This is a genomic window from Paenibacillus wynnii, from assembly GCF_000757885.1.
GTDB lineage: Bacteria > Bacillota > Bacilli > Paenibacillales > Paenibacillaceae > Paenibacillus_AQ > Paenibacillus_AQ wynnii.
Map to the genome: position 1 here is coordinate 459803 of NZ_JQCR01000002.1, position 57671 is coordinate 517473.

A 57671-nucleotide genomic window follows, 5' to 3' on the forward strand; every position below is an offset into this window, starting at 1 on the left:
AAATCCCAGCGTATTTCTTGGGGCACTAGTGTATCGTCAAATTCCCCCTCAGACTTGCCCACTTTTTCATAGTAATCCGGGATCAGATGCGTGGTAAGCTTTTGGTCGTTTTCAGTGTAGCCTGTTATAATGCCGTATCCGCTGTACGAAACCATGCTGTAATCAGCCTGCAGCTGCTGAGCACTTAGATACGCATAGGTTTTCGTGACATCTTCCGTAGCCGTAGAAAAAGAATGAAGCTCATACTCATCATCTACGCCATAGCCGCAAGTAATGGAGTCCCCGATGAATTCGATTTTATGTAAGCGGTCCGATGTTGGCTTAATTCCATCTGCAGCATTGACAGCGATCTCCTGAATCCCGACCGTTGACATCGCTGCCTCTGATAGTTTTGTGATCCTTACTGTGACCTCCTGCTCGGTATCGCTTTCAAATACAGTATACGATTTCAGTGGTTTATCTATTTGATCGTCTATAACCCGATTCCCGTTTACGCTGATACCGACTCGGGCCAAATTATTACGGGTTGAGACAATACCATCACCTTTTAATGTAATCTCCGCTTTTTTACCATAGAATGAAAATTCCACGCCGCCACCTGAGAGTGCCAGCCACAGAACATCGTTGTAATAGTGAGTCCGTCCAATGATTTTGACATGTTTCTCCGTTGCTTTAAATACTTGAGTTGGGGACATCGTTTAAACCTTCTTTCGCAAATTCTATATTTGTAACAGTAACAAAAGTGTTTTCTGTTTTCAATGAAAGACTATCAAATCCTGCTTGTATTCTTTTAGCCAATAGTAAAAATACTAGTGGGGTTGTATCATAGGAGTTATTACCGAAGACTATCACTACAAGGAGGCCATCCATGGGCATGTCCAAAGGCACCTACGGCTTTCGGTTCGCGGAAGATAAGGAGCTCCAGCTATGCGTTTTATTTGCGGCCGGGTGTGATTCAATCATTACTCCTTCATATCGCTGGGATGGGCTCGAGCGCAACGATGGGCCGCTCTTGCTGTTCCAGTACACCCTCTCGGGAGAAGGCGTATTTGAATCGGGGAATCGGACTCACCGTGTCACCGCCGGACAGGCTTTCCTTGCCGAAATTCCAGGACCCCACCGTTATTATTATCATCCGGAATCCAAAGCGCCTTGGGAATTCTTGTTCCTGTTGTTCCGGCCAAATCTGATCCTGCCCCATTGGCGCAAATTCCTCCGCGAAGCAGGTGAAGTACCTCATCTTCCCGCAGACTGTGCGCCAGTCCGACTGTTAAGGATGATTGTGAACGATGCGGCAGCAGGCAGAATCTCGGACCCTCTTATTGCCTCGTCGTGCATCTACCAGTTCATGACAGAGCTCTCCAGATTGCAGGTAACTACGCTGCGGAACAGGGACAACTGGTCAGTGAACGTAAAGCGTGCAGCCGAATTTATAGAGCATAACTATGGACAGATGATCAGCATCGATCAGCTGTCCGAGCATGTCTCTTTGTCCAAATATCACCTGATCCGCCGCTTTTCAGCCAGCATGGGTCTGACACCCGGCGTATATCTGACCCGCGTACGTACCGAGAAGGCCATGGAGCTGCTTCGAGGAACAAGCCTTAGCATTGAAGCCATTGCCGAGCAGATCGGCTACTCCAGCGGGAGTTATTTCATTAAAGCGTTCCGTAGCCTGACCGGACTCACACCGGGAGATTTCCGCAGCGGGGGCGAAAGCCTTGCCTACCGCAAATTGTTTTTTGATTAACTTAACCGCAATATAGTGCTATAACACTCGTAAGATTACTATAGATATTACTAATTACCTTTATTATGATGAATATGACAAGAGCAATAATTCATCAGTAAAGGAGATCTATAATGGATCATAAGCTTGCAGCACCTACTCCGCCGCTTGGCTGGAACAGTTGGGACTGCTACGGTGCGGCCGTAACAGAAGAAGAAATACGCGGGAATGCGCAGTATATGGCAGAACACCTCAAAGCCTTCGGCTGGAGCTATAATACCGTCGATATTCAGTGGTACGAGCCTTATGCAAATTCCTCTCAGTATCGGCCATTCGTTCCGCTGGTAATGGATGAATATTCCCGACTTATGCCTGCGGAGAACCGGTTCCCTTCCGCAGCGGGCGGTCTTGGATTTAAGCCCTTAGCCGATTATGTGCACAGTCTTGGACTGCAATTCGGCATTCATATTATGCGTGGCATACCACGACAGGCTGCCCACGCCGCCACCCCGATCTTAGGTACACCTGTGACGGCACGTGACATTGCACATACGAACTCCATCTGTCCGTGGAATACGGATATGTACGGTGTTGATGCCTCGAAAGAAGGGGCACAGGCGTACTATGATTCTCTCTTTGAACTATACGCACAATGGGGCGTCGATCTGGTGAAGGTGGACGACATCGCCGCTTCCAGACTATACGATACTCATCAGCCGGAGATCGCCTTGATCTCCAAGGCCATTAAGCGCTGCGGCCGCCCTATGGTGCTAAGCCTTTCTCCGGGGCCCGCTCCGGTGGAATACGCGGATTTCTTCACCGAGCATACCAACATGTGGCGCGTGACAGACGACTTCTGGGACCTGTGGTCGCTGCTGCTGGATATGTTTGACCGCTGTCGGAAATGGCAGGGTGTACCACAGGCCGGCTGCTGGCCGGACTGCGACATGCTGCCGCTCGGGCACATCGGCATCCGCTCTGTGGATGGCGGCGGAGCGGACCGCTGGACCCGGTTCACACGTGACGAGCAATTGACGATGATGTCGCTCTGGAGCATCTTCCGCTCTCCGCTAATCTTTGGCGGTGAATTGCGGGATAACGATGACTGGACGCTGTCACTGCTTACCAACCGGGAGGTTCTTCGCATGCACCGGGAGAGCCATGGAGCCAGAGAAGCGCTCTGCAGAGCTGATCTTATCGTCTGGACAGCCGGGCACTCCGATGGCACCCGTTATGCTGCCGTATTCAACGTCGGCGAGGATCCGCTGCAACTGGAGTTGGCCCTTGAAAAGATAGGCATGAGCGGAGTCTCCGCCGGCACCGAGATGTGGAGCGGAACGCCTGCCGATTTTGCCGCAGGTGTGCTACGGACCACAGTGCCGCCGCACGGCGTGCGGCTCTATAGCTTCATGTAAATAAAAGCCGGTTCTCCAGATTCATCTGGAAACCGGCTTTCTTTTTATGCAGATGATCAGGTACAAACAAATTCCCGCACCGGACTTAACCGGTACGGGACATTTTTTCAGCATTTCCGACTTCAAAGGCTATCGCTTCGTCGTACCCAAGACCTTTGGATTTCGTAATCATCTCTTCCTTGAGCTTGTTGTATTGAGCATCCTTTTTGGCGAAGACCATTTTCCAGGAGTATGGTTTCGAGACCTCAATCATGTTGTTCTTCACAAAATACTCTTTCGCCGTCATAACACCCATGGCTTCACGCCAACTTTTGGTAACCGGATCCGGATTATGGTTTAGTGTTGAAGTCCACAGGTTGTAGTCATACATTTCTCCGGTATCCGGGTTAATGTTCGTCAGCTTCAACGTTGTATTATTGATCTAATTCGTACCGTCCTTGAAAGTCCCACCGCCGTATTCCGCCGGTACTGGTTCGGCATTCGCCGGTATTGCCTTCCAGCCGAATTCAGTTACGAACGATTTACCGCTCTCGTCAATATCCCATGCCAATCCCTTAGGACCATCACCTTGCTTCCCCGGCTTTCCTATAGCGGTTATTTATTGACTTTGTCAAGCAATAGCGAGATGATTTGTGCACTTTCTGCACGGTTTACATGTTCATGCGGCATGAACAATTGGTTCCCTCGGCCGCTGACCAAGCCAAGCTCCTGTATGGCAGCGACCGCATTTGCAGCCCAGCCGCTAATCGTACCGGCATCCTTAAAATTACTTAAGCGATTGCCGGCAGTGTTCTGTCCTGTATGCATCAGATATGCTTTGTAAATCATGGTCGCCATTTCTTCACGGCTTATGGTTTCCTCCGGTGCAAAGGTATCTAAGCTTCTTCCAGTAACAATTCCCGCTTCGTATGCTGCGGCAATGGAAGAAGCGTACCCTTTCGTGGGTTCTACATCCTTGAATGCAGTTAAATTCGTCGCTGTTATTCCGAGTGCACGAGTAATCAAGGAAGCAAATTCAGCCCTGCTCACCTCTTGCTTCGGTGCAAATGCCGTTTCACTTACACCTAAGACAATTTGTTTCGCAGCCATCCTTTTTATTACGTCATGGGCCCAAAAAGAAGCATTAACATCTTCAAAGGATTTGTCATAAGTAAGGACGGCAAACTTACTGAAATGACTCACATTCGCCGTCCATTTATCGTCTGAAAAGGCTCCGCCCATATACTCCAGTCTGCCGTCATCTGCGATGTAATAAATGCCCGTCAGATCTTGGTTGGAATTCTCCTTTGCACTCAGCCTGATTGTGACGGGTTTGGAGAATTTCTCAAGCGTGAGCATCGTTCCATCGGGCCTCACAATAGACAATTTGAAGTCGTAGATTTCTCCGGTTGCAGAGATGACTGCCTGATTCTTATCTCCGACTAGCCCAAGCAGTTCTTTGCTTTGCTCTGAAGATAAAACTTCCATTTCAAAAGAGATCTTCGCTTGATCCAGTTCACTGCCCGTGACCTTCGATTGTAGTTCCTTTAGTACTTCTGCGGGAACTTCGACTTCCACATCTGCATTTTTTACTATCAGGGCATTCTTGCCGTCATTTGCAGCCATAGTCACAGGGAACAGCACCTGCCGCTCTCCCTTTTTCATCTCGAATGACAAGCTGTTCTTACTCGGAGGAGTGGTTGGATGAACTGGACCGTTCGGGTTAGACGGATTCGCCGGATTTTGCACCTTAACCGGTACATTGAAATCATCGACGTTGATATGTCCGAAACCACCTGTGGATTGGTCAACCACCTTGATATAAAGCTCCTGGCCGATATACAGCGAAGCATCCCAAATCTTTCTTTGATACTCCTCATAATTAGTAGCTGTCTCTTTAAATAGTTCTTTACCGTCCGATGCCCGGATCAGCGCAACATATAGCTTGTCAATATCACGCCCGCCACTAATCAGGAAGTTGATCTTACCATTCCCGCCAAGGACAAAATTCTGCGATTTCAGCATTCCAGTCAAGCTGTCACCGCCGGCCTCTTCGTTAAAGCCCCACAAATGATAACCGCCCGGAATTTTATGCGACGGATTGAAGTAGATCGTGTCCCAGAAAAACTGGGCACCGGTCACATGGACATCTTGGAAAGCGTCTCCTTCTGTAGTCCAGCCTGTTAAGTCGCCTGTGGCAAAATCATGGTTAGGCAGATCCGTAATATCGGTGTGGACGGAGTTATCCCAGTTGTTAGGCACATCGACCGGAGCAGCCTGTTCACCCGTCAAGGCATTCATATTCCATACTTCCATCGACTTGACCGTAATATCGTTGTCGGCCCAGACCTGCAATCCCAAGGAATCGTATCTTCCTACGTACACACGTGTGGTCAGTTTTTTCTTGTTATTGGCAAAAGCTTCAACAACCGAGCGATCCAGAAAAATATGGAGCTTTAGGTTCTCTCCGTCCAGATCCACGTATCCGCCTTGAATGCCATCCACGCGCACATCCGGATCTATGCTGCTCTTAGTCCGGTCCACATTGAAAGTTCCGTTCGTTTTGTCATAGTAAATCAGCGTTTCCTCCTGGCCGTTATCGGAGCGCCGTACTTTAAGACCAAATTTTTGGGATTCGCCCGGTTCGATCTCCATCACAATCTCCAGCATGTCGCCTTTGACTTTCTGGATCAATTGATTGGCAGCCTGCAATTTTTTGTCTGCAAAATCAACCAATTTAGCACCTCGTAGACTCTGCAATTCTTGAATCGGTTCTATGCGCAATTCATCATGCTCATCCAGACTTAACGAAACTGGCAGAGCTAAATTATGAGCCCATCCAGCTTGATATTCGGCCTGCGGTGTTCTTACATTCTGCACCATGGAATAAACGACCGTTCTTCCATCGGGAGTGACCATACCACTCTCTGCAGTTAAATATCCGTCGCCCACATCCATTTTGGAGGGGGTGTCTTGATCAGGTATAAACTTGAAGTTATCCCTGTCCCAGGTTCCAATCCAGTAAAAAACCTCAACATCTCTTTGCACATCGTTTGCTGGCGGTACATGCTCCGGCTTTTCATGTGGATTGATCATGAAGATATACTTTTCTTTGCCCTTGCTATCCTTACCTAACGGCAACAGTACCGGCAATTCCCATACCGTGCCTAGCTCCGGGTAAAGGCTTCTGTCACTGACATATAAGGGTCCCTTATACTCCCAGTTGTACATATCATCGGATACGTATACCAATGCTGTTCCGCTGCTGAAGTCTTTAAGACCGGATGTTACTAGCTGATACCACTTATCCGTCTCTTTGTCATACCATACAAACGGGTCCCTGAATTCGTTATGAATACCGTTTCCATTCTGCTCTGTAACCGGTTCAGGATGTTTCTCCCACTTCTCCAATTTAGGGTCCGATAAATCGGCCGGAGTTACCAGCCCTGTTCTTTGGTTCGGCGATAGAGCGTCATTGCCGGCGGTGTAGAACAGAACAGGTTTTCCGTCACGGTCATACGCTGCGCTGCCAGACCATGCACCATCCGGATCGAGGGTGCCCGCTTCAGGTGCAAGCGCTGGTCTCACATTTTCCCAATGTACCATATCGTCGCTCACCCAATGTCCCCAGTGGATTTGATGCCAGTATGGACCCTGCGGGTTATGCTGATAAAATAAATGATATTTGCCGTTATAATAAATCGGTGCATGCGCTTCATTCATCCAGTTTTGCGGAGGCATCGCATGGTACTGCGGACGATGCTGATCACCGTCGAGAACACTGGGGTCTTCATCGATATCACCATTTGCAATTTCCGGAATCGCGCCGCTGTGAAGCGACTTTACACTCTCATATTCAGCAAGGATCTCTTGACCCGTGAGCGCTTTATTCTGCAGTTTCACTTCATCGATAAGTCCACTGAACATGTTATACGAGAACAGGCCCGCCAGTTCTACGGGTTTATTATTTTTCCCGATAAGCAGGCTTGCTGTAGATGATGTGATTGGAACATTGAGGGGGGTTGCTTGGGAAGCCACTTCCTCACCGTTCAGGTACAGCTTAATCATTCCAGCTCCCTTGTCGAAGGTGGCCGTTATATAATTCCACTTGTATTTCTCAAGCGGGTGATCCTTAACCCATACCTGAATCCACTGGCCGCCAATCCCAACCTGCATGGACCATGATCCGTGCCGGTACATCCCTAGGGCGAATCCTTCAGCCTTTTCCTGATCGGATTGATTCACAATTGCAGACAGCTTATTGCCGTCTCCCCATTCATAGCTGCGCGGAGCAACCCACGCTTCGATCGTTAGCGCGTCGCTTACTTGAAGGGTATCCTTTGCATTGACCTCAATATAATTTGAGTATCCATCAAACAACAGGGCGCCGCCTTTTACTCCGCGCGGAGTCCATCTCGGATCCTTGGAGGCCATATATCTGGCGTTATTAAACACATAATTTACATTATGTTGAAGATTTTGCATTTCCTCAAGCGCCTTCTTTCCTGCGCCTTCATCAAATTTCATATGAAATATGATACCCGTTCCATTGGCTTGAAAAGCATCAACGGAGATACTAGCCTGATCGGATTGATCTACAACCTTGATATAAAGCCTCTTATTGAAATATTTTTGAATGTTCCAGGAAATATTCTCATTGGAACCGACAACCCCGGTTTTTGCAAGCTGATCGTTAGTGCCAGCATCATATAATGCGACATAGGCATCCTCCGGATGAACGATGTCTACAATGGTGAAGCTAATCGTCCCATTTCCATGAAGTGTGAAGGCACTGGAAGTAATTGAGCCCTTCCCTTCCTTGGTGGACTTAGCATAGAAGTTGCCTTCTTTTCCGGCACCACCTTCATCGGTCACTTGAAAAGCATCTCCCTCAACCACCCAGCCCTCAAAGTCTCCAGTCTCAAAGCCGCGATTCGCGATTTCGGTCGGGATAATGTTGTCGGCCATAATACCCTCTTCCGGTACAATTTCATTGAATGTATGGAAGGCATCCGCAAATATCACACCCCAATCCGAGAGTGCATGGTCGATGATCTCTATATATAGTCTCTTGCCGATATACTTGGACAGGTCAGCTTTATACTCTTGCATATTAGCGAGTCTCATGCCCTGTTCCGGGTCAGGGAACCCGGAATCGTTAAATTCGCTGTTGCCATATCTGGCAATTAAGTTTCCCGTATCCGCATCACTGATGCTGACATATGCCTGATCTGTATGCTTGCCTCCGCCCAGTCTGAAGGAAATCCAGCCTGTTCCTCCTAATTCAAAGGTGCTGGAACGAAGCACACCTGTCGCAGATTCGGCATACTTCCAACCATTTATATGATAGGCTCCTTCCTGATTGTAAGGAACATCTTCCGCCCACCAGGTAGTTTCATCCGATACGCTGTTTGAACCAAACGCTTCACCTTCCACAACGGTCCACCCGGTCAGATCCCCTGTTTCAAAGCTTGGATTATCTACCTGGTATCGCTTGAAATCCGGCTTGATATCCGTGGCAATGATACCTTCGGCAGGCTCGGATTCATGATACATAAAGAAAGCATCTGCAAAAATCAGTCCCCAGTCTGAGGTTGCATTATCTACGATCTCCACATATAGGTTCTTGCCCAAATAATCGGATAGATTCGCCTTGTATTGCTCCATATTGGCAAGCCGCAAGCCCTGGTCGGGATTTGGAAAGCCTACGTCTGCAAATGCGGTATTCCCATATCTAGCAATCACTTGACCCGTATCCGCTTCTACGATATTTACATATACCTTGTCAGGATTTTTTGCAGCCCCGAGTTTAAAGCTAATCCAACCGCTGCCTTCGAGTTCGAAAATGCTGGACCGTAGTACTCCTGTAGCAGCCTCGTCATACTTCCAGCCGTTTAGATGATAATCCCCCTCTTGGTTATACGGGATTTTTTCCGCCCACCAAGTGGTTTCGTCCGATACGCTGTTCTCACCGAAAGCTTGACCTCTGACAACTGTCCAACCAGACATATCCCCATTTTCAAAACCTGGGTTCTCAATTTGGTAGACCGTATCCGTGACGGATGAGCTCAAACCTTCAGTTGGATTCTGATAGACCGCATCTGTAACGGACAATCCTATATTTGCCTTTGGAAGGGTCGTTTCTCTAACATTAGAACCTGGCTTAGCTGCCACCGAGATTCCGGGAGCAACCAGCTGGAGAACTATAACCCCTATCACCATTTTGGATATCCAAGGTTTTCTACCTTTAGCTTTTCTCATTCAAGAGCCTCCTTCATACCTAATTTCGAGATGCTCTCCTAGTACAAGGATGAATAGTCATAAACTATGAAAGGAGAGAAATTAAATAAAGCGCTTCCAATTAATTTAATTCAAATCTTCTTTATCGTTCTTCTTTGAGCCCAATGGCAAGAAGCGCCAAAGCGCTTCAGCTACCAAATGGACTGTATATTCCAAATCTCCACAGATTTAACAAGTGGTTCTCCATCTCCCCAGAACTCTAACCCCACAGCATCCTTACGACTTGGATATACTCGGGTCGTAAGGCTTTTCAGACTGTTGGCATAGACTTCAACCATGGAGCGGTCCAAATAGATGTGAAGCTTCAGATTCTCTCCTAGCAGCTCCAGCTTCCCTCCTTGAACCCCTCTACCCTTTTCACCCGGATGCAGAGTCGTTTTCGTCCGGTCTGCCAAGAGCATATTTTCATTAAAATCATAATACAGCAATGTTTCTTCTTCTCCATCCGGTGAACACCGGACTTTGATTCCAAGTTGTGTTGCACTGCAGGGTTCCAGTTCCACTTGAATTTCAAGCATGTCACCTTGAACATCCCTTAGCGATAGATTAGCCTCAGCCAAAGACTTGTCCCGAAACGACAGCAGTTTAGTACCGCGCAGGGACTGAAGTTCCTGAATCGGCTCGATTCCCAGCCGTCCGTCCTCCCTCAGATATACACTAAGCGGCAAGCCGCCATTATGGGCCCAGCCCGATTGGTATTCAAGTTCAGATGTCCGGTCGCCTTGAGCTATTGTAAATATAATTTTTCTGCCCGTCTTTGGATCCACCATTCCGCTTGGGCCAGTAAAATGAAAATCACCAACGTCAATCAGTTCTGGCTCTGCTTGATCTGGAATAAATAAAAGATTGTGTCTATCAAGCTCCCCGATCCAATAGAATACCTCGACATCAGCTCCCTTTCCCACTGGACTGACCAATAGGAGATGTTTATGTTGGCCATCTTTGTCAGCACCAAGAGGGAGAAACACAGGAAGCTCCCAGATAGGTCCAAGATATGGGAACTTCAGAATATCCGCTTCAAAGAATGGCCCTTTGTACGTCCAGTTCAGCATGTCCTCTGACGCAAATGCCAGCGCTGCTCCGCCTCCGCCTTCCACTCCAGACCCAACCAAGGCATACCAGCCGTCCTCATCCTTCCATACGAACGGGTCCCGGAAATCCCCGAACACCCCCATTCCTTTCTTCTGTACGATGAGCGGCTCCGGATGTTTGACCCATTGAACCAAATCCGAGTCTTCATCCTGGGAATAAGTACTTCGGGCAAGTGCAACACTCTGATTCGGCGAAGCACTGTCATTTCCCGCCGTAAAGAATAAGACAGGCAAGCCGTCTGCATCATAAGTCGCGCTTCCCGACCAGATTCCGTCTGGTGCAAGCTGATCCTTTTCAGGTGCCAGGGCTACTGGAAGATCACGCCAATGTACCAGATCCTTACTTACCCAATGTCCCCAATGGATATGATAAAAGAACGGTCCAAGCGGGTTATGCTGATAGAACAAGTGATATTGCCCGTCAAAATAGATCGGTGCATGAGGTTCGTTCATCCAATGAGCAGGTGGGCTCACATGGTACTGTGGTCTGTGCCGATCCGTCAGCAGAGGTGTACGGTCCAGCTTGATCTGGTCATATTGAACTTGCGGATGGACACCCCCATATGCAGAATTTAGCACATGCTGATAAGAAGCGGCCACTTCCTCTGCACTTAAGGCCCGTTTATAGAACTTCAGCTCATCGATGATACCGCTGAACATCTGTAGGCTGAATACTTCTACCAACAGGCTGCTCTGATTATTCTTGCCAATAAGAAGATCCATGTCCACTGCCTCAAGTAATCGGGAACCGCGAGGCACGGCACTAGAAGCTATTTCACTGCCGTTCAAATATAGCTTGATTTCACCTTGATTCCCGTCGAACACGGCGTTCACGTATGACCATTCATTCTTGGGCAGTTCATAACCTTCCGGAGACCAAAGCTCCTTCCAGTTTCCTCCTTCCAGCCCAACCTGAAAGGACCAAGACCCGTGCCGAAACATGCCTAGAAGATAACCTTGCTTACGCTCCATATTGTGGCGGTTCACAATAGCAGTCAACTTTCCTTGATGACCTAAGTCATAGGAACGCGGTGCCAACCATACTCCTATACTTAGTGCTGATAGGAATTCCTGCTCGCCTTTCGTGTTTTCTTCATTCACCGAGTGGGCAATAGAAGTGGAGTAACCGTCGAACAGAAGTCCGCTTCCCGTTACGCCCTGTCTCCACTGCGGACCAGAGAGTTCGGTAAACTCCGCTTGATTATAGATGGACTGAATATCATCCTGGACTTGGGACACGCTTTCCAAAGCGCTTGCTCCGGTGCCTTCATTAAAGGCCCAGTGCATTATCAGTCCTTGATCGACGTTTATGTGACCCATTCATCATTCCTCCCTTATTTCTGTTCTAAGACACCGTCCGGAATATGGATAGATTTAAGAGTATGGATCTGCAGCGAATCTAATACAACTTGCCCGGATTGCGTGCTTACTTCAACTTTTTCAATTGGAGCATCAGGAAAAATTTGATCGGTCAGTGCAACCAGGCCATTGTTGGCATACACTTCAACCGCATTGCGGTCTAGCCATATCTGCAGCTTGATCTTTCCATTCTTTGCAACCATTTTGGCACCGTGCTTACATGCGAACGAAGGGTGGAAATCAGTCACACCCGATTTCGATCGGTCAATGAATAGCCATTGCTGAACAGGGTCATATCCGATAACAATCTCACTCAGCCCCGAGGATTTCAGCCCAATATGAACCTCTTCACCGGACCGGATATCGATATCTGCTTCGATTTCCAGCAGATCTTCGTTCATCTTCTTTATAAAGGGGGTCTCAGGTGTAACTGTGACTTCCTTCCAGTTAACTGATCCTTTGCGCAGCTGTTGTATTTCACGGACAGGCATTTGGGTCAGCACTACACTTTCGTCTTCGCTGGTCAGTGACAAGACGCGGGGCAGTGTCATGGCACCTCTCCAGGAACCGGTAGGCGTCTCGTTGGCATACTTCCAGTTACTCATCCACCCGATTATCACGCGCCGTCCATCCTGTTCAGGAATATCCGACCAGGTAACTCCCGCATAGTTGTCCCTGCCATAATCCTGCCATAGGATATGGTCAGCTGGATTATCATTAATGAACGTATTTCCATCGAATTCACCAATAAAATATTGTGTACGCGATCCTTCCGGGCAGTCCGGATGATCCCCGATACTTATGATAAGTACCCATTTGGAGTTTCCGGTGTCATCAACCGGCAGTTCAAACAGATCGGGGCACTCCCAAACGCCTTCGTGTGAGCCTTCTCCTTTGCCGAATTCTCCAGTCAGCGACCATTCACGCAAATTTGTAGAAGCATAAAACCTGGCGTGATCTCCCGCAACAATAACCATAACCCACCGCTCGCTTTGCGGATGCCAGAACACCTTTGGGTCCCGGAAGTCTATCAGATCATCCTCGGCGAGTACAGGATTCCCGTCATACTTATGCCAGATTTGACCTTTATCGCTGCTGTAAGCCAAGCTCTGCCGCTGACGCGGTTGTCTCGTCTCCGGATGAATATCCGCATGCGTAAAGATCGCGATGAGTCCATGGGAATCTTCAAATAATCCGCTGCTATTATTCCAATCAACTACACAGCAGCCGGAGAATATAGCCCCATGCTCATCCGGAAATAAAGCAATAGGCGCGTGCTCCCAGTGAACAAGGTCCTGACTTACAGCATGACCCCAGTGCATGGGTGCCCATTTACTACCAAAAGGATGGTGTTGATAGAAAAGATGATAGCTCCCCTCATAGTAGACTAATCCGTTCGGATCATTCGCCCAATTGGAGGGAGGTGAAAAGTGAAGCCCCGGTCTGAAACGATCGGCATTAAACTGTTTATTGCTCTCGAACTCTATCATCTGGTTAATCTCATCTGTCGTCGGCATAGACCCAAGAGCCCCTTTCCGTGTTGTTACTAACGCTGCACCGGCATTGGCAAAGGTCAGCATGCTGCTCATTTGCTGGCTAGTTAGATCGTGCAAAGAACTTTCGTTTTCCAGTACCTTATGTAACAGGCAGCCCAGAAAAGCATCGCCGGCACCTGTCGTATCGATGGCCTTGACCTTAAACCCCGGCACATAACCATCCTGACCTGCTACACGGTAATAGCAGCCTTTTTCCGCTAAAGTCACGACAATTAACGCGATTTCAAATTGTTGCTGGAGCTCAAGCGAGCCCTTTTCAACGTCGCTCGTACCTGTTATAAAAGAAAGTTCTTCTTCCGAAACTTTCAGAATATCGGCGTAATTCATGCACCAATAAATATTTTGCCTGGCTTCCTCTTTACTCTCCCATAACGCAAATCGGATATTCGGGTCAAACGAGAGCAACACCCCTGCTTCCTTGGCTTTTAGAACTGCCGTCCTTGTTGCGGTACGGGCCGGTTCATGGGTCATGGACAATGAACCAAAATGCAGAGCCTTGCAGGTTTCAATCCGACCCAGCGGAACATCCTTCGAGTGCAGGAAGGTATCTGCTCCCGGCTTTCGGAAGAAACTGAACGATCTGTCTCCCTGGTCATCCAGATGGACAAAAGCCAGCGTTGTATTCGCTTCATTTGTGAAAGATACATCAGATACATCAACACCGCTGCTTAGCAGTGTTCGGTGCAGTAAAGAACCGAATTGATCCTCCCCGACCTTGCTGATCATTGCTGTTCTGGATCCTAATCGGGATAGCGCAGCGGCTACGTTAGCAGGAGCTCCTCCCGGATTGCATTCAAACTGCTCGTTCCCCCCTGCTGAACGCCCTGCCGGAGTAAAGTCTATCAATACTTCTCCTATGGCGATAACATCAAGCACAGTTTCTCCCCACCTATCATCTATTTATTTATTTTTTCAAATTTGCGTTATAGCGATCCAGACCTGTTTGATAAATTTCCAGTAATTCGTTTAAACCCATCTTGTCGAGTGCCTTCAGATAGCTGTCCCAGCCTTCATCTGCATTGCCATCCACAATAAATCCAGCTCTTTGGGTATTTACATACTTAATCAGTTCAGGCTCAATTTTGTTAATTTTGTCTAATTCCTCCTGCTCAAAGAAGATGCTCGGATAGTTTTCCTTTTCCATATAAGGATCGTAATATTGCTTCAGATCTTTGGAGCGCTGCTGAGCCCGCGGTTCCATATCTACAATTTTTCCGAAATCATCGAAAGCAATGACACCAGGTGCGCCCGATCCCGGAGCAACCTTTTGACGGAATTCACCTGCAGAGACTCCATTAGGAAGCGGCAGATTTACCAGTTTTCCGTTTTCGTCTTTCTTATACACGATATCAAGCGGACCCCAGTGGATTTGAGCAGCCATGTTAGTTTCATACTGTTGGTCGATCCAACGCATGGTGACTTCCGGATTACTGTTGGCTTTGGTAATTACAAAAGATCCGCGTCCTGGACCACCGCCATTGGCACGTCCAATCGTTTGATCCCCATCCGGTCCTTTAAGCGGAGATAGCAGAACATAATCCTTGGCGCGCTCGGTTCCGACAACTTCTTCGACTTCCCACCAGACGTAAGATCCCAGCGTCTCATCGGTTGTTTTACCCTTAGCCAGATATTGTGCTGCTTCCTGGGTGAAGGATTCTGGATCAATCAGACCCTTCTTATACCATTTTTCATGGAAATAATTCAGAGCTTCTTTATATTCAGGCTGAGTTGCGGTAAAAATAACTTTCCCGTCGCGGACGACCCGGTGCTCCAGATTATCCGGAAGGCCAAAAGCCCCGAATAGTCCGGCAATGTCCATACACCACTGCATATGCATGAAACTTAGTGGAATCTCATCCTGCTTCCCATTGCCGTTCGGGTCCTGTGTTTTAAAGGCAACCAGGGCTTCAGTGTATTCATCCAGTGTTTGTGGTACCTTCAGCCCTAGCTTATCAAGCCAGCTTTTATTGATGACGTGAAAGAAGGGGTTGGTTCCCAAGTTATTCTCTTCAAAGGATGGCAGCCCATAGATGTGTCCATCCGGTGCTGTAATCGAGGATTTGATATCAGGCCGGCGGTCGAGAAGCGCTTTCAGGTTAGGCGCATACTGTTCAATTAAATCCTCCAGCGGAATAATGGTTCCATCTTTACCGTAATTGATTAACTCGAAATCAGTGAATCCGGCTGAATAAAAGGCATCCGGCAAATCACCGCTCGCGATCAGTAAGTTTTTCTTTTCTGTATAATCAGTGTCAGGAATGTTCTCCCAGTTAATTTTTACGTTGGTATCCTTTTCCAGACGTTTGAAAATTTCCATTTCCGAGAACTCCGGTGCCAATGAAGTTTTCGGGGATACCATTCTTAATGAAACTGCCTTGTTAACAATCGGAAGTCCGGTTTGATTGAAATTGGCTTCCTGATTTTTATTACCAGACTGATTCTGATTGCCAGCCTGATTATTAGCCCCATTACCATTTCCCTAACATCCGCTTACCGCAAACGCACCAGCCAACACTACAATTCCTGCACCTTTGAATAAAGATTTCATTCTACATAACCTCCCCTTATTTTGTTCCACAAGCTCAAATCATATATTGCTTATCCTGAGTCTTCATCTGATCCTGTACATCCCCCCTTTCAAAATCCAATCCATCTCATCCCTTGATCGAACCGATCATTACACCTTTAACAAAGTACTTCTGCAGGAAAGGATACAAGATGAGCAACGGCAGACTGGATACCATAATGACACCGTATTTGATTAGTTCTGTAACGCGCATCTTGGCTGCATAGGATTCCACATCGATCATCATGCCGGAGTTGACCTGATTCTGGATAAGGATGTTGCGAAGCACCAATTGTAGTGGATACTTGTTCTCATCGTTCAGATAGATCAAAGCGTCGAAGAAACCGTTCCAGAAGCCGACTACATGATACAGCACCATTACCGCCAGGATGGACTTGGATAAAGGCAGGACGATGCTCCAGAAGAACCTCGTATTGGAACATCCGTCAATCGAAGCCGCTTCCCACATCTCATCCGGGATGGACGACTGAAAAAAGGTTCTTACAATGATGACGTTGAATACACCGCCTGCCCCTGGAATGACAAGAGCCCACATCGTATTCAGCATGTGAAGATCCTTGATCAGCAGATAGGTTGGAATCAGCCCTCCGCTAAAAAACATAGTGACCAGCAGAAACCACATGATCACAGACTTTCCGGCCAGATCTCTGCGGGCTAACGGGTAGGCGGCAAACACAGTCACGGCTACTCCGATTAATGTACCGAGAGTCGCATATGTAATCGAATTGGCATACCCGATCCATATGGAGGAATCATTGAATATCCGCTCGTAACCATCCAGTGTGAAGCCTTTCGGAAACAACCAGACCTCACCAGAGTAGATATAATTGGGATCACTAAATGAGGCAATTAGTACAAAGTACAATGGAAATAATACGAGCAGCATAATTTTGGTCAGCAGAACGTAGTTGATGACGTCAAACCATACATCCCCTCTGCTTTTTCTTTTCAATAATTGATTCAAGATGAATTCCCCCTTACCACAGACTGGTTTCTGTCAGCTTTTTGGCGATACGGTTAACAGTGAAAATCAGAATAATATTGATCAGTGAGTTAAACAGGCCAACTGCCGTTGAAAAGCTGTATTGCGCTTTCTGAATCCCCATTTCATATACATAGGTAGGGATAATATTGGAGGTGGCATAGTTTAAATCACTCTGCATAAGGAATGCTTTTTCAAAGCCTATGCTCATAATGTTGCCGAGTGCGAGAATCAGCAGGATAACGATTGTCGGCAAAATACTTGGGATATCAACATTGAGTATCCGTTTCCATTTATTTGCTCCATCCATAGTCGCAGCTTCATGAAGTTCGGGATTGACCCCAGCAAGAGCAGCCAGGTATATTATCGTGGCGAAGCCTGTCTCCTGCCATATCCCGGATAATATATACAAAGGACGGAACCAGCCTGCATCGGCCATAAACAGAACGGGATTTCCTCCGAGCCAGGTAATTAGGTGATTCACAATTCCACTGTTTGGAGACAGAAAAACATTAAGCATTCCGACCAGTACTACGGTAGATATAAAGTGCGGTGCATAAATTACTGTCTGCAAAAATTTCTTATATGACTTGCCTAGCATCTGATTTAGCATAATAGCAATGATAATGGGAGCCGGGAAACCAAACAGCAACGAAAGTAAACTGAGTGAGAGCGTGTTCTTCATGATTGTCCAGAAGTTATAGGAATTGAAAAAGTCTATAAAGTGCTTAAATCCTACCCACTCACTTCCCCAGATACCCTGACTTGGTAAGAAATCCTTAAAAGCAATCTGCACCCCATACATCGGGTAATACTTAAATACGAGATACAGAATAATGATCGGCAGTAAAAACAGGTACAGTTCGTAGTCACGTTTGACCCGGCCCCATCTTTTCCGTTTTGGTTTGATCAGGGAAAGATCCACCTCGCTGGGTATTGAATTCACGTTTATTCTCCCTTTCATGTTAAAGATTTTCGTTTTTGAAACGTTTCCAATTTTAGTTTAGAAAAACCTCAGTCGGTAGATCTATACCAAGAATCAACCGGAAAGCCTGATGATTTTAAGATCTTTTTTAAGAACTGGACGTTCCTGAGCATTATTGAAACGTTTCCAATTCAGGAAGAAAAACAACAGTTTGTAGAGTACTTACACAGGATGCGCTGATGTTTTTCGATCCAAATGAAATCATGTAGTTTCACCTTGTTTGAATATAACAGGGATACGATACACTTGTTTATCTAAAGGTATGCCTTTGATCTTGTTATAGAGCAGTCTGATTGTCATGCGTGCCATCTCTTCCACCGGCTGCCTGATCGTTGATAGGATAGGATGAAAATAAGAATTATCCTGAATGCCGTCATAACCTACGACCTTCACATCTTCTGGAATACGAATGCCCTGCTTGCGTGCTTTGTCTATATAGTTGGCAGCCAACATATCGGTAATGGCAAAAATGCCATCAACATCGCCATGCTCGCTAAGGAACTCGTTAATATAGGCTTTGTCATCCACAATGGGATCCGGCTTCTCGTAGATTACATAGTCGATTCCCAAAGCTTCCGCTTCATGAATGAATCCTAGTCTCCGGTTCATGGTTTCACTAAATACAGAAGTGACGCTTCCCATAAAAGCCGGTCTCTTGGCTCCCGCTTTCACAAGCTCCCTTAAAGCAAGACGTCCTCCCTCATAATTATCTGAGGTCACACAGGTAATCTTCTTGTTAAAGTGTCTGTCGATACTCACAATCGGAATGTCGTTGCTTACATTATTCTCGATATCATTGTAAGTTATGCCAACAATACCCGCCACTTGGTTCTGCCGGAGCATATCCAAATAATACAGTTCCTTTTCGGGCTTGCCTCCGCTGTTACATAGCATCAGCTTATAGCCTTCCCGGTCCAATTCATCCTCAATGTAATAAGCCAATTCAGAAAAGAATGGATTCCAGATGCTAGGAAGTAGCAGAGCTACCATCTTGGATTTCTGCATCTTAAAATTTCGGGCCACTTCATTGGGGAAATAATTCAGTTCTTGTATGGCTTCCTCTACTTTTTTGCGGGTCTTGGGTTTTACAGCGCCAGAGTTATTAATGACTCTGGATACGGTTCCTACAGCAACACCGGCTACGATAGCTACATCTTTAATACTTGTCATTTAACACCCCCGAACTCTCTATGGAATTTATAATAGCACCAAATTGGAAACGTTTCAATATCTTTTTTGGAAACGTTTCAAATTCACTAAAATGTCTTTACTTAAGAATGATATCGATACGCTTACTCATGCCCCTTGGGTGCAAGTAACGGGCAAGAACTAAGGAAAACAGATGAACAACCTACAGTGGAGACATAGTAAAAACAAAAAGCGGCTCATCCGCAGACAAGTCGCTTTATTAACTCTAGATTATTAACGGGTACTAGTTTGAAGTAATTATTTCCCTCCTACCGCTTCACCTTATAAAACTCATGATACAACTTCCCCTTTTTGGCGCGGTAGCTTTCAATGGCAATTCTTCTACAAATGATATTGCAATGAATTGGCGATATCAACAAAAGATTTGTGGGTGTTACGCTGTTTCATTCGTCATATATAATATGAATGGAGGAGTTTGCATACTCCTTTGCATGGTAGGGTCCTCCTTCTTTTAATACCGTCCATAATGGATCGATATCACAGTCCATGGAGCCCATCATACTATCATGCCATTCGTTCAACAGATACACAGCTTCCTTACAAATCTCTTTACATTCTTCGGCGAGATTATGTTGTTCATAAGGGTCATGCTTCAAATCAAACAACATCTCTTTCGGAAATCCATGATAGCCATCGTGATAGGTTCGGATATACAGCCATTCCCTGAAGCGGACACTGCGTTGGCACACATGAGCGCATTGTGAAATTACAAGATACTCCCGGCCGGACGAGTGTTCCTCCAGAATAGCGTCGGCATAGCTTTCACCATCCCAGGATGGTGCCCCTTTAAAGTTCAGCATGCTTGCTAATGTTGGCGCAAGATCAAGGTGATAATGTAGCCCGTGATCCATGGCTCCTCTCATACCGCCAGGCCAACGAATAATCATCGGTATGCGGCAGGTTGCCTCGTCAGCCGTGCCGTGTTCAGAGTAAATCCCCAGTTCACCCAGGTTCTCTCCATGATCCGCACTGATAATGATGGCCGTGTCTTCCATGACGCCAAGTTGTTCCAGCTTAGAGAAAACTCGCCCAAGGTGCTCGTCCAGATAGTGGACCGCAGCATCGTAGTTGTCAATAATAACTCTCAGGTCATCATGTTTCTCTATAGGTCGATTATGCCTGATGTGCCCATTGTATTGCGATTTAGCAAGCGCATTCATGTCTTCAATACTGTGTTGTCCCTTCTTATTCCGGTGAAGCTCAAAGACTTCTTCAGTTAGCCACTCCGGCAAGGGTTCGTTGCCGAACGGATTACCGTAGCTATCGGGTGTACGATAAGGTGTATGCGGATCCCAAAAATTCAGGTGCAGGAACCAATTCTCGGCCTTCCCGTTATCCTCAAGCCATTTAAGCGCCACAGGAAGCACCTGCTCTGCGGTCTCATGCCCTCTTCCACCAACATTGAACACCTCCTGAAAACCGGCGTTAAATGTCCAGGCGGAATGCCGTTCGGAGAACGTGCTGATCGATGCGGTTTTCATGGCAGCCTGCCTTAGTATTGCTGGAAGGCTCTCCATGCCAAGGCGGTCATTGAATTCCCGGTTGACCCCATCTCTGCGCATGTCGGCAGTGGTGCCGCCATGTCCTACGACCCCGTTGTGAATGCCGAATCTTCCCGACATTAATGCGGAACGGGACGGCAAACATGGAGCATCTGAACAATAGTAGTTGGTAAAGGTGACTCCTTCTTTGGCGATTGAATCGATATTCGGGGATGTATTCCGGTGATAGCCATAGCATCCCAGATGATCCGGGCGAAGTGAATCCAAATCCAAATATAATATTCTCATGAGTTGTCCCTGCCTTTCCTTAATGAACGAAATGGTTACTGCGGGCAGTCAGAATGATTCTGCTCATGCTATTAAGAATAATTGAATAGGGAAGCTTCAGCTATGTAGAAGAGGTGTTTGTTTTTGTAATTTTGATACTTTTCCGGTACTCAGCCGGTCCCTTGCCATATACACTATGGAATCCCCTGCTGAAGTGGGATGCGTCATAATAACCACATTTTTGAGAGATATGCTCCACTGTATAATCCGTACTTTCCAGCATTTGTTTGGCATGCTGCAACCGCAACTTTCGCAGCATTTGCATCGGTGTCAGTTTATATATTTTCTGGAATGCCCTGCTAAAGTAGACTGGATTCATATGATAGAGTTTGGCAAGCTCCTCACGTGTAATCTCTTGTTCAAGTCGGTCCTCCATATATTGCAGTGCTTCATTAAAACGGTCTGTGATGGGGGGATCATGTGAAGAACGGCGTCCACCAAGCTTTGTGCTCTCGACAATTTCGTAAAGGAGAAAATATACTAACGAGCCGACCTGGACGTTTCTGAAATCATCTTCTTCCTGCAGCCACAGGCTCCGCAGCTCGTCGAACTTCTTCTCATATTCGTCCCGGTCTCGGATCTGAATCACTTTACCTAAAGGGAATAACTTGAAGAAGTCAACTCCGTCTCTCACCTTGGCATTTATATTAAACAGATAATGTACGCCATCCGTTTTAGAGATGACATTGAAAGGTTCATTAGGACGGTGAATCATCACATCTCCGTCAGAAGCTATATATTCCTCTCCCTCGGAAGAAGTCGTCAATACCTCTCCTTGTCGGATATAAGAAATGGTGTAACAAGGCTGGACGTAATCAAATAGGATTCGCGTCTTATATTGAATTTTCATTACGTCCAGTACGTTTATTTCGAACTGGCTATGAATGACAGAGGACAAAGAAATCCCTCCCGGATCTAGTTTTACGATAATATTCTAAAGCGGCTGACAGCAGTTTTTGAACTTTTTCCCACTCCCGCAGAGACAGAGTCCGTTTCGACCCGGAAGCGGATTGCCGTTGTTTCTGTACTCCTGCATCTGTTCTGCTTTTAACCGGTTCGCAAGCGTAATCATCCGATCATTAGCATGAGCGTAGAACATTTTGTAGCTTCGACAGAAATAATCGACTTCAGAACGGTCGTTAACGTCTAACCAATTCCGGTTGCGGGGACACCCCCCATGACAAAACTGAAGGTATTCACATTTGTGGCATGCTTCATTCATCCTTGACTTTATCTGCAAAAAGTCATCGTACACATGGCTTGCAAGCAATGATTCCAAATTGGTTTGACCGATATTTCCTAACCTATGCTCCTCATCAATAAAGAAATCACAAGGATAGGCATCGCCGTTCGTCTCAAGCACCATCATCTTGGGGCAGTTTGGGCTATGAACACACAACTCTGCTTGACGATGCATAAATACAAGCAACATATTCTCAAACATACGAATGGAAAGCTTCGGTTCACCATCGTTGTACCACAAGTCAAATGTGCGGCATAAAAACTCTCCATATTGTTCGGATGTGATTCGGAAATGCCCAGGCATATCGCTCTTTTGCGAAACAAAGTCCATGCACGGGATAAACTGAATATATGAAAACTTTTGCTCGTGGTAGAATGCCATCAATTCGTCAGGCTTCGTCACGTTATCTTCATGGATCACCGTCAGAATGTTATACTCCACGCCCTCTTGTTGCAAATGCAATATACCACGCATTACAAGGTCAAAGCTGCCTTTCCCGGATCCGGTTAATCGGTGGGCATTATGAATAGACTCCGGACCATCCAGACTAATACCGATCAGAAAGTTATAACGCTTGAAAAATTTCGCCCAGTTCTCATCAATTAGCGTTCCGTTAGTCTGTAGTGCGTTACTTATCATTGTGTGAGGCGGCGCATACTTAGCCTGCAACAAAATCACTTGTTCAAAATACGAAAGCCCTGCCAATAAGGGCTCCCCTCCTTGCCAGGAGAAGGTAGCCTGGCCAGAAGACCTAGCCATATACTGAGAGATAAACTGTTCCAGGAGTGCCGGTTCCATCACTCGAACCGGTTTATTCGGAATTCCTCCGGCTGTGCTGTAATAGCAATAATCACAGGCCAGGTTGCAATCCTCTGAGACGGTTTTCCACATGACATGAAGGTGTTGTGGTCTTAAAGCGGGTGTGCATGCGTTCATTGAACTTCGTTCCTCCGTTACATTCTCTTTTCAAATGGTTGCTTATTCGGTCTGACTGATATGAGACAATACGTAAAAACGCCCGATTCGATGATCTATATGTGTAATTAAAGCATAGTAAGCAGCCATCGCCATTCTCAAGCGACGCTTGGGTACGATCCCCTTCGAAGTAACGGGATTGAATCCATTTCTCTCCTGGTCTTTCTTTATAACCCATTCTCCTATTACCGGATCAGGAAAATCCGCGTCTTTATACAGATCCAAATAAGCTTGAGGACGCTAGCGACGGATACGCAGGTACAGCACCTGTGAAATCCTATCGGGTCAGGAGTACTCCCACTCCGCTTCCGTCGGAAGCCGTTTGCCGGCCCAGCGACAATAAGCGTCAGATCTTGCCATGACATATGAATAACCGGATGATCAAGCCGATCTTTTACATCAGAATCTGGACCTTCCGGATGGCACCAGCTAGCCTCCTCTACCACCCACCACCATGGGGTTAGTGTAGCCACTTGGGTTACCTTCCTGCCCGTCTCTTCGGAAACAAAAGAGTGAAAAACGTAAGACCAACCGAAACGCTAGCATCTGTAATGTAATGTGTTTCCTTAATAAAATAGGCAAACTGCTCATTCGTAACCGCTGTCGGGTCTATGTAAAACGGGGAGACGATCACATTCCTAACAGGTCCTTCCCCATCAGAAAATTGCCCCCCGGAATAAGGATCATGACGGAAAAATCCCTCTTTTCAGTTATTCTCTCTGGAGAGACTTGTTCTCAGTGCATTTATCGAGAAGAACATGTCTAAAAAAAAGCAATCCCGAGAATTCCGGATCCCACGATAATGGTGAGCGGGTGCAGCTTAAATTTCATTAAACCATAAAGTGCAGCAAAAATAATAATCAGTATTCCCAATGACTCCCAAGTAAGGATATCTTGCTTGCTGCCCATAAAACCCAAACGAATCGCGGCAAATGCAATCAACCCCGTTATCACTGGACGCAAACCATAAAATGTTGATTTCATCCACAGACTGTCTCTCACCCGATAAAAGAAAATTGAAATGACAATGATGATTATCAATGAAGGCAGAATCATACCAAACGTTGCCGAGACCGCCCCACCAAATCCGGCTACCCGATAACCAATTAAAGTTGCACTGTTGGTTGCGACAGGACCTGGTGACATACCAGCTATAGATATCACCTCCTGAAACTCCCTTTCCAACAGCCACCTGCCATTTAACGCTTCATGCTCAATCATCGGAATGATCGCGTATCCTCCTCCAAAGGAGAGCAAACCAATTTTAAAAAAAATTAAAAACAGATCCCAAATCACTTCATGCCCTCCTAGATGTAATATTCTGGATAGTTTGAATCTTCATCAGAATAATCGAGGCGCTCTTTCTCCGTCCTTATCTCAATCCCTAATAGTTGTTTTGTTTTTATTAATATAAATCCAATAAATAAGCCGATTACGATCATATAGATGGGATTGATCCCCGAAACTAGTAAAACGACCATTATTACCATAGCGATTGCAGCGGTAGTTTTATCAAATATGGCGTTCCTAGCCATTCGATACGCTGCTACTAGGATTAGGGCAATAACCGCCCCGTGAATTCCCTTCAATGCGGCAATGACTTTCGGTTGATCGGCCCATTGTGAGTAAACAGCACTAAGGAAACAAACAATGATGAAGGTTGGGATCGTAATCCCTGCGATTGCTGCAATCGCACCTCTTATCCCAGCAAGCCGATACCCGATGAAGGCCGCTGCATTTACACCTACACCACCGGGTGCGGCACCGGCTAAAGAGAGAATTTCATCCATCTGCTCTTCATCGAGCCATTTTCGTTTAATAGAAATTTCACGCTCGATCATGGGGATCATAGCATAACCTCCCCCGAAGGTTACGGGACCTATTCGAACAAATATCCATAACAATTGGAACAACAGACCTGCCTTTAGCTCCGTATTCTTCTTATTTGCTTTCATAGTTGTTCTCATGGCTTCACCCTTTTTTTGTCGTATCTTCAGTATAACACTTTATCCCAAAATGGAATTAAGTTTTTTGACTGTAAATACAAGCGATGGGATATGAGTTATACTAATATTAAATTACTGTAACTGGTAGATGCCATTTCATTAGTTTGAACTTATATAAAGCTTGGGGGCATACCGTGGATAATCGCTCGAAACATATTCCATCACCAAAGAAACTCCTATATGATCGAATTGCCCAACAAGGCCCTGTCTCCAAGTTGGACCTTCTAAATATATTTTCGCTTACCAAGAGCACAATGAACCGTTTACTAGAAGAGATGACGAAAGAAGGGCTGGTCATAGAATCCGGCTTTGGGGAATCTAGCGGAGGCAGAAGACCCATTTTATACCAGATCAATCCTTCCTACGGTTATATATTGGGATTAGAAGTTTCCAGGGTATACTCATCCCTTGGGTTATTTGATATGCAAATGAACCCCAAATCCATTGTTCATTGGCGGATGGATCAGACCTTCACACCCGAGAAATTTTTGGATTATGTGGTACATCAGGTACGTGTTTTCTTAAGGGATCACCAATTGGAAGCACGGCAGATTATTGGTATGGGAATCGGTGCGGTTGGTCCTCTTGATCGAAAAAAAGGATTGATTCTACAACCCTTGCATTTTCCTGCTACCGGTTGGAACAATCTGCCCATATGCCAGTTGATAGAGGAGCGAACAGGGATCAGATCCGTTCTGGATAACGGTGCGAATACCGCGCTTTTGGGTGAACGATGGGCAATCAATGGTGCAAGTATCCAGCATATGCTCTATGTACATGTTGGAGCGGGTCTCCGCTTTGCGATGATGTCGCATGAAGGAATTGTTTACGGCACCATGGATATGGAAGATGCTATGGGTCAAATGATCATTCAGACAGACGGCCCCCGGTTAAATAATGAGGGAAACTACGGAGCTCTGGAAGCATTCGTATCTGTAAAAGCATTGGAACAACGAGCACGCACTGTTGTGAGCTTGGGCAGTGACCAGATACTCAACAGGTATAAAGTGAAGGCAGAAAAAATAAATTACGATGTATTAGTACAAGCCTTCCGGGATGGTGATCCTGATGCGACTGAAATATTCATTCAAGCGGCTGGTCATTTGGGAATTGGCCTTGCCAACGCCATAAACCTGTTTCATCCTGAGACAATCATTCTAGGAGGAGCGCTCATCCACTCTCATGAGTCATTCTTTCGAACCGCGGTAGATGTCGCCAAAAAAAATATTTACCGTTATTCCGAATATCTACCTCATTTTTCCCTGGGTACTTTGAAGGAAGAAGCAGTGGTGACTGGAGCAGCTATTATTGTCAGAAACCACATGGTGCTATAGTCCGCTCTTCCCCACCTGTATCCAGCCCAAACCACCCAACAACCACTTCCTTCGCGATCTACTGTGAGCAGCAGATCATCGGCTCCTGATCCCAAAATATCTATCAACGTAATTTCGTTGCCTTCCTTGTCCGTTCCAATCGGATCGTGCAGCGACACGTCCTTACGGGTCTTTTTCAACGATCTTAAGTGCTTAGTCCCCTTATTGGGGCGGTAGCTTTCAATGGCTTTGATGAGTCCAATCGTTCCGATCGAGATTAGGTCCTCCATGTCCAAGAACAAATTGTTTCTACGTAGTAAAGCCTCGCATCATCATTTTCATGCATTCCTATTGCTTAGGTTAATACGACTTATGCCGAAGCTTAATTGGGTACAACTTCTCGTCATTTCCCACGGGTGTACAATTTCCAATCCTCAACAGGGAAATGATTTTTAGGTTATTCTCCCCCTGCGGCATCTTTGGTCGTCAAGTTATTTCACAGGATCATCCAGAGTTATGACTTGTCTCGGAAACTGTTTGTCGTAGGCATGAAGATCGATAGTTTCCACATACGGATAGTCTTCCAAAAGGAGACGATGATCACCAGCACCTGAACGGCAGGCAGGCCAATGAGGCAGCAAAGAATTGTTCGGATCGTCGTTAAGAATAAAAGCCATCCAGGTCTCATTCATGAGCCGAGACATATAGGCATGCTCCGGAGGGTAACCCTCAGCTTTTTCCCTTTTTTCCACTCCAAAAAGATAGACCATTTCCGAGGAATGATCTGGTAAGCCATTCCCAACAAAATCCCACCGGTAGCACCATATCTTTGAACCGTATTCCGCCAAGAGCTGTGTTAAACTAAGGCTTGCATTACCATACATATATCGGGTCTGTAGGGTGGAAAAAGCCAAACCGGGATGCATAGTATCACGAAGCTGTCTGTATTTACTCAGGAGATAACCGCTGTTGTACCCATAGCTGTATGACAGCTTATCTGGAACTTCAGCCTCATCAAATGCCTCATGCGGATCAGCCTGACCAAGTTCATCCCTGTTATATCCAATAAGCACTGGAATACCTGCTAACCTGCCTGTGGAGATGAAGCTTTCTGGTGGTTCCTCTAGCACACGACCGTCTACGACAGGACCGAACAAATGGACGGGCAAAATATGCTCGTATGCCTTTATCTGCCCGTTCAATAGTTCCTCCGCGCTTATGCTCAGGAGTTGCTGCGTACCGTTTTCACCCAGATCAAGGGCATCTACTACAAATGATGCCAGGACTGCTGCCGTTACCCGGTCGCGCATGCACTGAATTCCACCGCTTTGAATAATGACCTTGTGGAACATACCCTGAGCGCGTGGAGTCACCATCAGATTCGCCGCTGACTTTCCGCCTGCTGATTGACCCATTAGCGTGACATTCTCCGGATCACCTCCAAATTCAGCAATATTATCCCTGACCCATTGCAACGCGCATAGCTGATCCAGTAGGCCACAATTTCCGGATTCTGCATATTCTTCTCCTAGCCTGTCTCCCAGGTACAAATAGCCGAAAGCCCCTAGCCGGTAGTTCGGAGCAACCATTACGGCCTCCTTGTCTCGAATCAAGCGTTGACCAGTCGAAAATTCATCGGAATTGGAACCTTCAATATGTCCGCCGCCATGAATATAAAAGATAACCGGTCGTTTCTTACCGTCAATCCCCGGTGTCCACACATTTAAGTTCAAGCAGTCCTCTGAATACACGTATCCTTCATCCTGCTGTTGTTGCATTGCCCGGTTGCCATAGAATTTCGCCTCAAGTACTCCATCCCAGGCCTCCAAGGCTATCGGCGGCTTAAATCTCAACGCCCCAACGGGCGCCCGCGCATAGGGGATACCCTTGAATACAATCATATCTTTCTCTATGTAACCCCTAACCTTCCCGGATTTGGTTTCTGCAAGCAAACTGTCATCTCCTCTCTAACCAAACTAATAAAATGATTTTGAATAGCTGCATGACAGCCCGCTTACTTTAACAAATATTACTAATTGCAGTGCTAAGACTTGGGCAGAATATGCTCTGAGTATTATCCAAATTATAACATCAAGTTTCAAATGTTTTACATGGAAATCCTACTTGTTATATAACTTTCCTGAACTATACCTCTGAAATTTAGCAGCAAAAAGGCCAACCAGCAATCACTGGTTGACCTAATAGTACGAATCTATTTCCGCTGTGTTCATCTCTATTTAAGTCCCTATGATATAATTTAGCTATGCCTGCTAGGAGGGGAAAAGATGGCCCATATTCACTATGTTGAGTGTAATACTACGCACGCGAGCAATTTTGTTATAGATGTTCCCGTGGGCTCTCACTGGCTCCTTGTAATCACCAAGACCCCGGCGCAATTCTGGGTAAATGGCGGGCTTAAAGAATACCCTGCCCACAGCGCAATTCTCTATAGTCCATCACAGAAAGTCTATTATCGAGCCTGCGCCGACCATTTCGTCAATGACTGGATCCGTTTGGAATCCGATGAACCTTACATTACAGAATCTCCACTTCCGCTCGGTGTTCCCTTTGCCTTGAGTGACCCTTACTATTGCCATAAGCTGTTTGAACTGATTGTCATGGAACACAATTTTAACCGGGATTGCAAAGAATCTTCCATCGATTATTTGCTACGGACGCTGTTCAACAAGTTATGGGAGTCATACTTCCAAGATGATATTACACCTCAATACTACAAATTACTTAAACTGCGCACTGCTATTCAAACCAACTCGGGAGATTACTGGACCGTTTCGAAAATGGCGAGTTTTCTTCAGATCAGTCCAGGCTATCTTCAGAATATCTACAAAAAAACGTTTGGAATCTCCTGCATGGATGACGTTATCAACAGCCGAATTCGTATGGCAAAAGAATACTTAATTCACAATGCTCAAAGCATTGCTGAAGTAGCTTCACGGTGCGGATATCAAAATGTGGAACATTTCTGCCGGCAATTCAAACAAATGACAGGGCATACACCAAGAAATTACCAGAAGCATTCAAGAGGTTAATCTCCGAATCATATTTTGTCAGCACCTCATTCCTGTTGAAGCGCAAATCTGTTCTTCTTAAAATACTGCTGCACAAGGAAAATCATCATCTCAGTCGGTTGTTGTTTGGAATACTCGACCTGATCTGTGAATAGCATTCCATACGGCTCTTTAGATGTATAGGGCTCCCATCGAGGTAATTCCTCCCCCGTAGAGTCTTGGCCGTTCGGGTCTCCTGAACGGATGAAGTTGGCCCAATAATTGCACATCTGACGGGCCAAATCATAGTGCTTACCGACAAACGGTCTCCAGCATTTAGCAAGCGTCTCAAAAAAGAACCAGAGATCCACCGAGTGGAAGGGTCCTGGATTGTCCCAGCCTGGTATTTCAGCATCGAAATTATAATAGAACAACGGAGTCTCGCCACCGATGTCGGCATGGGTCTGTGCAGCAAGGCGAATCGCGTATTCTATCCCATTTACTGAAGCCCTCTTCTTGACCTCCTCAATATTATCCGACTGAACGCCACTAAGTTCCAGAAACGTACTGGCATCGTCGCCGAACATATCTACGGCCATCTTCTTGAAATCGTTAATTGTCTCAGTATCCGGGACACTAAAGAATTCGGAAGAGGTATGACCGAACATTACCGGCACCATACAGCGCTTGTTTTGAAGGAATAAATCAAACGGATTGCCTACCTGGAACACCTGATCTGTGACTGTGCCCCAGAATCCTTGGTACTCTACAGCCTTGTCGCGAAGATAGATCGTATCCAGTTTTCGGGCCTCCGAAAGTGAGGATACACCGAGATAATTGAAAAATTCGACACCGTCCTGTTCAGCCTCTTTCAAATCATTCCGATGTAAAGGCATAAGTGTTCCCGGGTAAAGATTCGTAAAGGTACCACTTTGAATAATCGCCCGATGAAAAAGACCCTCGTTCTGAGGCGATGTGAGCTGGCTCATAATACTAAAGCCACCGGCGGATTGTCCACCTACGGTGATGTTATCAGGGTCGCCGCCGAATGCAGCAATATTACGCTTAACCCATCTTGTTGCTGCCTGTTGATCGAGGTTACCAAAGTTAGCGGGTGCCTCCGGTGCTTCCGCCGTTATTTCGGGATGACAGAGAAATCCGAAAACATTCAGACGATAATTGATTGTGACCACCACAATACCCCGGCGTGCAATGCGTTCGCCATCGAACTCCATCTCAGCTGGATGGCCTACCTGTAATCCTCCGCCAAAATACCATACATATACCGGAAGTTTTTCGTTGGTATGATTGGCAGGCGTCCATATATTCAGATAAAGGCAATCCTCACTCATAACGATATCTGGTTCTACGGCCCATTCCCGGGTATAGATGTTGTTGTCGTCGATTTCTTGCCTAGCCTGCATTGAGATTGGCGCGAACTCGTAGGCTTGCAGCACACCTTCCCAATCTTTAGCCGGTTGCGGGGAGCGCCAGCGGTTTTCACCTATAGGTGGAGCAGCGAACGGTATCCCCTTGAAGCTCGCAATTCGGGGGTCGGCTGCCGGCAACCCCTTAACCATTCCATTCTCAACATTGACTAATCTAAGCATGTTATCGACTCCTTAGTTAGGCGAATTACTTCTAGCAACCAGCCGCCCGTTTCCTATCGGCAAAGCCTCGTTCCACTCTCCTGCAGGTTGGCTGTACCCTAATCGCTGCTTGTATTCAGATTTACCTCTCGGTTATTCCAAAGTAAATGAAGCCAGACTAGCAGCGCCATTTCCGGTATATGTAAAATACAGTGCCTGTACGCCGTCCGGAATAACCAGGTTAGTAGAATATTCTTTCCAGACATTCGTATAGCCTACCGGTATCCGCCCAAGTGCTGGTCCGTCCCAGCTGGTTTTGACTTCAAAAGCACCCTGGCAATATCCGCGCACCTTGATTTTGACCTTGGCCACTCCCTCGCACACGAAATATTTAAAACCGGCGGTAGCCGAATCTGTCATATTGGCAATATAGCCGATTTCCTCTTCATCGTCTCTGCCGTCCTGGGTAATCTTCGGAAACCGGCTGTCCATCCATGCTCCGGTACGGCCGAAGCCCCCGGTGTACATTTCCTGATCTTTGCAGAACAAATGACAGGCCAGGTATGCCGGATATTCTCCCCATCCTTCGAGCGGTGCCCCGTTCGGACCACAGGATGTAATCTCCACCTGGGGAATAGTACCATCCTCACGAAACTCTATCCTTTCGATACAGCCCTGCCGGCTGAATGCCGTCCCGTTGGTGTGCCTGTGATAGAAGATGTACCATTCACCGTTGATTTCAATAATGCTGCCATGGTTATTGCCTCCATAATACATCGGTTGATCCGCCGGCTTGTACGTATCCATATGAAGATCACAATTACTTATAATGACTCCCTGGTATATGAAGTCTCTGTTCGGATGCTGGCTGGTCGCATAGCACAGTTCATGCATGGAAATTGAGGAATAGATAAGGTAATAGGTATCTCCCCTTTTGCGGATGGAAGGAGCCTCGAAGAACTCAAACCCTTCGAATCCACTACCCTTGCTATAGGGCTGACTCGGCGCAACAAATACAGGTTCTTCAATAATTGTTAGCATATCCGGACCAAGTACCGTTGCCATCGCACCATTTCTGGAAAGGTCTCCATACGCGCAAAATCCGGTATACAAGTAGGTGTTCTCTCCTTCTGTCAGTACACCTGGGTCAAACTGCGGCTCGTCGCCTCCCCGCTCCCCCAGGCGTGTTCCATCCGCATATCTTACATAGCCGTAGAATTCATATTTTCCGCCCGGCTTGTCGCAGACAGCGACCGAAACGACTGGAACCTTGTCCAACACATAATAGAGATAATAACGTCCGTCCGGTCCCACGGTGACATCCGGTGCATACAGGCACATGCTGCCTTCCGGATTAAGCGGGTCATCCGTAGTCCGGTAGATGACTCCCTCATACTGCCAATCAGCCAGATTGTCCTCAGGTGCCGACCAGCAGACATAGTCGTTCAAGCAAAAAGCGTGTCCGTTAAAACGGTCATGCGAGCCGTACACATACACTCTGCCTTCAAAAACATATGGTTCGCCGTCAGGGATATACTCCCAAGAGGGTAGATATGGATTAAATCCTTGTTTTGTTGGCATTGGAATCTCACCTTTGTCATTATTAATTTTGGCTTGACTGTTTATCCCTTACAGTATAGTTAAGCAGCCCGAACGAAGTCCATGATATATAGCCACTTAAAATTGATCTATTCTCAGATCATGGGTCTGATCCCGGAAACCTATTCCAAACTTGCCGTTTCACCTTATAAAACTCATGATACAGCTTCATGAGCGCCCTTTTCTCAATCCGCGATACATAGCTGCGCGATATCCCCAGTTCCTTAACAATCTCCCGCTGCGTCCGCTCTTCCCCGCCTGTATCCAGCCCAAACCGTCTAACCACAACTTCCTTTTCCCGATCATCCAGTATCTCAAAATTCCGATATATTTTACTCTTCTCAATATTAAGATCTACTGTGAGCAGCAGATCATCGGCTCCTGAACCCAGAATATCTATGCCCGATTTTGCTTCTTCTTGCAGCCGGAGGGATTCTTTTTGAAGCTGCCCATCGTCCCATGCATGCAAATTCCGGTTCCTAATGAGCTCCGCTTTGTCCCGATAATACTTCAGCTTATTCTGGGTATCGCGGTCTTTGAATTTTTGCATCAACGTGACAGCTACATTCATCGGAATTTGATCCCTCCTCGGTAGAAATACGCGATTCTATAGTGGTCAGACGTTTCAAAGGACATTTTAGTGTATAAATCTCTTTGGAGAATTCTATGAAATGAAAAAATAAAAAGTAATCCTAATATTGTTAAATTTATCACATATATCTTTTTAAACAATATATATAATCATTTTCATAATAATGGAAGTGAGGTGATATTATATGGTAAAAAAACAACCAAAGAAAAGAAAACAAATTATCTTAGGAATTAATTCTTGCTGTTAATCAAGTATTACCTAAAAAGTCTCTCTATTAAATTAGAGAGGCTTTTTTAAGAAACTTATTAGTTAAGAGCCTATAAGGGAGGTAACCGAATGTATATAAAATGGAATTTAACAAAAAAGTGCACTTTAAACTGTAAATTTTGTCATAATGCAACAGAAAGAAAAGATTGGAGCCGGGATATAGGTATTGAACAATTAGATCAAATTATTAGCAATATATCCAATCATGAGAACCTTGAAGGAGTAAGTTTGCTCGGAGGAGATCCTTTGGATTATCAATACATTTTACAGTTAGCCGAACGCTTGGAGTTTCATAACATTTCTTTTGGATTTATTACAGCCGGTGAAGAGATTTATAAGGGAACTTACGATGCAATTTTATTAAATAAAAATCTAAACTTTATAGGGTTAAGTATTGATTCTTTAAACCCTGACACCGTTAAATATGTTCGAAATAAAGATATGCTTCAGCGTCAATTGGATTCTTTAGATCATATTATGAATCTTAGAGCCAAGTTTAATCTCAATTATAAAATCTTTACAAATACAATATTTATGAATGTAAACCAACACGAGATTATTAATTTAGTGAATTTTTTCAAGCAAAAGAAAGTGGATAAAATACAGATTCTTGAATACAAACATTCTAATAAGTCTGCATACGATTTCTCAGTCGGTTTAGAAGAAGAATTGAAATTTGTTAACGATATTTCTTCCTATATTAGAGAGAATCAAGGAGAAGACTTCTCAGAACTAGAATTGTGTTTTTTACCGGAACCAGGCAAAGATTACTTACGAAGAATATCTTTAAATGAAAATATTAGTCGTGGAACTTCTAGTAAATGCCCAATTTTTAGAGACACACTTTTTGTATCAAATGATGGTTTTGTCTATCCATGTGATAATTACAAGCCATATTTTAGAATATCCCAGACAACGAATGAACCAGAAAAGACTTATAAAATAGAAAACTTAATAAAAAAACAACTACATACAATTACTGAAAAGAATGAATATTTCAAAGAAGTCAAATCATTGGCAAGAAAACCAAAAGAAGAGCTTTTTGGTAATCTAGAGCCTTGTAATAAATGTAACCACTTGCTAAAAGAATGTTTCCCATGTTTACAGTATTCAACGAGTAGTACAACACAATCATTTGTTTATGAGGACAAGTGTAAATTTTACATGGAAATTTCCAACTTTTAAGGGAGGACATTATGATTAAGAAACCCGAATTAAGATATTTACATATGGATGTCACTGTAAAATGCAATTTAACATGCAAGCATTGTTTTTATGGCGATTTTAATAAAAAGGAATTTTTTCATCAAGAAGTAGAGTTAAATAGAATGTACGAGCTTGTTGATGAAGCTAAAGATATGGGCTGTGAAAGAATTATATTATCCGGGGGAGAAGTGTTAACGAGTAGTAAGTTTTTCCCTATGCTAGAATATTGCAAAAACAAAGGAATTAAGAATATATTAATTACAAATTTAACGTTACTAAACGATAACAATTTATCTAAATTACAACAATATGCCGATAACATAATAGAAATAAAAGTAAGTTATGAGGGAAGAAATAATGATTTCATTAGAGGTATCGGTACTGAAGATAAGATATTAAGCAATTTAGAAAAACTAGATTTTCACAAATTACCTTGGACAATAAATACTATTATTAATAAATTCAACGTGAATTATTTAGATGAAATTTATCAGTTTCTTAAAACACATCATCCTAAGGCTTGGAGAATTGACATTCCTTTTAATACAGGTCGTTATAAGCATTATAAAAATGATATTCATGAGGAAGATTTCGATCTGATTTTCAAAAATTTATCAAAGGTAATAGAAACTTATTTACAAGAAAATCCGGATTTTGAACTTTGGATTTTTAACGTTTATCAACCAGGCATGGAAGATTGTGATTTTGTTGAAAAAACTCCGGATATTCACCCTTGTGCGTATAACAAAAGAAATTTAGGAATTAGAGGTCTTGGAGAAGTGACGCCTTGCTCAAGATTTCTTGAACTGGCACTGGGAAATGTGAAAAACTCAAGCATTCGGGATGTTAAAGACAGCGCTCAATTTAAAGATTTCTGGAATATCAAATTATCAGACTTTGAAGAATGTTCGCAATGTAAATACTTAAAAATATGTGGTTGTGGATGCAGAGCTTTCGCTTACGAAGCATATGGAGATATATTACGGAAAGATCCATTAAATTGCGAGGTTATGCCACTGTTTGAAAAATACATTATACCTTTGTTTTCCCAAGAAACTCAGGATTCCTTCAACCGATTAACCACCGTTAATAGCTTTTAATATTTTTTCGGAGAATGGGAGTATGATGAAGATCAAGCCGCATAAAGTATTTTACTCTGTCAGTTTTTTTCAATTTTTCATGAGAGAAATAACAGGTACTACATTGATACTGTTTTTATTATCCAAGGGTTTGTCGTTGGAAACATCCAACTATTTGCTCGTCATATATTTTCTGAGTGTTTTCCTTTTTGAAGTACCCACGGGAGCAATAGCTGACAAATATGGAAGAAAAATATCGGTAGTATTAGGATTGATCTGCTTTTTAATATATAGTATTTTTTTTATGCAGGCCAACGAGCTTTGGTTGCTCATCTTCGCGCAAATATTTGGAGGTTTAGCAATTTGCTTGCAATCTGGAGCCCTCGAGTCTTGGGTAGTCGAAACTAGTGAACACTCAGTTGAAGATCTCTTTACGACTGCTAACAGCATTCAATATATCTCTGGGATATTCTGTGGTCTCTTAGGAGCTCTTCTTGCAACTTACCACTACTCTCTTCCTTGGATAGTTAGCATAATTTCTACAATAATAACAATTACATTGTGTTTATGCTTTATGAATGAAAATAATACAATAGCTCGTCACAATGCTAACAGTAACCTTCTAATAATAATCCGAGAGAGTGTTCGCATTGGCATAAATAATAAAGCCATATGGATAATATTTTTCATTGGATTGTTTATCAGTTTCTCGAATTCAGCAGGAAACACATTTCAACAGCCCCGTTTAGTAGGCCTTTCCGAACAAGGGATCTGGATCATGGGAATTATTAAAGCAGCATACTCGCTTTGTATGACTTTAGGAAGTTACCTTATCCGAAAGTTATACAGGAAATATAGTGATATTTATATTTTGATGCTATCTTGCGCAATGATTGGCATATGGTTGACTTTAGCCGGAGCTTTAAATTCATTTTATCCAGTACTCGTTACATTTTTGATATATGAGGTCGGTAGAGGAATGTATCCTGCCGCAAAACAAATATTTCTCAATAAAAGAATATCAAATGAGTACCGCTCAACTCTTCTATCATTAGATTCAGCAATCTCCCAGTTGGGAATGTGTATAGGTTTAATTGTTACAGGTATTATTAGTCGGAAATTTATAAATATTAAATCTGACCAAGCACCCATCCAGATTTCCTGGATTATCTGCGGAGGAATAGCTTTAATCCCAATTGTTTTATTGTTACTTTTCAAAATAAATACAAAAGGGAACAGACAACTAATAGGGAATCAAAATTTTAAAAGTTAAACTATAGACACATCCGGAGTCTTCTCCGAATTCATTGGTCTAGGTTCTGGAGGTGCGTCTTTACCGACGCGAGCCAAAAGTAACCTAGCCAGCCCATCTTATAGCGGTTTAAGCAACTAATTCTCTCCTATCGAGATATTCGGCTGTCGTTGCTCTTCAGGGAAACGTATCATCTCCTCGTCCCTATTAGTTTTTCCGTGCTTATCTGGCAGGCCTCCCCAGATAAGCACGTCATCTGATGCCGCGACCACTGGAGTTTACCTTGCCAGCCCTCGGCGGCTTTGGATTTCGCCATGTTTCGATGACCCATCTTACTGCACAGCCTGAAATCCAGTTCGTGTCCTTTGGCCCGTGCTTTTTGCCTCCGGTTCCTTCAGATCTCAGTATCGCAGTGGACACCCATATCCCTGGCTAAATGTAGGCTTACGCACGCCCCTGATCGGGACTTTCACCCTAGAGATAACGCCTTTGCTGGGCGGCGCACGAAGATAGAAAATTAGTGCACATCAGCAAGAGTCTTCGTCTTTGTCCCAGAGAAAGGTTCCGTAATATAGATCACACGTGAGACTTGTGTAAATTTCACCATATACTCACCTTCCGAAAGTCCGCCTTCCTATTCTACAAAAACAAAACCTTCTTGTCCGTACTCCATTTATAGGTGGTCACGGTTTGCAATTCTTCAAGTATAAAATAGATCTCTACATCTGGAGAAAAGCGGATATTTTCCCGGGGGACTGCCTGTCCGTCTACTTCAACCTGGAAATCGTGCACCATGGAAAGATGAATTTCCAGATAAAGGGGTATGCCTTAGATAGGAACAAGCCTGGTGCGGTTTCGCATCAGGCTTGTTTGGTTTTTGGCCGCAGTAAAGGACGCATTTGTCCGTCGTGCCGTAATCCTCATTAGAAAAAGAAGGACGAGACAGACTAATAATCAGCTTTAATTCATACCATTTTTTGAGTTTAATTGATAAACAAAGTGTTATCATTTAAATAATAAAGGTTTCCCTTATCATCATAGAAAATGTTGGTCGCACCGGCTAAATTAATAGGTTGGATCTTCTGGAAGGTTGAAAGATCATAAATCCCCTGTTTCCCCAATGCCGTATTATTCACTACATCCACAGCATATATTGGTTCCGGGAAAGTCCCTATAACTTCCTGCAACTTATCCTTATTAAAAGCTTTGTTCTTCACAATAATTATTCCGAGACTTTCCACTAATAAAATCGGCGTATCCAGCGGATCTCTGTTCATTTCCGGATATGCCAAAACGGACTGGTCAACTTTGGTGAAGCTGCCATCTTCATGAACAGAATACGTGTAGACAGTGGAGTCAGCTGAACCCGCATCCCATCCATATTGACTCCAGTAATAGAATTTGCTGTTATCACCTGAGAATACCATATCGCCTACACCTTTAATTTCGCCAGTACCAAAGCTTGGTTGGAACGTAGCTTCATCAAAAATTAACAACGTTGGAGACCAGTCACCTAATACAATATACAGACGACCCGACTTACTGTAAATATGCCGATCCGAGTAGTCCCGGGAATCCGCCGTATTCGGGTACATCAAGCTCCGGGTAACTGAATAATCACTTAACCTTAACTCAGTAACTAGATTATTAGCATCTTTATTCACAATATACAATTTTGTTCCATCTTCTGATAAAGTCAGTCCTGCCGGCTTATAGGGTAGTTGTACTTTTCGAATAACAGTTTGGCTTGCGGTATCAACTACGATAAGATTTTTGAACGCCTGATCAATAGCGTATAACTTATTATCAGCAGAGTCATATACAGCATCTACAACCGTTCCGCCCAAATAAATCCCCGGGGTATCTATCGGAGGTACTTCCTCCGCAGAAGGTTTAGCTACAAACTCAAGAATCGTCTTGCCTTCTAAGCTGGTCAATGCGAGCAATTGATGGCTTCCATAGAAAATCCGTTGGCCGGTACCATCTAGCGGTAAAGTTTCAACTTTGGTGAAATTACTATAGTCATAAGAGTTGACTACTTGATTTTTAACGGTATAGAATCTTCCGTACTTCAAATCGAATGCCATATCATCATACATTCCACCCATTTTATATACAAAGCTCATATCGCCAAATCTATCAAACTCGGTTGAAAATACTGTTCCTGCTCCATTGAAAAGATACTTTCCGTCAGGCGATAAATTAATCTTTGTCGTCATTGGGTAATCTCCGTGATAAGGAGAATCGTAGCTGCGGGTGAATTGTCCATTTTGAATGACAAAAGTCTCGATATCTCTTGGACTCGTATCTGTATTAACAGAATAGAGCTTATTCATTGTCGGGTGCATAAGAATATGACTTGCTTGTCTGATTGAGTATGATCCAATGAGTGTAAAAGTATCTCCAGAATAAGACCGGATTTTTGTCCATTGACCTGAACCAGATGAAATATACACATACCCTTCGCGGTCCACTGCAATGCTATAAGGGTCAAGATTAATATCGTAAACATGGTCAATGGTTAGAGTTGCAGCATCCACAACAGCTATAGCACCCTTTTGCTGTTCATCAGAAGTGTTCGGCGAATGCTCCGCTTTCAGCAGACCTACATACAATTTGCCATTCGCATACGTTATACTTTCCGGAGGCAGTTCGAACGGAACCACGCTTGTCTGGCGGGTTTCATAGTTAACTGCAACGAGTTTCTTATTTTGTTTATCTGTTACATAAATAATGGGCTTGCTTGGGTCTTGAACGCTGTTAGTTACATTGAAATCTAATTGCATATGATCATTAGCAAACGTAGTGGCTGAAGCAGAACTGCTAAGCACAGATGCAAAGCCGTTAGCCACAGATATTACTTTATAGTATACCGTTGTATGCGGTGCATACCCGCTATCCGTATAAGAGGGGGCGGTTACCTGAATGTTGGCTCCCAAACTATCCTTAATAGGACTATAAATTCCATCTAGTGAGCGGCTTGTGAAAACATTGTAGTACTCTGCTCCAGGCACTGCATCCCACTTAATCTTAATATCTGTTTTGGAGGAAGGTTGGGCCGAAACATGAACTGGAGCTTGCAAGCGGTTCACAATGCCCTGATAGATCCACTTCTTGCCCGCACCATCCCACTTCGCGTTCAAAACCAGAAAATCCCCGTAGAATATCTTAATCAAGTCACCATCCGCCAAAGGAACCCTTTCCTCAGCAGAAGCCTGATTCAAATCCGGGATAATCCCGTTCTGATTGATTTGGAAGCCGATGCCGAGCACACCTGTGTAATAAACAGCAGGATAATAGGAGCCATTGATAACCGATTTACTGAGCAAAAGACTCGGCAAAAGATCATAATACTCATCATTGGAAATGGCAGCAATATATTCAGCCGGAGGAAGAGCACCTTCTTTCACCTTATAAATCCCAACCTGTCCCGCTGTATTCTTATATGCTGTCTCGTAACTTGTTTCATTGCTTTCATTATACAGATCCCACTGTACTTCACTATAATTTCCAGACTTATCAAACCAGGCGTACAGTTGATCCTCAACCATGAAGACTCCTAGAACGTCCGGAAGTTCAACCGGTTCAGGTTGTGGCTCCGGCTGCGGAGAAGGTACCGGGGTTGAACTCCCTCCGCCTCCGCCGCCTCCGCCTCCGCCACCGCCACCGGCAGCTGGGGGAGGTGGCAACTGTACACTTGGAGCAATCTGCTGTACCGCATTCGGTTCCGCGCCGATTTCTTTCCCGTTCATAACAACTGACACGCCTTTGGCCAACGAATAATCTTTGATTTCCTGTTCGAATGTAGAACCACTGACGTTAATGAATGTTTTTGTAATCGTGCCTTTCCCCTTGACATTGGCAGCCGCATTCAAAGTTAATTGTCTCAGTACGCTGTTACCGGATAAATTCAACGTGCTGGCTGCTGCCTCTTTGGCAACTTCAAACGCATCGATCTCAGACTTTTCAAAAACATTAACTATCGTTTTATTCCTTATTGTTATAGTTTTGAAGATACCGCTTAAATCAACATACCCACCAGCCTTTGAAAGATCAAGTACAATGGAGCCGAAGCTCGCTTCTGTATTAGTCCCCTCCAGCTTGGCTCCTGATTGTACAATTGTTGTATTAATCCGGGTACTGCCTTGAGCCACTACCCGGACTCTCCCCGGCTGTTTATTCACAAGCAGTTCATTTAATTGGGAGTCCAGCAGATGGATACTATTCTCCCCGCCGCCGGCGACAATTGTTCTACCCGACACAGTCACCTGATCGAGGTATACTTCACCTGCACCAATACCCGCAGTTAAAAGTAAATCTCCTTTAATTATGGTATTCTTCAACGTAACCCCTGGGGTGTTAATTGTTACATTTCCCGATATCGTTGTTAATTCCGTTCCGCCAACGGTTCCCTTGTCCATAACAAGAGTACCCATTACTTTATCCAGTATGACAACAGCTTCTGCTCTCGTAATCGTCTGGAGGGGTCTTAACGTACGATCGGGATAACCATTTATGTACCCTTTACTCACAATTTCATTTAAATAGGTTTTGCTCCAAGCCGGTACTACGCTGTAATCATTAAACGCCTTTATTGCTGAATCATCATTAGAACCATTCAGTTGCAACAGCATATACAACATTTTCGCGGCTTCCTGTCTGCTTATTGCTGCCTCGGGCCGGAACGTATTATCCCCAAACCCAGAAATATACCCGGCTGACTTCGCTTTTCCAATCTCGGAATAATACCATTTATCTGAATTCACATCTGTAAAACCATCCTGTGACTGGTCCTTAAAACCAAAAACTTTATTGACAACCGAAGCAAACTCAGCCCGTGAAATGCTTGCATTCGGTTTAAACGTATGATCTGCATAGCCCGAAATCAAACCCTTATCTAACCATTTTGAAATTTGGCTGCTTGCCCAGCTACTGTGAAAGTCAGTGATGTTGTCAGTTGACTGTGCTGAAGCTGCAAGGGCAATTCCTTGACCTCCTACAATAAAATTCACTAGAACGATCATCCCTAATAGAATACTCAAAAATCTTTTCTGCATAAATACCCCCCTATGATTACGACAGACTAGATAGTCTCAAATTAGGTCCATCGATCCAATAAAATCATATAATAAAGAAATATCCAAGTCTATACAATAATTCCAAACATACTTTTATTTTTGAGTGCATCCCTATAACTGATTCTTTAGGTTGGAGTCTATACGTTTCATACGGGAGCCAAGCTCTTAGATCTAGGATAGATCGGCTTAAATACTGTTATTTTAAACAGAAAAAAGCAACTCTCCCCTAGAAGAGTCGCTGTTCATACACTTTTATTCATTTATTAAGGTACTTTTATTCTTCTTGCTTAGCCTTTACCGCTTGACTTTATAAAACTCATGATACAGCTTCATGAGCGCTCTTTTCTCAATCCGCGACACATAACTCCGCGAGATCCCCAGCTCCTTCGCAATCTCCCGCTGCGTCCGCTCTTCCCCACCTGTAGCCAGCCCAAACCGTCCAACACAACTTCCTTCTCCCGATCATCCAGTATCTCTAAATTCCGGTATATTTTACTCTTCTCAATATTAAGATCTACGGTGAGCAGCAGATCATCGGCTCCCGAGCCCAAGATATCTATCAAAGTGATTTCATTACCCTCTTTGTCCGTTCCAATAGGATCGTGCAGCGACACGTCCTTCCGGGTCTTTTTCAACGATCTTAAGTGCATGAGGATTTCATTCTCGATATAACGTGCAGCAAAAGTGGCCAGCTTTGTCCCCTTGTTCGGGCGGTAGCTTTCGATGGCCTTGATGAGTCCAATCGTTCCGATGGAGATTAAATCCTCCATATTCTCACCGGTATTGTCGAATTTTTTGAGGTTATGGACACGATACGATGTAAAAAAAGTAAACCATTCGATCGACTCCGATTCGAAATGATTTACTTTTTTGTTTTGTCCCTCGCCTGTAATTGTTGATCAATTATTTGTGCCCATTTCGGCAATTCATCTGAATAATATTTTATTCCACTTGTATCTGCTTCAAGAATAATTTCACCATCCGCTTTACTATTATCAATAACGACTAATTGATCTATTTGGTCTAAGTGAGACAACAGATTATTCATACTTGTTACATTTCGTCTAATAATATCCTCGGTTTCAATATGATGACCACCATTTTTCACACGCGTAGCAACACGTTCAATATTAAGCCGAACATCCCCTAGTCCTACATAAAACATAATGATTTCGAAGCCTTGTTCCTTCGCATCTCTCATCTGTCGAATAACGTTACCACCCGCTAGAGTAGTTTCTACTGTGAAATCCCACTTATTCCGGATACATTCTCTGGCTATTCTTATGGCTTCTTTTCCAGCAGATACTTTACTCTTTTCAGGATGTTGAGTATTGATTTTGCGAGCTAGTGCATCCGGATCAATATTCACACTTACCCCAAGTCGGTCAACGATCAAGTTGCGGATTGTACTCTTACCACTTCCATTATTACCAGCAAACACGAACATGGTTGCAACTGTCTCATTCATGGTTAAGTTCCTGTTCATTCATTTTCTCTATCTCACCCGTGCTATATTCCTTAACAATTTGCCCTTCAGCTGTTTTGTATACTATATATGTCCCATTTGCTTTGGCATCCAATTTCGCACGATCACCCGTTAATCGAATCAATTTAGCAAGGTCCTGGGTAAGATTTATCATTTAACAAACACCTCATTTTTTCTTATAGCTCGAGTATAACACAGCACATTTATATTAGCTTAAGTCTGTTTGCATTAGCCCGTAAGCATGAACAGGTTTATGTCTCACTCTAACTCGCTATCAAATTCATCCATGACAATAAATCCAGGGAAACACAAATAACCTGTAGGAATGAGATACTGTTATCCCATCCCTACAGGTTATTATCCTAAATTCATACTCACCGCTTCACCATATAAAACTCATGATACAACTTCATGAGCGCCCTTTTCTCTATTCTTGAAACATAACTCCTACTAATCCCCAACTCCTTAGCAATCTCCCGCTGCGTCCGCTCTTCCCCACCTGTATCCAGCCCAAACCGCCCTACCACAACTTCCTTCTCCCGATCATCCAGAATCTCTAAATTCCGATATATCTTACTCTTCTCAATATTAAGATCTACTGTGAGCAGCAGATCGTCGGCACCTGAGCCCAATATATCTATTAAGGTAATTTCATTGCCTTCCTTATCCGTTCCGATCGGGTCGTGCAGAGACACGTCCTTCCGGGTTTTTTTGAGCGATCTTAAGTGCATGAGGATCTCATTCTCGATACAACGGGCAGCAAAAGTGGCCAGCTTTGTCCCTTTGTTCGGGCGGTAGCTTTCAATGGCCTTGATGAGTCCAATCGTGCCGATGGAGATTAAATCCTCCATGTCTTCGCCGGTGTTATCGAATTTTTTGAGGTTATGGACACGATACGATGTCAATATTGATCGTTGCTACACTTCAAAAGCTCCTGAAAGATATCTTCCGGGACTTTTTTGTTACGAATTTTTCATTTATAGGCATGCAGCACCTATATTACTAATCATCGCTAATTATGATTTAGCGCAAGAGCAAATTAAGGAGAAATGTTGCTTAATTTTATGTTTCATCCAGTTGTGTCCTACCCACGTGTATTCTTTAACTACGAATGGGGAAAGTCGGTAAATTCATTTATGTATCCTTCAGTAATTGGCCGTGGGATTAACCATCATTACCAATACCATCATTTTGAGTACCTCTGTCTACGGCTCAGAAACCGATTAAAGTGATTTATTTCCTCCGAGATCGGATGTGGCATAGTGGAACGAAGGTAGTATATTGCATTTTAACTGTGACGCAATACTTCACTTTTGTTTTTAACCCAATTTGCTAATATCGTTTCATCGGTATTTTCATCATTTTTATTTTCCGAAAAACAGAAACTTATATTTTTTTCGTCTATTAATTTTGAATACAAAAATGGTCGTAAGATTCTAGTCTTATTATCATTATAAATACTTCTTTGAGCTAATTCTCCGTCCGACTTATACCCATTTCTCCTAACTTGATAACAATACATTTTATTAGGATTTTCCGAATCACTTTTACTCAAAGAAGCAACAAGTATTCTCAATTTCTCTTCACTCTTATCCTCAATCACTTCTTTAGGAATGAACTTCGAAAAATATTCCTTAAATTGTTGAAGTATATCTCCCAAATTTTCATTGTATTCTATATTAAAATATTCTCTAAGAGTTTTTGTAGCCACAAATAACGAATTTGAATTCGCTTCTAGCTCCAAACTACTATTCAAATCAGACTGTCTTAAAAATTCTAATTTTACAAGTGCGTATTTTTCTTTCTTTTTTTCATTTTCCACAAACAACTTTACTAATACGATAAAATCTTCATTGTTATAGCTAAATATAAAAGAGTCAATTACCCAACCTTTATTATCCATATCCTTTTTTAATAACTTTAAATTCTCAAAAACGTTGGCCATAGTCCCTCCTATAAGCGATGTTCATTTTAATTAACTGCACTTCCAAACTACAAGCCACTTCTCCCTCCAGAAGAGACTTAATAGAATCATTATTTGTTGAACTTAATGATTATTCTTTAACTTCTGTTATCTAAATCCGAAGTTAATTTGAAAAGGCTTTGTTCTGCTGCTGCTTTCCAGTGTTCTTTTTCTTTCACTTGACCGGAAGCGTTCTCCGCATATGCCAGAAATTCATTAAAAACAATCCTTAGATATGGAGTTAGGTTTAAACTAACCTCTAGTGATCTTATTTCGCTGAGGAACGGTTTAGCAGCCGCTTTATTTGATGCTAGAATAGCCGCTTCAAATAGCCTTTCAATTTTAGATATGATCTCAATAATGCTCTCTCTATGATATTCCATTAATTTTTACACCTCAATCTATTGATTTTATTTAAAAGGTACTCCGACGAAAATTAATGAGCATTTGATTTAAAACTTTCCCTGTTTTCAACCGAACCACGACCTGCTCTTCTTGACGTTTGGTATTAGCCTCAATCCATGGCCATTCACCATCATGAGTAGTTAACCTTTCTAGGAAGTCATCTTTGTAACGGTGTACATATTCAAGAAATGCGTCTTTCTCCATTGTATCTTCAAACAACAAGACGACCTCGAAGAACCTTCCTCGAGCAAAGCTTGCTTCATGTTCTTCTTCATCATACAAAAATTCATTGAGCTTATAAGCAGGACTATTTTTAATAAAATATTTAAAGGCATAATCTGCATGAACTCTATATTCTCCAAAATAAAGAAACTCCCATTCAGGTGTAGGCGTTACATACCTCCCACTATCTAAATAAACTATTTGTTTCCCATAAAGTTGGGTTCCAAAATATTTAATACTCAGCATCTGATACATAGTCGCTGGATTACTAACTGCATATGCATAAAACTCAGGTACAAGTTCGGGGCCTTCATCATCATATTCGATTGTTATAGTAAACTCAGGATTGAGCATGTTGTAATATACATCTTCGTCCTGTTTCCATTCTCCTTTTTTATCGAGGCGCTTCATAATTTGCTCAAATGGAGAACGTGTTAGTAGAAATCGCTTTTTCCAAAGGTACTCTACATTATTAATATCTGCGCTTTTATCAATATCCGTATTAGTGTCCCCAACTCGAGTGTAGATGTGGTTAGCTCGAACCTTTCTACCGGAATCCGAAAATTCCTCAGTCAAAAAATATGGAGTATCAGTGCTATTCTTGATAATTAAAACATCTACTTTATGTCCAGCTAATATTAACGTTCTCAACTCAACTCTCGGCCTAATACCGGAGACAAACCTCTTAGATTTTAAGAAATCGATCATCTGCTGTTGATTTCTGCGATTCTCATCATTCTCAATGCCCACCACCTCGAAGGTTTCATCGGAGATCCCGAAAATAATATATGCATCCTTATCAACCCGATTATTTGCCATACAAATGATATCATGTAGTAAATTGGCTTTATTAGAATGATGTCTCTCTTTAAAGTCCCAGTAATCATCTTCACGTTCAGTTAAAATCAATGCCTTCACTTCATCTTCTAAGTCATGAGTTCGCAGTACAATCATCCTCCCCCACTTATCCTTTTAACGTAGCCACTCTTTCAAAGTGTATATACGTTTGCTTCGTAATATCAAACAAATAAACACTTGATGGATTCTCTACATTTTCGATGTTCTCAGACAATACCATTTGCGTTGGTGATAGTGAGTACAGTACGTATAGATATCGCTTATCAATATCCACTGGAGTTGGCGATATAACATAATTCCAATGACGCTGGGAATAGCCTATTAAGTAAAGATAAGATTTTAAAATAAGAAATGCGAATAAATAGAATTGACTAGTGCACATAAGAATCTTACTTATAAACTCTGTTCTTTCTAAGCCAGGGATATTTAGAACGTCGTAGAATGATATTGCAAAAACAATCATATTAAAAATGAAAACTGTAATGCTTAATAGATCAGCCTTAGCTTTTGAAACAGTAAATATTTGGCTACCCCATTTCGCTTTCATCCACTTTATGCCACAAAGAATACCAAGACTCACAATTCCCACTAAGAATAACACTATAATTATTGCAGCTATAACAACGGTATATTTCAATTTTGCAAATGGCGCGTAAATTGTCGTAATCAATAAACCATAAGCTAAAAAAAGAAATCCAAAGACCACAAACAAAATTATTCGTTGTTGCGTTTTCTGGTGTTTTAGATAAAATAATTTATCGAACCCTGAAGATGTTACTGATTTAATTACCAAGTTAATAAATAATGGGATAGTACCACTGAGCACAATTTTCAATATAAGATCCATTAATACACCTTTCCTAATACAGATTCCTGATAGAACATTTCACAACTGAATCTTCGCATAAATCCCCTGCTCCTCTAACATATGTAACAGCACCCGGCCATCAATTAATTCAATGGGCTTATCCTTAGCAAAACTTCTGGCATCGGGTCCATACGTTGATGTGGTAACAATACCTTTTGACGCATTCTCGTTCATCATAGTACCGTATAAGTCTCGGACTGCAGCTACCTCTACAGTATTTTTATATCTTTTAGCTTGAATAACATACTTCCCACCAAATACGGGACGAGGATCAAAAGCAATGACATCTACTCCACCATCTCTACTAGAGCGAGTCAGTCTAGATTCAAGCCCTATTTTTGAAAATAAGTTACATACCAAATGTTCAAAATCAAATGGGTCCATCTGCAAAAGATTGGTTCGAGTATCCAGAGTAGCAAGCATATCTCTTTCATTCACAAATCGTTTATCATACATTACTAGATCAACAATTGGTTTGACAGGAGTGAGTTCAGTTACTGAAGGGGAGAGTTGAGCTTTAAGACCCTTTACACATGCAAGAATATCCACTCTGGCAAGATCAAACTTCATGAATTCGTCTTTCCTGGTCTGAATGGTCAAAATGCAAGGTCGAATATCGAGCCCCGTACTTAAGTCCACTGTGGATACTACTCCATTGAACACGACAGAATCCAAGTGATCTCCCTGGTCAGCTTCAAAAAGCTCATGAAGTGTACGAAGTGCAATCGAAGCAACAAGTGTAGAGTATATTTCATTCAATTCCTTGGATTTAAACGGAACCCCCTTGATCTCATCACGGCTCTGTGTATACTTATATTCCTTATTCTTGGGAACAGCTGTCACATCCGGCAATTCATACTCCACTAATAATTCTTTGCTCTCTTCCAAATAAAACAAATCAAAGGTTTGAGGGAAAATGTCACTGTAATTAGAACGTTCTAAAACCAGAGTGTTGTAGGCTTCAATGGCTTCTTTTTCTTTATCGAAATAGCTTGTTTTAAAATCGTCAATGGAGCTATTTTGAGATGATATTTCCCCTAAATACAAACGTTTAGCCTCGTCATATTCTACTCTAGCAGAACTGAGGAAAATTTCATTTTCCTTAATTAAGTCATTAATTTTGTTTTCAGTAGACTCAAAATCGCGAAGAGCATTATTGTATGCATTCTCAGCTGTTTCAATAGATCTTAGACGCGCTTTTTTCCCGTGGCCAATTATCCTCTCCATTAAAGAGGCTTCCATAGCAATTCCTGCAAAGAAACTTTCTCGTACTGGTACAGGATTAGCTGGAAGAGGCTTAACGTAGGGTTCAATGAACTCGGGATATTCATCCTTCTTATATAATGATTCAAAAGAAATCTTATCATCCACGCTGAGCGTTCCACTAATAATCGAATTAAATTCATTCAATCGGTAAAAAACTTCTTCATTATAATCATTAGTTTCTTCTTTACGTCCTTCTATGTGTAGCGCCTTTTGTTCTTTTTCGTATGCCTTCTGTTCACGTATAGACTGTTTAATGGCACGCTCATTCTCACGTTCATATTGCCGTTGCAGCCTTAAATGTCGTTCCTGTTCACGAATAGCGGCATTCCTTGATCTTTCAGCTGCACGCTGCGCTTTTGCAGTTTCTTTGATAATTTTATTAACTGTACTTCCAAAACTACGAGCCACCTTAACCACTCCAAATTACGTTATGATTATCCAAATTATAACATCATACTTCAAATGTTTTACATGGAAATCCTACTTTATACTTAATTCTTTTGAATTAAACGTCTAAGTTTCGACAACAAAACGAGTCTATCTATAGACAGACTCGGATGACTCACCGCTTCGACTTATAAAACTCATGATACAGCTTCAACAGGGCCCTCTTCTCTATCCTCGACACACATAACCTCGCGAAATCCCTAACTCCTTCGCAGTCTCCCGCTGCGTTCGTTACTCCCCTCCGGCATCCAGGACCAAGTGGCCGACCAAAATCTCTTTTTCACGGTCATCAAAGATAAAGATATTTTGGAACCCACATTTTTACTTTATAGAACATTTGCCCACTTGCTGATAGAATAAAACTATCGGCAACATAACAAAAAATGTTTTAGAAAGAGGTTACTATTAATGCATAAAAAAATTTCTGTTTTGCTCGTTTTTAGCCTAATTTTATTCCTTACCAATAAGTCAACTTACGCGGCAACTAATGATGCCAAGACTATCTTATTAAAAAAATATCCTAACGAAGTCATAAGGATTACTAAAGCAGCAGACTTAAATGGGGATAAAAAAAATGAAAATATAATACTTACGGATTCAGGGAATTTATTTTTAGTAAATTCTAAGAATGTTGTCGTACTTATTGATACTAATGTTGCTTATGAAGAAGATGAGCCATCCATCCAACTCATTTCTATTTCAGCAAAGGAGAAACATGCTGCTGTTTTTGTAGAGTATTTACCATCAAATACCCAAGTGTATGTATATCGTTTAGAACAAGGAACATTAGTGAATAAGCTTAAGTTTATGGCTGACTATTCTGCTGAAGTCGATAAAAACGGCCAATTCCATCAATATTGGAAAAAGTATAATGCTGATAGCGGGTATGATTTAGCACATGGTGTTTTTATATGGGACGCTAAGACCAGCAAATACAAGGGCAGCGGCCAGTTCGTGAGGCAATAAAAAGAAACTCTGTCGCAATATACATGGGGATTGTTATGTATTCTCAATGGTTTTCGTCAATCTCAAACCAATCCTAGCATTTATATTTATCTATAAGTTCTCGAATAAATGAGACCGAGACTTTAAAAAAAGTCTCGGTCTCATTTATTGTTAACGCTTCACCTTATAAAACTCATGATACAGCTTCATGAGTGCCCTTTTCTCAATCCGCGACACATAACTCCGCGAGATCCCCAGTTCCTTCGCAATCTCCCTCTGCGTCCGCTCTTCCCCACCTGTATCCAGCCCAAACCGCCCTACAACAACTTCCTTCTCCCGGTCATCCAAAATATCCAAATTGCGATATATCTTACTCTTCTCAATATTCAAATCCACTGTCAACAGCAGATCGTCCGCTCCTGAACCCAGAATATCTATTAAGGTAATTTCATTTCCCTCTTTGTCCGTTCCAATAGGATCGTGCAGGGACACGTCCTTCCGGGTTTTTTTGAGCGATCTTAAGTGCATCAAGATTTCATTCTCGATACAACGAGCAGCAAAAGTGGCCAGTTTGGTCCCTTTGTTCGGACGGTAGCTTTCGATAGCCTTGATGAGGCCGATGGTTCCGATGGAGATTAGATCCTCCATATCTTCGCCTGTATTGTCGAATTTTTTGAGGTTGTGGACATGATGCGATGTAAATTCAGTAAAAATTACAAAAGCACAAAAAAGTACATAGAACATATCCGCTCTTATTGGCCTTGCTCTTTTTACTCATCGAGGATTTTCTACCAAATATAATTAAATCAATTGCTCCCACGATTCTAACGTTTTTGAGTGCCAAGGAGTGGCTATTGTCAGCGAAGACTGCCACAACGGAATAGCGGGTTGAAGAAACTTATTAATGTAATGGCTCGCTCTTTACTCAGCAAACAACAACGCTTGGGCTCATCATGCCCAAGCGTTGTTGTTTTATTTAGCCGTATTGAGATTACCTCTGTTCTATCTTAATAACAATCAAAACTTATTTATCGAGCTATTTAGTTAAACTATCCACCCTAAACCATTCATGACCGCCCGGTTTAAGCTCAACCTCAATATAGCTCTCAGTACTTTTATACAGCTTCGTTCGTTGCGGATCCTGTGAGTTATTAATGACAATTCCCCAGCCAGTTTCCAAATAAACGGCGCATTCTGTTTCTACATTATCACAATACCACGTCAACATCTCATTCTCTGCACTTGCAGCCCAATAGATCGATCGAAGCAGTAAGCGGCTATTTGCCGGTGAGTAAGGTAATCCCGCAATATAAACGCTGCGTCCTTGCCCAAAATTATTTGCCGCTACGGCAATATCGCCTCTTTGCATTTGGATGATTTTCGTTTGCTCACTTACACTGCGAATAAATTCAACTTTCTCTCCACAATCAATTGGCTTAACCTGTCCCCCCATAATGAAGTGATCGCTCGCATTTTCTTGATCATACTTAGTGTAGCTTAAGGTGTAGCCTATTTCTTTATCGACACCTAGCACATCGCTCATCTGAAAGAAACGTCCCTGATGCATAAACGCACTTGGTTCGCCAATTCCAATAAAGCCGCCACCATTATAGACAAATTGTTTCAAGCAAGCAATGATTGCTTCATTTGCCCAATAATCGTCTCCGCTCCAGGCGGTTCCTGCATCCCCAGCGTTCAAAATAACTCCTATATCTTCCGGTATACCCGACTCTAGCACATCATCAAAGCTAATAAACTCAACATCAACTGCTAATCCACTTAACGACTCGAGCATGCCTAGATAGGTATAAATTTTTTTGTACCAAAGAGAATGGGCTACCATCGTAGTCTGCCAGGAGCGAAGCTTGCCCCAAGAATTGAGCACTGCTACTTTAAACTTAGACGTATATGCCTTCGTACCGTTCATTCGCTCATGTAGAGTCCGAAATTCGTCACTTATCTGTTCCACACATGTTATAAAGTCAGGAAATGAAGCAGCCAAGCTCAAATAACCACCATAACCGATTCGATCGACTGGTTTACGTAGAATTGCTCTTCTCGCCTTTACCCAATTATCAATTGCTTCAGCCGTTGGATTACCTCCCTCATAGAATGCATCCGGAAAAAAGTACGGAAGAAAACGGCCCTCTGTATATTTCACACCAGGTATATCGGATATCATTCGCAACGTGGCACCATTACCAACAGAGCCTACCACAGCGTCTAGCCCAATAGACGGAAACAGATCGCCATAGGGTTCAGTACCGATCCAGTTGTCGCCCAGAAACATTATTGCTTCACGTCCTGCTTGATGGGTGATGTCAACCAATTCCCGACTCTGTTTACAGACAAATTTGTGTTGAAATTGTATCCAATCGCGATACTGTTTGCTCGGATTGCGGAAAGGCGTATTATGATACCCCTGATCAACAAGATACTCTGGACGCATCCTGTAACCATACTCTGCCTCAAATTGCTCCAGCGCTAGCGGACTAACTGTCGTCGAATAGCCAAACCAGTCGACATACTTCTCCTTTGCTAACTCATTAAAGATTATGGTGAAATGGTAGAAGAAGGTGGTAAAACGTACTACATCAACATGCTTATTAGCTTCGAGCCAGTCTTTCATATACTCTGTGATATGTGCCCACGTTGGCGAATGACGAGCATCATACGGAATCTCATGCGGCTTATCTCCCCATTGATTCGTAATATGATTGTACATCTGGGTCTGATCCCAAATTTGCCAGACTAGAAACGTAACGGTATAGCTATGGAATTTGTTCACCTGATGGAGGGTAACAATTTCTGTTATAGGATCGACACTCCATCTTTCAGGATCCACGATTTTTCCTGTCGTTCGGTTAATAACTTCCCACCATCGCTTGGGATCATGATCATAATCTACTTCAAGCTGTTCCCGATAATAGCCCTTCATTAGCTCAATTTGCAGCGACTCCTCCACAGCCGTAGTATGGGGCGTCATAATGTACATTTGCTGACGTTGATCGGGATGCTCGTGTGCCCACAACTGATCATTTCTTGTCGGGAAATACGTGGAATAGACTTTCATCTTCATCTCCTGCAACTGGTCAGGCAGATCCGTTCCATCACTATTCCGTACTGCATCAGCTCCCCATCGCTCAAGAATGTCTTTCATTAAGTCGTAATCCATGCCTGCTTCTATGGGTACTGTCATTCGTCCTTTGCTGCTCAACTAAGATCCCTCCTTATGATTTCACTGCGCCTGCAACAATACCTTTGAAAATATACTTTGAAAATATTAGGTAAATCACAAGTGTCGGCAACATAACCAATACAATCGCAGCGCTTAAATAATCCCAACTTCCAAACTTTGAACTACTAAAATACATCAACGTTGTAGTCAACGTTCTTAGTTTGCTTGACGGCATATACAAATACGGAACATACATATCATTCATAACATCAACCGCTTTAATAATTGCTAATGTTGCAGTTGCCGGCAGTAGAAGTGGGAAAATCATTTTAGTAAAAACTTTAAAGTACGAACAACCATCCAGCATCGAACTCTCATCCAATTCTTTGGGAATACCATTTATGAACTGCGTATAAATAAAGAGCTGTACCAGATTCGTTGCTGCATAAATCACGATCGGAGCCCAAATTGTATTATAAAGTCCAAGATTTTTTATAATGGTAAACCGTGAAATTTCAGTAATCATACTGGGCATGATCATACCTGCTACAAAGAGACCGAGTATGATCTTCTTCAAACGAAAATCAAATCTATTAATCGCATAGGCAGTCATTGTTCCCAATAGAGAATTAATGATGACACTGAATGCAATAAGGAATAAAGAATTACCAAATCCCTGTAAAAACTTCCCCTTTTCCAGTACAACTTTGTAGTTATCGAAATGAAAGCTTGCAGGCAACTTCAGAGCAAATTCAGAGCCAATTTCCACCGAAGTTTTAAATGAAGCGAATAACGTTATAAGCAAGGGAATGAATATAATCATACAAATCATAATTAGAATGAAATACAAGGCAAGCTTTTTGATAGGGATTGCTAAACGAGATGTCGTCATTCCTCACCAACCCCTTTCAGGTTGAACAGCCTGTTCTGTACACCATTCAGGATTAAAATGAGAATTAACATCGTGATGCCCATCGCAGAAGCCATACCGAAGCTGTTAAATTTAAAGGCCGTCTCCAGGGTATATAATATGAATGTACTACTCGCATGACCAGGACCGCCCTGTGTCATAATATACGGAATATCGAACACTTGTAGTGCCCCAACGACGTTTAAGAACAAAATAACCTCGAGTACCTTTTTCACACCAGGAACGATAATATACCAGAAATTCTGAATGCTGTTGGCACCATCAATTTCTGCTGCCTCGAATTGATCCTGAGGAATGGATTGTAAGCCGGCTAGGAATAAGATGACATGGAAGCCTGAGAATCGCCAAATCGATACAAACACTAAGCTAATGTTAACTATAGAATCATTCGTCAACCAATTCTGTATGAGCGACTCTAACCCAAGCACTTCAAGAATGCCATTTAACCCACCATTAATAGGACTGTAAAAGAAGGCGAATATATACGAAATAGCAACCCCATTGATTATGTAAGGCATGAATACGATGGTCTTAAAAAACTTACTGGCACGAATCTTACTATCCAATAAAACCGCAATCATTAGTTCAAGCGGAATCATAATTGAATGAAAAATGAAGTAGATGCCGTTATTGCGAAGTGATAGCCATACATCTGATGAATCCGTAAACATCTTAATGTAATTGTCGAAACCTATATAAACTTGCTGGGCTTCAACTCCATTCCAATCGGTAAAACTTAGTCTGACAAGCTCTATAAGCGGGTAAAGTACAAACACCAATAGCAGCAATATAGGAATCAATAAAAAGCTGAATAACAGTATGTTTTTCTGCTTAGAAATCGTTTTCATTTCTACCTCCCCAACCCTTTCTATATTTGGAAAGTGGCTATCTAAACGGTAGCCACTTTCCTCAATACTCAACTTTCGAATTGAGATTTATTTTTATTTGGAACGGGCATTTTTCCAACTTTTATTCATTTCCTGCATCATCTTATTGAAATCCTTGCCTGACATCATGTCCTGCCCCATTTTCTTCACATCGAACTTAATCGCCGATTCAATTTTCTTATAATCCTCATTACCGCCTTTATTAAGCACATAATTCAGATTTGATACGTCAAAAGCACCATTGAACATTGTACCTAGATCAATCTTTACATCCTTCACCGTCGATTGAAGTTGAGCCTCGGTCAAATATTTAGAATACCATGCATCACTGAAGAACCAGTTAATGAATTCTTTCGCTTCATCTGGATACTTCGAAGTTTTCGGAATTGTAAAGAACGTATCTACCATGGAAATCGTATTGAATGGATCATCTACTGAATTTCGAACCGGCAACAAGAAGGCACCTACATCATTGATATCCACATCAGTCATCGATTTCAAATCACTGCCGAACCATTGACCAAGAGCAATCATCGCCGCTTGATTGGAACCAAACATCAGCTTGGCTTGATCAAAGCCAACACCAAGTGGATCAGGACCCATTACTTGAGCATTGTACAGTTCCTGAATTTTCGCATAAGCATCATAGAAAGCTTGGCCTTTCGTAAAAGGTTCATCTATCGTCGCCATAGTTGACCAGTAATCCCCATCTCCTGCTTCAAGAGAAGGCATAAATTCGTTGAAAGGATAATCCGGCCATGCGTCTTTACCGCCCATGGCAATCGGAATATATTTGCCACCGTCTTTAATGGTTTTAGCAGCAGTTACAAATTCTCCCCAGGTCTTTGGAATCTCAAGTCCATATTCCTTAAAAATACTCTTCCGATACCAGACATACTCATTGAATTGGCTTTCGGGTACACCATAAATATGATCACCCACCTTGAAATCAGCTGCGAACATGTTGTTCTTGGCTGCATCTAAGTCATCAAGAGGCAAAATATTATCCTTGAAATTAATCAGCCATGATGATTTTAGTGGCAAAATATCTGGCAATTCGTTTGCTGAATTCCGGATCTTCATCGTATTTTCATACTCCGTATCCTTTAACAGCTCCAATTCAATGGTGACATTCGGGTGTTCTTTTTTGTATTCGTTTACAAGATCCAGCTTTGTAAATAAATCCTCCGTAATCGTTGACCATATTGGGAATTTTAATGTAACAGGATCCTTCTTGTCTTCTTTCTGCTCCTGCTGAGTATCCGGCTGAGTAGATTTCCCGTTATTAGCAACCTTTTCCCCTTTAGTACAACCTGAAACCAATGGAATCATTAAGGCCGAAATCATGATCATAGATAGTATGCGTGTAATACGTGGTCGAACATTATACATTTCACATTCCCCCTATACTTATTTGATGCAAGCAATTACTCACCTGCTGCTTACATCATAGCCCTTCCGATAAGAGATCAGAATGATAAAACATTCGAAATCATGATATAGTTTTAGGCTATCGATCTCTTGAAGAAGCAAGAAGATCACCTACACTAGAGCAGATGATCTTCTTCGTTAAGTTACTTCCTAATTATTTTGCGTTTAGCATCGCTAGAATCAATGTGATTGCTTCAGCTCTAGAGGAAGAGGCATTCGGATTAAATTTGCCATTCCCATTCCCCTTAATTAAGCCTGCTTCTGCAGCTGTTGCCACATATGGTTTTGCCCATACTGGAATCTGCTCTGCATCATCAAATGCCAATGTTGCCTTTGGATTTACTTCAAGACCCAGTGCACGAACAACAATGACTACTAATTCAGAACGTGTTATTTCTTTATTCGGACAGAATGTACCATCTTCGTATCCTGTAATGAAACCAGCTTTAGCAATTGCTTGAATGAAGGCTTTAGCCCATACTGGGGTTTGCTTCTGATCTGCAAAATTAAACTCAGCATCACCAAGTTCCAATTTCAACGCTCTTGCTAACATCGT

Annotated in this window: 42 protein-coding genes and 7 pseudogenes (2 of these 49 running past the window's edge); 8 read left to right on the forward strand and 41 right to left on the reverse strand. The window is 43.1% G+C overall.

Translation table 11 applies throughout. The annotated features are described in order from the left end of the window. On the reverse strand, positions 1–695 hold the 5' portion of the coding sequence (locus PWYN_RS04840) for an SGNH/GDSL hydrolase family protein (protein WP_036649063.1). The gene continues 373 nt to the left of window position 1, outside the view; only the first 695 of its 1068 coding nucleotides appear in the window; the start codon lies at positions 693–695; its stop codon lies beyond the left edge, outside the window. After that, entirely contained in the window at positions 673–876 is a 204-nt protein-coding gene (locus PWYN_RS29515) for a hypothetical protein (protein WP_036649065.1), read from the reverse strand. The genes PWYN_RS04840 and PWYN_RS29515 overlap by 23 nt, the downstream gene beginning before the upstream one ends. Between PWYN_RS29515 and PWYN_RS04850 the strand changes: the two genes are divergently transcribed. Together PWYN_RS04850 and PWYN_RS04855 are read left to right on the forward strand one after the other, a co-directional pair. Beyond that, a complete protein-coding gene (locus tag PWYN_RS04850; RefSeq protein WP_036649068.1) occupies positions 869–1750 on the forward strand; it encodes an AraC family transcriptional regulator in 882 nt (293 codons plus the stop codon). The genes PWYN_RS29515 and PWYN_RS04850 overlap by 8 nt on opposite strands. Before the next feature lie 113 nt (positions 1751–1863). Continuing rightward, positions 1864–3144: a glycoside hydrolase family 27 protein gene (locus tag PWYN_RS04855; protein ID WP_036649069.1), complete on the forward strand. Its 1281-nt coding sequence runs from the start codon at positions 1864–1866 to the stop codon at positions 3142–3144. An 85-nt stretch (positions 3145–3229) separates the two neighbouring features. Here PWYN_RS04855 and PWYN_RS04860 read toward each other — a convergent pair whose 3' ends face one another. The 15 genes and pseudogenes from PWYN_RS04860 to PWYN_RS04920 all read right to left on the reverse strand — a co-directional run bounded on the left by PWYN_RS04860 (position 3230) and on the right by PWYN_RS04920 (position 25206). Continuing rightward, positions 3230–3550: a hypothetical protein gene (locus tag PWYN_RS04860; protein ID WP_036649072.1), complete on the reverse strand. Its 321-nt coding sequence runs from the start codon at positions 3548–3550 to the stop codon at positions 3230–3232. A gap of 15 nt (positions 3551–3565) precedes the next feature. Continuing rightward, positions 3566–3694, reverse strand: a complete 129-nt coding sequence (locus PWYN_RS30260; protein ID WP_276203405.1) for a hypothetical protein — start codon at positions 3692–3694, stop codon at positions 3566–3568. A 44-nt stretch (positions 3695–3738) separates the two neighbouring features. Further along, a complete protein-coding gene (locus PWYN_RS29900; RefSeq protein ID WP_084146598.1) occupies positions 3739–9384 on the reverse strand; it encodes an S-layer homology domain-containing protein in 5646 nt (1881 codons plus the stop codon). A gap of 170 nt (positions 9385–9554) precedes the next feature. Then, on the reverse strand, positions 9555–11834 hold the full coding sequence (locus PWYN_RS04870) for a GH32 C-terminal domain-containing protein (RefSeq protein WP_036649075.1): 2280 nt from the start codon (positions 11832–11834) through the stop codon (positions 9555–9557). 14 nt (positions 11835–11848) lie between these two features. Then, positions 11849–14305 (reverse strand): PfkB family carbohydrate kinase, encoded by a 2457-nt coding sequence (locus PWYN_RS04875; RefSeq protein ID WP_036649077.1) that lies wholly within the window; start codon positions 14303–14305, stop codon positions 11849–11851. Between the two features lie 28 nt (positions 14306–14333). Further along, positions 14334–15977 (reverse strand): annotated as a pseudogene (locus PWYN_RS04880) (ABC transporter substrate-binding protein). A gap of 106 nt (positions 15978–16083) precedes the next feature. Further along, positions 16084–16980 carry a carbohydrate ABC transporter permease gene (locus PWYN_RS04885; RefSeq protein WP_036649079.1) on the reverse strand — a complete coding sequence of 299 codons (897 nt, stop codon included), beginning with the start codon at positions 16978–16980 and terminating at the stop codon, positions 16084–16086. Positions 16981–16993: 13 nt separating this feature from the next. Beyond that, a complete protein-coding gene (locus tag PWYN_RS04890; protein WP_036649082.1) occupies positions 16994–17962 on the reverse strand; it encodes an ABC transporter permease in 969 nt (322 codons plus the stop codon). Positions 17963–18184: 222 nt separating this feature from the next. Next, entirely contained in the window at positions 18185–19153 is a 969-nt protein-coding gene (locus tag PWYN_RS04895; protein ID WP_036649084.1) for a LacI family DNA-binding transcriptional regulator, read from the reverse strand. Positions 19154–19575: 422 nt separating this feature from the next. After that, entirely contained in the window at positions 19576–20982 is a 1407-nt protein-coding gene (locus tag PWYN_RS04900) for a sulfatase family protein (protein ID WP_052087757.1), read from the reverse strand. Positions 20983–21082: 100 nt separating this feature from the next. Continuing rightward, a complete protein-coding gene (locus tag PWYN_RS27820; protein WP_052087758.1) occupies positions 21083–21919 on the reverse strand; it encodes a helix-turn-helix domain-containing protein in 837 nt (278 codons plus the stop codon). 36 nt (positions 21920–21955) lie between these two features. Next, complete coding sequence (locus PWYN_RS04910) at positions 21956–23200, reverse strand: anaerobic sulfatase maturase (RefSeq protein ID WP_036649086.1); 1245 nt, start codon at positions 23198–23200, stop codon at positions 21956–21958. A 327-nt stretch (positions 23201–23527) separates the two neighbouring features. Next, a pseudogene (locus PWYN_RS30800) lies at positions 23528–23897 on the reverse strand (SUMF1/EgtB/PvdO family nonheme iron enzyme); the annotation flags it as partial. A 104-nt stretch (positions 23898–24001) separates the two neighbouring features. Next, the gene (locus PWYN_RS04915) at positions 24002–24535 is read right to left on the reverse strand and encodes a chromate transporter (protein WP_036649088.1); all 534 of its coding nucleotides are present in this window, start codon (positions 24533–24535) and stop codon (positions 24002–24004) included. Between the two features lie 11 nt (positions 24536–24546). Continuing rightward, on the reverse strand, positions 24547–25206 hold the full coding sequence (locus PWYN_RS04920) for a chromate transporter (protein ID WP_084146599.1): 660 nt from the start codon (positions 25204–25206) through the stop codon (positions 24547–24549). A gap of 173 nt (positions 25207–25379) precedes the next feature. Here PWYN_RS04920 and PWYN_RS04925 point away from each other — a divergent pair, with 173 nt between their 5' ends. Beyond that, a complete protein-coding gene (locus PWYN_RS04925) occupies positions 25380–26579 on the forward strand; it encodes an ROK family protein (protein WP_036649090.1) in 1200 nt (399 codons plus the stop codon). On the opposite strand, the pseudogene PWYN_RS28535 reads toward PWYN_RS04925, so the two are convergent. After that, positions 26578–26851, reverse strand: a pseudogene (locus PWYN_RS28535) (RNA polymerase subunit sigma-70); the annotation flags it as partial. The gene PWYN_RS04925 and the pseudogene PWYN_RS28535 overlap by 2 nt on opposite strands. A gap of 198 nt (positions 26852–27049) precedes the next feature. Further along, the gene (locus PWYN_RS27825) at positions 27050–28510 is read right to left on the reverse strand and encodes a carboxylesterase/lipase family protein (protein WP_052087759.1); all 1461 of its coding nucleotides are present in this window, start codon (positions 28508–28510) and stop codon (positions 27050–27052) included. Positions 28511–28843: 333 nt separating this feature from the next. Here PWYN_RS27825 and PWYN_RS04935 point away from each other — a divergent pair, with 333 nt between their 5' ends. Beyond that, the gene (locus PWYN_RS04935) at positions 28844–29608 is read left to right on the forward strand and encodes a helix-turn-helix domain-containing protein (RefSeq protein WP_036649092.1); all 765 of its coding nucleotides are present in this window, start codon (positions 28844–28846) and stop codon (positions 29606–29608) included. A gap of 26 nt (positions 29609–29634) precedes the next feature. Here the strand turns inward: PWYN_RS04935 and PWYN_RS04940 are convergent, their stop codons facing one another. From PWYN_RS04940 to PWYN_RS28540, 4 genes and pseudogenes are all read right to left on the reverse strand, one after another. Then, entirely contained in the window at positions 29635–31176 is a 1542-nt protein-coding gene (locus PWYN_RS04940) for a carboxylesterase/lipase family protein (RefSeq protein WP_036649094.1), read from the reverse strand. Between the two features lie 12 nt (positions 31177–31188). Then, positions 31189–31272 (reverse strand): annotated as a pseudogene (locus PWYN_RS30585) (glycoside hydrolase N-terminal domain-containing protein); the annotation flags it as partial. Between the two features lie 36 nt (positions 31273–31308). After that, a complete protein-coding gene (locus tag PWYN_RS04945; protein ID WP_036649096.1) occupies positions 31309–32736 on the reverse strand; it encodes a family 43 glycosylhydrolase in 1428 nt (475 codons plus the stop codon). Positions 32737–32854: 118 nt separating this feature from the next. Beyond that, positions 32855–33154 (reverse strand): annotated as a pseudogene (locus PWYN_RS28540) (sigma factor-like helix-turn-helix DNA-binding protein); the annotation flags it as partial. Positions 33155–33682: 528 nt separating this feature from the next. Between PWYN_RS28540 and PWYN_RS04955 the strand changes: the two are divergent. Genes PWYN_RS04955 through PWYN_RS04965 form a run of 3 tightly spaced genes read left to right on the forward strand, consistent with a single transcriptional unit; the run spans position 33683 to position 37171 of the window. Beyond that, a complete protein-coding gene (locus PWYN_RS04955; protein WP_036649100.1) occupies positions 33683–34798 on the forward strand; it encodes a radical SAM protein in 1116 nt (371 codons plus the stop codon). 11 nt (positions 34799–34809) lie between these two features. After that, complete coding sequence (locus tag PWYN_RS04960; RefSeq protein WP_036649102.1) at positions 34810–35919, forward strand: radical SAM/SPASM domain-containing protein; 1110 nt, start codon at positions 34810–34812, stop codon at positions 35917–35919. Positions 35920–35941: 22 nt separating this feature from the next. Continuing rightward, complete coding sequence (locus PWYN_RS04965) at positions 35942–37171, forward strand: MFS transporter (RefSeq protein WP_240479686.1); 1230 nt, start codon at positions 35942–35944, stop codon at positions 37169–37171. 618 nt (positions 37172–37789) lie between these two features. Here PWYN_RS04965 and PWYN_RS30590 read toward each other — a convergent pair. The 12 genes and pseudogenes from PWYN_RS30590 to PWYN_RS29910 all read right to left on the reverse strand — a co-directional run. Then, positions 37790–37975, reverse strand: a complete 186-nt coding sequence (locus PWYN_RS30590) for a C-glycoside deglycosidase beta subunit domain-containing protein (RefSeq protein ID WP_420805755.1) — start codon at positions 37973–37975, stop codon at positions 37790–37792. Positions 37976–38133: 158 nt separating this feature from the next. Further along, positions 38134–42207: an S-layer homology domain-containing protein gene (locus PWYN_RS30805; RefSeq protein ID WP_052087760.1), complete on the reverse strand. Its 4074-nt coding sequence runs from the start codon at positions 42205–42207 to the stop codon at positions 38134–38136. Between the two features lie 315 nt (positions 42208–42522). Then, positions 42523–43034, reverse strand: a pseudogene (gene sigK / locus PWYN_RS04980) (RNA polymerase sporulation sigma factor SigK); the annotation flags it as partial. A gap of 56 nt (positions 43035–43090) precedes the next feature. Next, on the reverse strand, positions 43091–43696 hold the full coding sequence (locus PWYN_RS04985) for an ATPase (RefSeq protein ID WP_036649104.1): 606 nt from the start codon (positions 43694–43696) through the stop codon (positions 43091–43093). After that, a complete protein-coding gene (locus PWYN_RS04990; protein ID WP_036649106.1) occupies positions 43689–43868 on the reverse strand; it encodes a hypothetical protein in 180 nt (59 codons plus the stop codon). The genes PWYN_RS04985 and PWYN_RS04990 overlap by 8 nt, the downstream gene beginning before the upstream one ends. A gap of 220 nt (positions 43869–44088) precedes the next feature. Then, a complete protein-coding gene (gene sigK, locus PWYN_RS04995) occupies positions 44089–44622 on the reverse strand; it encodes an RNA polymerase sporulation sigma factor SigK (protein WP_084146601.1) in 534 nt (177 codons plus the stop codon). 380 nt (positions 44623–45002) lie between these two features. Continuing rightward, positions 45003–45659 (reverse strand): DUF6037 family protein, encoded by a 657-nt coding sequence (locus tag PWYN_RS05000; RefSeq protein WP_036649108.1) that lies wholly within the window; start codon positions 45657–45659, stop codon positions 45003–45005. Positions 45660–45775: 116 nt separating this feature from the next. Next, a complete protein-coding gene (locus tag PWYN_RS05005; protein ID WP_036649110.1) occupies positions 45776–46060 on the reverse strand; it encodes a hypothetical protein in 285 nt (94 codons plus the stop codon). Between the two features lie 31 nt (positions 46061–46091). After that, a complete protein-coding gene (locus PWYN_RS05010) occupies positions 46092–47258 on the reverse strand; it encodes an ATP-binding protein (RefSeq protein WP_036649113.1) in 1167 nt (388 codons plus the stop codon). Positions 47259–47268: 10 nt separating this feature from the next. Continuing rightward, complete coding sequence (locus tag PWYN_RS05015) at positions 47269–48009, reverse strand: hypothetical protein (RefSeq protein WP_036649115.1); 741 nt, start codon at positions 48007–48009, stop codon at positions 47269–47271. A 39-nt stretch (positions 48010–48048) separates the two neighbouring features. Next, a complete protein-coding gene (locus PWYN_RS05020; protein ID WP_052087761.1) occupies positions 48049–49704 on the reverse strand; it encodes a restriction endonuclease in 1656 nt (551 codons plus the stop codon). A gap of 154 nt (positions 49705–49858) precedes the next feature. After that, a pseudogene (locus PWYN_RS29910) lies at positions 49859–50043 on the reverse strand (sigma factor-like helix-turn-helix DNA-binding protein); the annotation flags it as partial. A gap of 108 nt (positions 50044–50151) precedes the next feature. Between PWYN_RS29910 and PWYN_RS05025 the strand changes: the two are divergent. Then, on the forward strand, positions 50152–50709 hold the full coding sequence (locus tag PWYN_RS05025) for a hypothetical protein (protein ID WP_036649117.1): 558 nt from the start codon (positions 50152–50154) through the stop codon (positions 50707–50709). 150 nt (positions 50710–50859) lie between these two features. Here the strand turns inward: PWYN_RS05025 and sigK (PWYN_RS05030) are convergent, their stop codons facing one another. The 6 genes from sigK (PWYN_RS05030) to PWYN_RS27835 form a co-directional block, all read right to left on the reverse strand. Continuing rightward, positions 50860–51432 (reverse strand): RNA polymerase sporulation sigma factor SigK, encoded by a 573-nt coding sequence (sigK, locus tag PWYN_RS05030; protein WP_084146602.1) that lies wholly within the window; start codon positions 51430–51432, stop codon positions 50860–50862. 292 nt (positions 51433–51724) lie between these two features. Further along, positions 51725–53887 (reverse strand): 1,3-beta-galactosyl-N-acetylhexosamine phosphorylase, encoded by a 2163-nt coding sequence (gene gnpA / locus PWYN_RS05035; RefSeq protein WP_052087979.1) that lies wholly within the window; start codon positions 53885–53887, stop codon positions 51725–51727. 31 nt (positions 53888–53918) lie between these two features. Then, the gene (locus tag PWYN_RS05040; protein ID WP_036649119.1) at positions 53919–54758 is read right to left on the reverse strand and encodes a carbohydrate ABC transporter permease; all 840 of its coding nucleotides are present in this window, start codon (positions 54756–54758) and stop codon (positions 53919–53921) included. Beyond that, positions 54755–55645, reverse strand: coding sequence for a carbohydrate ABC transporter permease (locus tag PWYN_RS05045; RefSeq protein ID WP_036649122.1), 891 nt, complete (start codon positions 55643–55645; stop codon positions 54755–54757). Before PWYN_RS05045 ends, PWYN_RS05040 begins: the two co-directional genes overlap by 4 nt. A 93-nt stretch (positions 55646–55738) precedes the next feature. After that, a complete protein-coding gene (locus tag PWYN_RS05050) occupies positions 55739–57076 on the reverse strand; it encodes an ABC transporter substrate-binding protein (protein ID WP_052087762.1) in 1338 nt (445 codons plus the stop codon). A gap of 193 nt (positions 57077–57269) precedes the next feature. Continuing rightward, positions 57270–57671, reverse strand: partial view of an endo-alpha-N-acetylgalactosaminidase family protein gene (locus PWYN_RS27835; protein WP_052087763.1) — the 3' portion only. Its footprint extends 6042 nt past the window's final position; 402 of the gene's 6444 nt are visible here — the last part of the coding sequence; its start codon lies beyond the right edge, outside the window; it ends in the stop codon at positions 57270–57272.

What these genes read in the sequence shown, in the direction of transcription:
- PWYN_RS04850 (WP_036649068.1), top strand. Translation starts at nt 869, where the DNA reads ATGGGCATGTCCAAAGGCACCTACGGCTTTCGGTTCGCGGAAGATAAG.
- PWYN_RS29515 (WP_036649065.1), bottom strand. Translation starts at nt 876, where the DNA reads ATGCCCATGGATGGCCTCCTTGTAGTGATAGTCTTCGGTAATAACTCC.
- PWYN_RS04855 (WP_036649069.1), top strand. Translation starts at nt 1,864, where the DNA reads ATGGATCATAAGCTTGCAGCACCTACTCCGCCGCTTGGCTGGAACAGT.
- PWYN_RS29900 (WP_084146598.1), bottom strand. Translation starts at nt 9,384, where the DNA reads ATGAGAAAAGCTAAAGGTAGAAAACCTTGGATATCCAAAATGGTGATA.
- PWYN_RS04870 (WP_036649075.1), bottom strand. Translation starts at nt 11,834, where the DNA reads ATGGGTCACATAAACGTCGATCAAGGACTGATAATGCACTGGGCCTTT.
- PWYN_RS04890 (WP_036649082.1), bottom strand. Translation starts at nt 17,962, where the DNA reads ATGAAAGGGAGAATAAACGTGAATTCAATACCCAGCGAGGTGGATCTT.
- PWYN_RS04895 (WP_036649084.1), bottom strand. Translation starts at nt 19,153, where the DNA reads ATGACAAGTATTAAAGATGTAGCTATCGTAGCCGGTGTTGCTGTAGGA.
- PWYN_RS04900 (WP_052087757.1), bottom strand. Translation starts at nt 20,982, where the DNA reads ATGAGAATATTATATTTGGATTTGGATTCACTTCGCCCGGATCATCTG.
- PWYN_RS04910 (WP_036649086.1), bottom strand. Translation starts at nt 23,200, where the DNA reads ATGAACGCATGCACACCCGCTTTAAGACCACAACACCTTCATGTCATG.
- PWYN_RS04920 (WP_084146599.1), bottom strand. Translation starts at nt 25,206, where the DNA reads ATGAGAACAACTATGAAAGCAAATAAGAAGAATACGGAGCTAAAGGCA.
- PWYN_RS04935 (WP_036649092.1), top strand. Translation starts at nt 28,844, where the DNA reads ATGGCCCATATTCACTATGTTGAGTGTAATACTACGCACGCGAGCAAT.
- PWYN_RS04940 (WP_036649094.1), bottom strand. Translation starts at nt 31,176, where the DNA reads ATGCTTAGATTAGTCAATGTTGAGAATGGAATGGTTAAGGGGTTGCCG.
- PWYN_RS04945 (WP_036649096.1), bottom strand. Translation starts at nt 32,736, where the DNA reads ATGCCAACAAAACAAGGATTTAATCCATATCTACCCTCTTGGGAGTAT.
- PWYN_RS04955 (WP_036649100.1), top strand. Translation starts at nt 33,683, where the DNA reads ATGTATATAAAATGGAATTTAACAAAAAAGTGCACTTTAAACTGTAAA.
- PWYN_RS04960 (WP_036649102.1), top strand. Translation starts at nt 34,810, where the DNA reads ATGATTAAGAAACCCGAATTAAGATATTTACATATGGATGTCACTGTA.
- PWYN_RS04965 (WP_240479686.1), top strand. Translation starts at nt 35,942, where the DNA reads ATGATGAAGATCAAGCCGCATAAAGTATTTTACTCTGTCAGTTTTTTT.
- PWYN_RS30805 (WP_052087760.1), bottom strand. Translation starts at nt 42,207, where the DNA reads ATGCAGAAAAGATTTTTGAGTATTCTATTAGGGATGATCGTTCTAGTG.
- PWYN_RS04985 (WP_036649104.1), bottom strand. Translation starts at nt 43,696, where the DNA reads ATGAATGAGACAGTTGCAACCATGTTCGTGTTTGCTGGTAATAATGGA.
- PWYN_RS04990 (WP_036649106.1), bottom strand. Translation starts at nt 43,868, where the DNA reads ATGATAAATCTTACCCAGGACCTTGCTAAATTGATTCGATTAACGGGT.
- PWYN_RS05000 (WP_036649108.1), bottom strand. Translation starts at nt 45,659, where the DNA reads ATGGCCAACGTTTTTGAGAATTTAAAGTTATTAAAAAAGGATATGGAT.
- PWYN_RS05005 (WP_036649110.1), bottom strand. Translation starts at nt 46,060, where the DNA reads ATGGAATATCATAGAGAGAGCATTATTGAGATCATATCTAAAATTGAA.
- PWYN_RS05010 (WP_036649113.1), bottom strand. Translation starts at nt 47,258, where the DNA reads ATGATTGTACTGCGAACTCATGACTTAGAAGATGAAGTGAAGGCATTG.
- PWYN_RS05015 (WP_036649115.1), bottom strand. Translation starts at nt 48,009, where the DNA reads ATGGATCTTATATTGAAAATTGTGCTCAGTGGTACTATCCCATTATTT.
- PWYN_RS05025 (WP_036649117.1), top strand. Translation starts at nt 50,152, where the DNA reads ATGCATAAAAAAATTTCTGTTTTGCTCGTTTTTAGCCTAATTTTATTC.
- sigK (WP_084146602.1), bottom strand. Translation starts at nt 51,432, where the DNA reads ATGTTCTATGTACTTTTTTGTGCTTTTGTAATTTTTACTGAATTTACA.
- gnpA (WP_052087979.1), bottom strand. Translation starts at nt 53,887, where the DNA reads ATGACAGTACCCATAGAAGCAGGCATGGATTACGACTTAATGAAAGAC.
- PWYN_RS05040 (WP_036649119.1), bottom strand. Translation starts at nt 54,758, where the DNA reads ATGACGACATCTCGTTTAGCAATCCCTATCAAAAAGCTTGCCTTGTAT.
- PWYN_RS05045 (WP_036649122.1), bottom strand. Translation starts at nt 55,645, where the DNA reads ATGAAAACGATTTCTAAGCAGAAAAACATACTGTTATTCAGCTTTTTA.
- PWYN_RS05050 (WP_052087762.1), bottom strand. Translation starts at nt 57,076, where the DNA reads ATGTATAATGTTCGACCACGTATTACACGCATACTATCTATGATCATG.